The sequence below is a fragment of the Microbacterium resistens NBRC 103078 genome, from assembly GCF_001552355.1.
GTDB classification, from domain to species: Bacteria; Actinomycetota; Actinomycetes; order Actinomycetales; family Microbacteriaceae; genus Microbacterium; species Microbacterium resistens.
In genome coordinates this window covers 1-46927 of record NZ_BCRA01000026.1, presented here as the reverse complement: position 1 = coordinate 46927, position 46927 = coordinate 1, and the positions used below count along the sequence as shown (strand labels likewise).

At 71.5% G+C, this 46927-nt stretch carries 38 protein-coding genes and 1 tRNA gene; 25 read left to right on the top strand and 14 right to left on the bottom strand.

Annotation, left to right across the window (positions count from 1 at the left end):
• On the bottom strand, window positions 1-1232 hold a 1232-nt coding region (locus MR1_RS05815; protein ID WP_067243882.1), incomplete at its 3' end, for a PucR family transcriptional regulator ligand-binding domain-containing protein.
• Between the two features lie 106 nt (window positions 1233-1338).
• Here MR1_RS05815 and gabT point away from each other — a divergent pair.
• The 7 genes from gabT (at window position 1339) to poxB (ending at window position 11485) form a co-directional block, all read left to right on the top strand.
• Window positions 1339-2697 carry a 4-aminobutyrate--2-oxoglutarate transaminase gene (gabT, locus tag MR1_RS05810; RefSeq protein WP_067243881.1) on the top strand — a complete coding sequence of 453 codons (1359 nt, stop codon included), beginning with the start codon at window positions 1339-1341 and terminating at the stop codon, window positions 2695-2697.
• 99 nt (window positions 2698-2796) lie between these two features.
• Window positions 2797-4176, top strand: coding sequence for a flavin monoamine oxidase family protein (locus tag MR1_RS05805; protein WP_067243880.1), 1380 nt, complete (start codon window positions 2797-2799; stop codon window positions 4174-4176).
• Window positions 4173-5072: a universal stress protein gene (locus MR1_RS05800; protein ID WP_067243879.1), complete on the top strand. Its 900-nt coding sequence runs from the start codon at window positions 4173-4175 to the stop codon at window positions 5070-5072. Before MR1_RS05805 ends, MR1_RS05800 begins: the two co-directional genes overlap by 4 nt.
• Window positions 5069-6640: an APC family permease gene (locus tag MR1_RS05795; RefSeq protein WP_084344397.1), complete on the top strand. Its 1572-nt coding sequence runs from the start codon at window positions 5069-5071 to the stop codon at window positions 6638-6640. The genes MR1_RS05800 and MR1_RS05795 overlap by 4 nt, the downstream gene beginning before the upstream one ends.
• 52 nt (window positions 6641-6692) lie before the next feature.
• Window positions 6693-8162 (top strand): NAD-dependent succinate-semialdehyde dehydrogenase, encoded by a 1470-nt coding sequence (locus MR1_RS05790; protein ID WP_067243876.1) that lies wholly within the window; start codon window positions 6693-6695, stop codon window positions 8160-8162.
• A gap of 11 nt (window positions 8163-8173) precedes the next feature.
• Window positions 8174-9535 carry an NAD-dependent succinate-semialdehyde dehydrogenase gene (locus MR1_RS05785; RefSeq protein WP_067243874.1) on the top strand — a complete coding sequence of 454 codons (1362 nt, stop codon included), beginning with the start codon at window positions 8174-8176 and terminating at the stop codon, window positions 9533-9535.
• A 225-nt stretch (window positions 9536-9760) separates the two neighbouring features.
• Window positions 9761-11485, top strand: a complete 1725-nt coding sequence (gene poxB / locus MR1_RS05780; RefSeq protein ID WP_067243872.1) for a ubiquinone-dependent pyruvate dehydrogenase — start codon at window positions 9761-9763, stop codon at window positions 11483-11485.
• 61 nt (window positions 11486-11546) lie between these two features.
• On the opposite strand, the gene MR1_RS05775 is transcribed toward poxB, so the two are convergent.
• The 3 genes from MR1_RS05775 to MR1_RS05765 form a co-directional block, all read right to left on the bottom strand.
• On the bottom strand, window positions 11547-14060 hold the full coding sequence (locus tag MR1_RS05775) for an NB-ARC domain-containing protein (RefSeq protein WP_067243870.1): 2514 nt from the start codon (window positions 14058-14060) through the stop codon (window positions 11547-11549).
• Window positions 14061-14128: 68 nt separating this feature from the next.
• On the bottom strand, window positions 14129-16933 hold the full coding sequence (locus MR1_RS05770) for a hypothetical protein (RefSeq protein WP_067243864.1): 2805 nt from the start codon (window positions 16931-16933) through the stop codon (window positions 14129-14131).
• 70 nt (window positions 16934-17003) lie between these two features.
• The gene (locus MR1_RS05765; protein ID WP_067243859.1) at window positions 17004-18827 is read right to left on the bottom strand and encodes an HSP90 family protein; all 1824 of its coding nucleotides are present in this window, start codon (window positions 18825-18827) and stop codon (window positions 17004-17006) included.
• Window positions 18828-19069: 242 nt separating this feature from the next.
• On the opposite strand from MR1_RS05765, the gene MR1_RS05760 reads away from it, so the two are divergent.
• The 3 genes from MR1_RS05760 to nusG all read left to right on the top strand — a co-directional run bounded on the left by MR1_RS05760 (window position 19070) and on the right by nusG (window position 20509).
• Window positions 19070-19142, top strand: a tRNA-Trp gene (locus MR1_RS05760).
• 40 nt (window positions 19143-19182) lie between these two features.
• A complete protein-coding gene (gene secE, locus MR1_RS05755) occupies window positions 19183-19449 on the top strand; it encodes a preprotein translocase subunit SecE (protein WP_067243855.1) in 267 nt (88 codons plus the stop codon).
• 46 nt (window positions 19450-19495) lie between these two features.
• On the top strand, window positions 19496-20509 hold the full coding sequence (nusG, locus tag MR1_RS05750) for a transcription termination/antitermination protein NusG (RefSeq protein WP_067243852.1): 1014 nt from the start codon (window positions 19496-19498) through the stop codon (window positions 20507-20509).
• 141 nt (window positions 20510-20650) lie between these two features.
• Here nusG and MR1_RS05745 read toward each other — a convergent pair whose 3' ends face one another.
• Window positions 20651-21046 carry a VOC family protein gene (locus MR1_RS05745; RefSeq protein ID WP_217996188.1) on the bottom strand — a complete coding sequence of 132 codons (396 nt, stop codon included), beginning with the start codon at window positions 21044-21046 and terminating at the stop codon, window positions 20651-20653.
• A 152-nt stretch (window positions 21047-21198) separates the two neighbouring features.
• Between MR1_RS05745 and MR1_RS05740 the strand changes: the two genes are divergently transcribed.
• The 3 genes from MR1_RS05740 (at window position 21199) to rplA (ending at window position 23466) form a co-directional block, all read left to right on the top strand.
• A complete protein-coding gene (locus MR1_RS05740; protein ID WP_255218105.1) occupies window positions 21199-22143 on the top strand; it encodes a helix-turn-helix transcriptional regulator in 945 nt (314 codons plus the stop codon).
• Between the two features lie 190 nt (window positions 22144-22333).
• Window positions 22334-22765 (top strand): 50S ribosomal protein L11, encoded by a 432-nt coding sequence (rplK, locus tag MR1_RS05735; RefSeq protein WP_067243847.1) that lies wholly within the window; start codon window positions 22334-22336, stop codon window positions 22763-22765.
• 11 nt (window positions 22766-22776) lie between these two features.
• Window positions 22777-23466 (top strand): 50S ribosomal protein L1, encoded by a 690-nt coding sequence (gene rplA / locus MR1_RS05730; RefSeq protein ID WP_067243844.1) that lies wholly within the window; start codon window positions 22777-22779, stop codon window positions 23464-23466.
• A gap of 393 nt (window positions 23467-23859) precedes the next feature.
• On the opposite strand, the gene MR1_RS05725 is transcribed toward rplA, so the two are convergent.
• Window positions 23860-24321 (bottom strand): Lrp/AsnC family transcriptional regulator, encoded by a 462-nt coding sequence (locus MR1_RS05725; RefSeq protein ID WP_067243886.1) that lies wholly within the window; start codon window positions 24319-24321, stop codon window positions 23860-23862.
• A gap of 229 nt (window positions 24322-24550) precedes the next feature.
• Between MR1_RS05725 and MR1_RS05720 the strand changes: the two genes are divergently transcribed.
• On the top strand, window positions 24551-26884 hold the full coding sequence (locus MR1_RS05720; protein WP_067243842.1) for a transketolase-like TK C-terminal-containing protein: 2334 nt from the start codon (window positions 24551-24553) through the stop codon (window positions 26882-26884).
• 41 nt (window positions 26885-26925) lie between these two features.
• On the opposite strand, the gene MR1_RS05715 is transcribed toward MR1_RS05720, so the two are convergent.
• Together MR1_RS05715 and MR1_RS05710 are read right to left on the bottom strand one after the other, a co-directional pair.
• Window positions 26926-27603 (bottom strand): phosphoribosylanthranilate isomerase, encoded by a 678-nt coding sequence (locus tag MR1_RS05715; RefSeq protein WP_067243841.1) that lies wholly within the window; start codon window positions 27601-27603, stop codon window positions 26926-26928.
• Between the two features lie 29 nt (window positions 27604-27632).
• Entirely contained in the window at window positions 27633-28457 is an 825-nt protein-coding gene (locus tag MR1_RS05710) for a MurR/RpiR family transcriptional regulator (protein WP_067243840.1), read from the bottom strand.
• Between the two features lie 145 nt (window positions 28458-28602).
• On the opposite strand from MR1_RS05710, the gene MR1_RS05705 reads away from it, so the two are divergent.
• Genes MR1_RS05705 through MR1_RS05685 form a run of 5 tightly spaced genes read left to right on the top strand, consistent with a single transcriptional unit; the run spans window position 28603 to window position 34050 of the window.
• Window positions 28603-29889 (top strand): ABC transporter substrate-binding protein, encoded by a 1287-nt coding sequence (locus tag MR1_RS05705; protein WP_217996187.1) that lies wholly within the window; start codon window positions 28603-28605, stop codon window positions 29887-29889.
• Between the two features lie 4 nt (window positions 29890-29893).
• Window positions 29894-30880 carry a carbohydrate ABC transporter permease gene (locus tag MR1_RS05700; protein WP_084344395.1) on the top strand — a complete coding sequence of 329 codons (987 nt, stop codon included), beginning with the start codon at window positions 29894-29896 and terminating at the stop codon, window positions 30878-30880.
• Window positions 30877-31794 (top strand): carbohydrate ABC transporter permease, encoded by a 918-nt coding sequence (locus MR1_RS05695; protein WP_217996186.1) that lies wholly within the window; start codon window positions 30877-30879, stop codon window positions 31792-31794. The genes MR1_RS05700 and MR1_RS05695 overlap by 4 nt, the downstream gene beginning before the upstream one ends.
• A gap of 49 nt (window positions 31795-31843) precedes the next feature.
• A complete protein-coding gene (locus tag MR1_RS05690; RefSeq protein WP_067243838.1) occupies window positions 31844-33034 on the top strand; it encodes a trans-sulfuration enzyme family protein in 1191 nt (396 codons plus the stop codon).
• Complete coding sequence (locus tag MR1_RS05685) at window positions 33034-34050, top strand: carbohydrate kinase family protein (RefSeq protein WP_067243834.1); 1017 nt, start codon at window positions 33034-33036, stop codon at window positions 34048-34050. The genes MR1_RS05690 and MR1_RS05685 overlap by 1 nt, the downstream gene beginning before the upstream one ends.
• Here MR1_RS05685 and MR1_RS05680 read toward each other — a convergent pair.
• Complete coding sequence (locus MR1_RS05680; protein ID WP_067243833.1) at window positions 34019-34693, bottom strand: LysE/ArgO family amino acid transporter; 675 nt, start codon at window positions 34691-34693, stop codon at window positions 34019-34021. The two genes, MR1_RS05685 and MR1_RS05680, sit on opposite strands and share 32 nt — an antisense overlap.
• A gap of 70 nt (window positions 34694-34763) precedes the next feature.
• On the opposite strand from MR1_RS05680, the gene MR1_RS05675 reads away from it, so the two are divergent.
• Window positions 34764-35660, top strand: a complete 897-nt coding sequence (locus MR1_RS05675; protein WP_067243831.1) for a LysR family transcriptional regulator ArgP — start codon at window positions 34764-34766, stop codon at window positions 35658-35660.
• A 70-nt stretch (window positions 35661-35730) separates the two neighbouring features.
• Complete coding sequence (gene ligD, locus MR1_RS05670) at window positions 35731-36792, top strand: non-homologous end-joining DNA ligase (RefSeq protein WP_067243829.1); 1062 nt, start codon at window positions 35731-35733, stop codon at window positions 36790-36792.
• Window positions 36793-36838: 46 nt separating this feature from the next.
• Here the strand turns inward: ligD and MR1_RS05665 are convergent, their stop codons facing one another.
• Together MR1_RS05665 and MR1_RS05660 are read right to left on the bottom strand one after the other, a co-directional pair.
• Window positions 36839-37882, bottom strand: a complete 1044-nt coding sequence (locus MR1_RS05665) for an ATP-dependent DNA ligase (protein WP_067243827.1) — start codon at window positions 37880-37882, stop codon at window positions 36839-36841.
• A 107-nt stretch (window positions 37883-37989) separates the two neighbouring features.
• Window positions 37990-39438, bottom strand: coding sequence for a phytoene desaturase family protein (locus tag MR1_RS05660; protein WP_067243826.1), 1449 nt, complete (start codon window positions 39436-39438; stop codon window positions 37990-37992).
• 69 nt (window positions 39439-39507) lie between these two features.
• Between MR1_RS05660 and MR1_RS05655 the strand changes: the two genes are divergently transcribed.
• Entirely contained in the window at window positions 39508-40011 is a 504-nt protein-coding gene (locus MR1_RS05655; RefSeq protein WP_067243825.1) for a hypothetical protein, read from the top strand.
• A gap of 43 nt (window positions 40012-40054) precedes the next feature.
• On the opposite strand, the gene MR1_RS05650 is transcribed toward MR1_RS05655, so the two are convergent.
• Window positions 40055-41302 carry an acyl-CoA dehydrogenase family protein gene (locus MR1_RS05650; protein ID WP_067243823.1) on the bottom strand — a complete coding sequence of 416 codons (1248 nt, stop codon included), beginning with the start codon at window positions 41300-41302 and terminating at the stop codon, window positions 40055-40057.
• 247 nt (window positions 41303-41549) lie between these two features.
• Window positions 41550-42224: a TetR family transcriptional regulator gene (locus MR1_RS05645; RefSeq protein WP_067243822.1), complete on the bottom strand. Its 675-nt coding sequence runs from the start codon at window positions 42222-42224 to the stop codon at window positions 41550-41552.
• 149 nt (window positions 42225-42373) lie between these two features.
• On the opposite strand from MR1_RS05645, the gene sucC reads away from it, so the two are divergent.
• Together sucC and sucD are read left to right on the top strand one after the other, a co-directional pair.
• A complete protein-coding gene (gene sucC, locus MR1_RS05640; RefSeq protein ID WP_067243821.1) occupies window positions 42374-43540 on the top strand; it encodes an ADP-forming succinate--CoA ligase subunit beta in 1167 nt (388 codons plus the stop codon).
• Window positions 43541-43578: 38 nt separating this feature from the next.
• Window positions 43579-44481: a succinate--CoA ligase subunit alpha gene (gene sucD / locus MR1_RS05635; protein WP_067243819.1), complete on the top strand. Its 903-nt coding sequence runs from the start codon at window positions 43579-43581 to the stop codon at window positions 44479-44481.
• 250 nt (window positions 44482-44731) lie between these two features.
• On the opposite strand, the gene MR1_RS05630 is transcribed toward sucD, so the two are convergent.
• Window positions 44732-46207 (bottom strand): NCS2 family permease, encoded by a 1476-nt coding sequence (locus tag MR1_RS05630; protein WP_067243817.1) that lies wholly within the window; start codon window positions 46205-46207, stop codon window positions 44732-44734.
• Window positions 46208-46298: 91 nt separating this feature from the next.
• Here MR1_RS05630 and MR1_RS05625 point away from each other — a divergent pair.
• On the top strand, window positions 46299-46927 hold a 629-nt coding region (locus MR1_RS05625), incomplete at its 3' end, for a cell division protein PerM (RefSeq protein WP_255218104.1).

The window sequence follows — 46927 nt, the reverse complement described above, 5'->3', positions numbered from 1 at the left end:
GTGGCGAGCGATTCCAGGATCGTCGCCGAGGCCTCGTCCCCGTACCGCGCCACCCGCCCGCCTGCAGGGGAGCGGCGCAGCGCCGTCAGCGCCTGCGCATGGGCGCGGGAGAAGGACGCGTACTCGTGCGGGTCGGAGGCGCCGACCGCGACGCCGGCATGCCGGGCCAGCTCGTCCAGCGCATGTGCGTCGCCCTCCGTGACGCACATCACGACGCCCTCGTCGGACTCCGCGACGAACGCGGGGGAGGCGCCGCGGCGTCGGTCCCACCACTCCAGCACCGCCGTGTCGTGGCCCCCGGTGGTGACCGCGACGATGACGGGCGCCGGGGGGAGGGCGCCGAGCACGCGCCGGGCGAGCGCGGGGTCGTCGTCGAGGAGCGAGGCGAGCAGCTGGGTGTGCAGTCGCCGTCGGCTCCGGGCGAGCTGATCGCTCTGCTCCAGAGACAGCCCGGCCATGGCGATCACGGAGGTCACCACGGTGCGGGTCTCCGAGTCGAGGGCAGCGGCGGCGATCGCGATGACCCCGCGGAGGTGTCCGGTGCGGCCGAGCGTGAACAGGGTGAACGCGCCCTCGCCGTGCTCGATCGTGCGGCTCGCCGAGCCGCCCCGGGCGATCAGCTCGCGCGCGGCGGCGGCGATGTCCGCGGGAGGATCCGCCTCGGCCGGATGCGCGTGCGCGATGGCGCCCGCGGCGTCGAACATGCCGACCCAGCACCCGAGCCGTCGGGCCAGCTCGCTGAGGGTGGACTCCAGTCCGCGAGGCCGCAGGGCGGCGATCGCCAGGGCGCGCTGGGTCTCCAGCGCCCAGGTCCGCCGGGCGTAGGCCTGCGCGGCGATCGCCTCCGCGTGCGCGCGGGCCACGGCGATGAAGGGAGTGCCGTAGGGAACCTCGAACAGCGCGAGGCCGTGGGAGCCGCACGCCCGCACCAGCTCGTCCGGCACGCCGGCGCGGTGCACGTCCGCCCCGAAGCCCAGGGCGACCACGCCGCGGGCGGCCAGGCGGGCGACGTAGGGGGACCAGGAATCGGCGTCCGTCATCTGCGTCCCGGTGGTCAGCAGGACGAGGTCGTCGGCGAGGAAAGGGGTCGGGTCGGCGAGGTCGGAGCTGTGCACCCAGCGGACCGGGTGGTCGAGGGCGGGATCCGCGATGCCGAGCGACGGGATCGCACGCAGGCGGAGATCGCGGCGATCGAGAAGAGTGCGGAGCGTGGGGGGTGAGGCGGTGTCCACGGCGACTCTCCTCGCGAATCAGGGTTATACGGACGGGCGAAAACTGCCTCACAATTGTACGGTCCGGCGAGTGCATCCGCCCCGCCGTGGTCGTAGCCTCGGCGGCATGACCCTCATCGATGAGACCTCCACGATCCCTGCCGGTGGACCGACGCTCCCTCAGGAGCGCCGTCTCGTCACCGAGCTCCCCGGCCCGCGATCCGCGGCCATCCTGGCGCGCAAGGCGGACGCCGTCGCGGCCGGCGTCGGCCACACCGTTCCCGTGGCCGCCGTGGCCGCAGGCGGCGGCGTCGTTGTGGATGCCGACGGAAACTCGCTCATCGACCTCGGCAGCGGCATCGCCGTGACCACGGTGGGCAACGCCCACCCCGCCGTCGCCCAGGCCATCGCCGCACAGGCCGCGCAGCTCACGCACACCTGCTTCATGATCTCCCCGTACGAGTCGTACGTCGCGGTCGCCGAGGCCCTGAACCGCATCACCCCCGGCGACTTCGCGAAGAAGAGCGCCCTGTTCAACTCGGGCGCCGAGGCCGTGGAGAACGCGGTCAAGATCGCGCGCAAGCACACGGGCCGTCAGGCCGTCGTGGCCTTCGACCACGGCTACCACGGACGCACCAACCTCACCATGGCGCTGACCGCCAAGTCGATGCCCTACAAGAGCGGCTTCGGCCCCTTCGCCCCTGAGGTCTATCGCGTCCCCGGCTCCTACCCGTTCCGCGACGGCCTCACCGGCCCCGAGGCGGCGAAGCGGGCGATCACGCTCGTGGAGAAGCAGATCGGCGCCGACAACCTCGCCGCCGTCATCATCGAGCCGATCCAGGGCGAGGGCGGCTTCATCGTCCCTGCCGACGGCTTCCTCAACACCGTCGTCGACTGGTGCCGCGCCCACGGCGTGGTCTTCATCGCCGACGAGGTCCAGACCGGGTTCGCGCGCACCGGCGCGATGTTCGCGAGCGAGACCTTCGGCATCGAGCCGGACCTCATCACCACCGCCAAGGGGATCGCCGGCGGCATGCCGCTCGCCGCCGTCACCGGCCGTGCCGAGATCATGGACTCCGCCCACGCGGGCGGTCTCGGCGGCACGTACGGCGGGAACCCCGTCGCGTGCGCCGCCGCGCTCGCCGCGATCGACGCCTTCGAGAACGAGGGGATGATCGAGCGCGCCCAGCAGGTCGGCGCGATCCTCGTCGAGCGCCTCACCGCGCTGAAGGAGAAGGACCCGCGCGTGGGCGACGTGCGCGGGCACGGCGCCATGATCGCCGCCGAGTTCGTCGACCCCGAGACCGGCGAGCCCGACGCGGCGCTCACGGCGGCCGTCGCCAAGGCGGCGATCGCCCAGGGCGTCATCGTGCTGACCTGCGGCACGTTCGGCAACGTCATCCGCTTCCTCCCGCCGCTCGCGATCGGCGACGACCTGCTCCGCGAGGGGCTGGACGTCGTGGCCGACGCGCTCGCCGGGGCCTGAGACCGTCGACCGCGGCCGGGATCGGGGGATGCCGGGCCGCGGTCGACACATTCCCGTCCGCGCTGCGGACCGTCCATCCCCGCCGACGAAGGAGTACCCATGACCACGGTGTCACCGACCACCCAGGAGATCAGCCGCGACGTCGTCATCGTCGGCGCGGGAGCCGCAGGGCTGACCGCGGCGAACGAGCTGCGCAAGGCGGGTCTGTCCGTCGCCGTGCTGGAGGCGCGCGACCGCGTCGGCGGGCGACTGTGGACGGACGTCATCGAGGGCGCCATGCTGGAGATCGGCGGCCAGTGGGTCTCGCCGGACCAGGACGCGCTGATCGAGACGATCGCCGACCTGGGGCTGGAGACCTTCAGCCGCTACCGCGAGGGCGACAGCGTCTACGTCGGCCCGGACGGCGTCGCCAAGCGCTTCACCGGCGAGATGTTCCCCGTCTCGGCCGAGACGGAGCGTGTGATCGCCGAGATCACCGAGCGCCTCGACGCCATGGTCGCCGAGATCGACCCCGAGCGCCCGTGGGCCCACGAGAAGGCGGCCGAATGGGACGCGATCTCCTGGGACGCGTGGCTCCGCGCGCAGACCGACGACGACGAGGCCGTCCGCAACCTCGCCTTCGCGACCGGCTCGGCGATGCTCACCAAGCCGACGCACTCCTTCTCCCTCCTGCAGTCGCTGCACATGGCCGCCTCGGCCGGGTCCTACTCGCACCTCGTGGACGCCGACTTCATCCTCGACAAGCGCGTCGTCGGCGGGCTCCAGCAGGTCCCGCTGCTGCTCGCCGAGCGGCTCGGCGACGACGTGCTGCTGAACCAGCCGGTGCGCACGCTCGAATGGGGCGAGAGCGGCGTGACCGCCGTGACCGACGAGGTGACGGTCCGCGCGCGGTACGCGATCCTCGCGCACGCGCCGGTGCTCTACAGCCGGATCTCCTTCGTCCCGGCCCTGCCCCGCCGCCAGCACCAGCTCCACCAGCACCTGTCGATGGGCTTCGTCATCAAGGTGCACGCGGTGTACGACCGGCCGTTCTGGCGCGAGCAGGGACTCAGCGGCACCGCCTTCAGCCCGTACGAGCTGTCGCACGAGGCGTACGACAACACCAACCACGGCGACGAGCGCGGAACGCTGGTCGGCTTCGTGTCCGACCACAACGCGGACGACCTCTTCTCGCTCACCGCCGAGGAGCGCAAGGAGCGCATCCTCGAGTCGCTGTCGCACTACTACGGCCCCGAGGCCAAGAACCCGGTCGTCTACTACGAGAGCGACTGGGGCTCGGAGGAGTGGACCCGCGGGGCCTACGCCGCCAGCTTCGACCTCGGCGGGCTGCACCGCTACGGGGCGGATCTGCCCGCGCCCGTCGGCCCGATCCACTTCGCATGCAGCGACATGGCCGGAGCGGGCTTCCAGCACGTGGACGGGGCGATCCGGATGGGACGGCTGGCCGCGCGCGAGATCCTGGAAGCGAGCCGGGCATGAGCGCCGGCATCGTCGTCGGCTACACGGCGACCGATGCCGGCTCCGACGCCGCGGTGTTCGGGGCGCGTCTCGCGCGCGCCCTGGGCACGCGGCTGCACCTGGTGATCGTCCTTCCCCGCGAGGGCACGCGCAGCGCCGCCGTCGCGCCGGACCGCGCCTACGAGGACGTGATCCGGGGCCAGGCGCGGACCTGGCTGGACGAGGCGCTGCGCACCCTTCCGCAGGACGTGCCCCGCAGCGCCCACGTCCGCTTCGGCGAGTCGTTCGCGGAGGGGCTGGTCGCGGCGGGCGAGGAGTTCGGCGCGCGGATGATCGTCGTCGGCGCCGCCGGCGGGGGACTGCTGGGTCGCCACCGGCTCGGCAGCGTCGCCTCCGAGCTGCTGCACTCGTCGACCCTTCCGGTCGCACTGGTCCCCGCCGGCGGCGCGGCCGACCCCGCCACCGCGCTGACCCGCGTGACCGCCGCCCTCGGCACCCGGCCCGGCGCCGACGTGCTGCTCGATGAGGCAGTGGGTCTCGCGGGCGCCGCCGGCGCGTCGCTGCGACTGATCTCGCTCATGCCCTTCGACGTGCCCCCGGGGCTCGACACCGGAGCCATCCGCATCGCCGGGGACGAGCACGGAGAGGACGTCCTCTCCGCCGCGCGGGCCGCCCTGCCCGCCGGCGTCTCGGCCGAGGTCGAGCGCGCGCCCGGCGACAGCGTCGAGGACGCCGTCGCCCACCTCGACTGGCAGCCGGGCGAGGTCGTGCTGGTCGGATCCAGCCGGCTCGCCCAGCCCCGGCGTCTGTTCCTCGGCTCCACTGCGGCGAAGATGCTGCACGTGCTGCCGGTCCCGATGATCGTCGTCCCGCGCACCCGAGCCGCGGGCCACCCCCTCGGAGGAGACCCCGCATGACCGACACCACACGGGCGACGGAGCCCGGCCCCGGGGCGACGGAGCCCGAGTCCGGGGTGACCGGCGGGATCTCCCGCAAGGGGCTCAGCGCCGGGACGGTGGGCCTGATCGGCGCCGTCGTCATCGGCATCTCCTGCGTCGCGCCGGCCTACACCTTCACCGCCGCCGTCGGCCCGACCGCGTCCGTGGTCGGGCTGCAGGTGCCGGCGATCATCCTCGTCGGCTTCCTCCCGATGCTCCTCGTCGCATTCGGGTACCGCGAGCTCAACCGGCGGATGCCCGACTCCGGCACCTCGTTCACGTGGGCCTCGCGGGCCTTCGGCCCGTGGATCGGCTGGATGGCCGGGTGGGGGCTGATCGCCGCCACCATCCTCGTGCTGTCGAATCTCGCCGGCATCGCGGTGGAGTTCCTGTTCCTGCTCATCGCGCAGGTCACGGGCAACGCGGCGATCGCGGACCTCGCCGGCGTCACGTGGATCAACATCCTCGTGTGCCTGCTCTTCATGCTCGGCGCCACGGTGATCTCCTACCGCGACATGCAGACCACCCAGAAGCTGCAGTACTTCCTCGTCGGGTTCCAGATCCTGGTCCTGCTGTTCTTCGCGATCGCCGCGATCGTCAAGGGGGCCTCCGGCGACGCGTTCGATCCGACCCCGTTCGACTGGCAGTGGTTCAACCCGTTCGCGGTGTCGTCGTTCAGCGCCTTCGCGGCGGGACTGTCGCTGTCGATCTTTATCTTCTGGGGCTGGGACGTCACCCTCACGATGAACGAGGAGACGAAGGACCCGGAGCGCACGCCCGGTCGGGCGGCGACCGTGACCGTCCTCACGATCGTCGCGCTGTACCTGCTGCTCGCCGTCGCGATGATCATGTTCTCCGGCGTCGGCACCGGCGCACTGGGCCTGGGCAACGAGGACATCCAGGAGAACGTGTTCTTCCACCTGTCCGGCCCGATCCTCGGCCCGCTGGCGTTCCTGGTCTCCCTCGCGGTGCTCACCAGCTCCGCGTCGTCCCTGCAGTCGACGTTCGTCTCGCCCGCACGGACGCTGCTGGCGATGGGCCATTACGGCGCGTTGCCGTCGACGTTCTCGAAGGTGAGCCCGCGCTTCTTCACGCCGGGATACGCGACGATCGTCTCGGCGATCGTCGCCAGCGCCTTCTACGCGGTGATGCGCTTCCTCAGCGAGGACGTGCTGTGGGATACGATCACGGCGCTGGGAATGATGATCTGCTTCTACTACGGCATCACCGCGTTCGCGTGCGTCTGGTACTTCCGCAAGCAGTGGTTCGACTCCGCGCGCAACATCTTCTTCACCTTCCTGTTCCCGCTCGTCGGCGGTGTGATCCTGGCCGTGCTGTTCGTCACGACCCTGATCGACTCGATGAGCCCCGACTACGGCAGCGGCTCGAGCATCGGGGGCCTCGGGCTCGTGTTCGTCCTCGGCGTCACCGTGATCCTGCTCGGCATCGTCGTGATGGTCTGGCAGGCCGTCCGCCGACCGGCGTTCTTCCGGGGGGAGACCCTCGGCACGGACGCTCCGCTGAGCGCCCGCCGACCCCGCCGCTGACCCCGTTCCGCCGGCACGCCGGCACCGACCCGCCACCCACGGAGGAGAATCCATGACCACGCAGATCGCACCGGTCGAGCAGGAGCTGCTCGACCGCGTCCCCACCGGCCTCTTCATCGGCGGCGAGTGGGTGCAGACCGAGCGCACCTTCGACGTGCACGACCCGTCCACCGGAGCCGTGATCCGCTCGATCGCGGACGCGACCCCCGAGGACGGCATCCGCGCCCTCGACGCCGCCGTCGCCGCGCAGGACGCCTGGGCGGCGACCCCGCCCCGAACGCGCAGCGACATCCTGCGCCGCGCCTTCGACCTCGTCCAGGCCCACAAGGAGGACCTGGCGCTGCTGATGACCCTCGAGATGGGCAAGCCCCTCGCGGAGGCCCGCGGCGAGGTCGCCTACGGCGGCGAGTTCCTCCGCTGGTTCAGCGAGGAGGCCGTGCGCATCTCCGGCCGTTACGGCCTGAACCCCGAGGGCACGGGCCGCATGGTCGTCTCGCAGCGTCCCGTCGGACCGTCGTTCTTCATCACGCCGTGGAACTTCCCCTTCGCGATGGCGACGCGGAAGATCGCCCCGGCGCTCGCCGCCGGCTGCACGGTGGTCATCAAGCCCCCGGCGCTGACGCCGCTCACCACGATCTTCTTCACCACGCTGCTGGAGGAGGCGGGGCTGCCCAAGGGTGTGGTCAACGTCGTGCAGACGTCCCGGTCCGGGGCGTTGTCCGGGCCGATCATCGCCGACCCGCGCCTGCGCAAGCTCTCCTTCACCGGTTCGACCCCGGTCGGCCAGCGCCTCATCGAGCAGGCGGCCCAGGGCGTGCTGCGCGTCTCGATGGAGCTCGGCGGCAACGCGCCGTTCGTCGTGTTCGAGGACGCCGACCTCGACAAGGCCGTGGAGGGCGCACTGGCGGCGAAGTTCCGCAACATCGGCCAGGCCTGCACGGCGGCCAACCGCTTCATCGTCCACGCGGACGTCGCCGAGGAGTTCGCCCGCCGGGTGACCGAGCGCGTGCAGGCGATGAAGGTCGGCCGCGGCACCGAGGAGGGCGTGACCATCGGCCCGCTGATCGACTCCGACGCCGTGGACAAGGCGGCCGAGCTCGTCGGCGACGCCGTCGACCGCGGCGCGCGGCTGCTCGCCGGCGGCACGGCGATCGAGGGGGAGGGCACGTTCTACGCCCCGACGGTCCTCACCGACGTGGTGGCCGGCAGCGCCATCCTGAAGGAGGAGATCTTCGGCCCGGTGCTGGCGATCGCCACTTTCCGCGACGAGGCCGAGGCCGTGCGCCTGGCCAACGACACCGAGTACGGGCTCGTCTCCTATGTGTTCACCGAGGACCTGCAGCGCGGTCACCGGATGATCGACGCGCTCGAGACGGGCATGATGGGGCTGAACGTGGGGGTCGTCTCCAACGCCGCCGCCCCGTTCGGCGGAGTCAAGCAGTCCGGGATCGGCCGCGAGGGCGGGTTCGAGGGCATCCACGAGTTCCTGTCCACCAAGTACACGCTCATCCCGGTCGACTGAGAGGAACCGACATGACCGACTACGCCGTCGTGAACCCGGCCACGGGCGAGACCCTGGCCACCTATCCGACCGCCACCGACGCGCAGATCGAGGACGCCGTCGCCCGCGCCGCCGCGGCGGCCACGGTCTGGGGCACGACGCCCCCGTCCGAGCGCGCCGCCGTGATCCGCCGGATCGCCGAGCTGCACCGCGAACGCCGTGACGAGCTCGCCGAGATCATCGTGCGCGAGATGGGCAAGCCCGTCGCCGCCGCGGTCGGCGAGGTGGACTTCGCCGCCGACATCATCGAGTTCTATGCGGACAACATCGACCGGATCACCGCCGACCAGCCGCTGGACATCCTCGGCGAGGGCACCGCGGTGGTCCGCCGTGCGCCGCTGGGCGCGCTCCTGGGCATCATGCCGTGGAACTTCCCGGCGTACCAGGTGGCCCGCTTCGCCGCGCCGAATCTCGCGATCGGCAACACGATCATCCTCAAGCACGCGCCGCAGTGCCCCGAGTCCTCGGCGGCGCTGGAGCGGATCTACGCCGACGCCGGGCTTCCCGACGGCGGGTACGTGAACGTGTACGCCACGAACGAGCAGGCGGCGACCATCATCGCCGACCCGCGCGTGCACGGCGTCTCGGTCACCGGATCCGAGCGCGCGGGAGCGGCGGTGGCCGAGGTCGCCGGCCGCAACCTGAAGAAGGTGGCGCTGGAGCTGGGCGGGTCGGACCCGTTCATCCTGCTGTCCACGGACGACCTGGACGCCGCCGTGCAGTCCGCGGTGGACGCGCGCCTGGACAACAACGGCCAGTCGTGCAACGGCGCCAAGCGGTTCATCGTGACGGACGCCCTGTACGACGCGTTCACGGAGAAGTTCGTGGCGGCGCTCTCGGCGGTGTCCGCCGAGGACCCCACGCAGGAGGACACCGTGCTCGGGCCGCTGTCGTCGCTGGCGGCGGCGGAGCGGCTGCAGGAGCAGATAGACACGGCCGTCGCCCAGGGCGCGACGCTGCTCACCGGCGGCACACGGGAGGGCGCCTTCTTCGCCCCGACCGTGCTGGCCGACGTGACTCCCGAGATGGACGTCTACCGCGAAGAGCTGTTCGGACCCGCGGCCGTCGTCTACCGGGTGGCCGACGAGCAGGCCGCCGTCGCGCTCGCCAACGACACGTCGTTCGGGCTGGGGTCGTACGTCTTCACGACCGATCCGGCGCAGGCCGAGCGGGTGGCGGACGCGATCGAGGCCGGGATGGTCTATGTCAACGTCGTCCTCGCCGACAGCCCCGAACTGCCGTTCGGCGGGGTGAAGCGCAGCGGCACCTCGCGGGAGCTGGGTCTGCTCGCGGCGGACGAGTTCGTGAACAAGAAGCTGATCCGCGTCGCCTGACGCCGACTGCTGCGGGCCGTCCTCCCCTCGGGAGGGCGGCCCGCTCGCGTTCCCGGCGCGTTCCTGCTCCGCTCGCGTTCCCCTCCCTCGCGCCGGGACAGGCGATCGCGCGGGATCAGGCAGCTTTGCACGATACGCGCCTGATTGCGCGCGGATGCCTGATCCGGCGCGGCGGAACCTCGGGAGAAGGGCCCTGCGGTCGCTTGCCCGGAGTAGCGTCGGGGTATGACCAACGTCGCCGAGAACATCGTCCAGTCCCTCCGCGCGAACGGCGTCACGCGCGTGTACGGCATCCCCGGGGACTCCCTCAACGGGTTCACCGACGCGCTGCGCAAGGACGGCACCATCCGCTGGGTCCACGTGCGGCACGAGGAGTCCGCGGCGTTCGCCGCAGCTGCGGAGGCCGCGCTGACCGGAGACCTCGCCGTCGTCGCGGGGTCCTGCGGCCCCGGCAACCTCCACCTCATCAACGGCCTCTACGACGCCAACCGGTCGCGGGTCCCGGTGCTCGCGATCGCGGCGCACATCCCGACGAGCGAGATCGGGACCACCTACTTCCAGGAGACCCACCCGCAGGAGCTCTTCCGGGAGTCCAGCGTCTACGTCGAGTACGTCTCGGACCCGGCCCAGATGCCGCGCCTGCTGGAGATCGCGATGCGCACCGCGATCGAGGAGCGCGGCGTCGCGGTGCTCGTCATCCCGGGGGACATCGCCCTGGCCGAGGCCGAGGACGACCGGGTGACCGTGATCGAGCGCGCGCGCCCGGTCGTCGTCCCCTCCGCGGACGAACTGGAGCGTGCGGCGACCCTTCTGAACGCCGCCAAGCGCGTGACCATCCTCGCCGGCGCCGGAGTGCAGGGATCCCACGACGCCGTCGTCGCCCTCGCCGACAGGCTGGCGGCGCCCGTCGTCCACGCGCTCCGGGGCAAGGAGTTCATCGAGTATGACAACCCCCACGACGTCGGCATGACCGGCCTGCTGGGCTTCGCGTCCGGCTATCGGGCGATGGAGGGCGCCGACGCGCTGCTCGTGCTCGGGTCCGACTTCCCGTATCCGCAGTTCTACCCGGCGGATGCGACGACCATCCAGGTCGACATCCGCGGCGCGCAGCTCGGTCGCCGGCATCCGCTCGATCTCGGACTGGTCGGCGACGTCGGGGCGACGGCGGAGGCGCTTCTTCCCCGGCTGCGGGCGGACCGGAGCCGCGCGCACCTGGACGACGCCACCGCCCACTACCGGAAGACCCGCGCGAAGCTCGACGAGCTGGCGGTGCCGTCGCGGGGCAAGGCGCCGATCCACCCGCAGTACCTGGCCCGGCTGCTCGACGAGGCGGCCGCCGAGGATGCGGTCTTCACCGCGGACGTCGGCTCGCCGACGGTGTGGGCGGCGCGCTACCTGAGCATGAACGGGAAGCGGCGCCTGATCGGGTCGTTCAACCACGGATCCATGGCGAACGCGCTGCTGCACGGCATCGGTGCGCAGGCCACGCACCCGGATCGACAGGTCGTGGCGCTGGCCGGGGACGGCGGCCTGACCATGATGCTGGGCGAGCTCATCACGCTCACCCAGAACGCCCTTCCGGTGAAGACGATCGTCGTGAACAACTCGTCGCTCAACTTCGTCGAGCTGGAGATGAAGGCGGCCGGCTTCGTGACCTACGGGACGGACCTGCACAACCCGGACTTCGCCGCGGTCGCGCAGGCCTGCGGGATCTTCGCCCGACGCGTCGAGCGCTCCGACGAGCTCGAGGACGCCCTGCGGGAGGTCCTCGCGCACGACGGGCCGGCGCTGCTCGACGTCGTCACCGAGCGCCAGGAGCTCTCGATGCCGCCCGCGGTGACCGCGGAGCAGGTCAAGGGGTTCGCGCTGTACGCCATCCGCACGGTCCTGTCCGGGCGCGGGGACGAGCTGCTCGACCTCGCCAAGGCGAACTGGCGCCAGCTGTTCTGACCCGGTCCGCGGCGGTCAGCCCATCGGAGGCGGCGAGCCGCCTCCGATGGGCTGAGCCGCGCTATCCGGCGGCGAGCTCGGCGCGCACCTCATCGGCGAGGTAGCAGCCGGCCTGGTCGAATCGCTCCACGGCGGCGCGGCGCAGGGCGTCGCGGTCTCCGGCGTCGTCGGCGAGCTTCGAGCGCTCATGGAGGATCTGCCCGTGGAGCATGTGCTCGGTGAAGGGCAGGAGCTCCTCCGCCTCGCGGAGCATGTCGCGGGCTCGGTCCGCGTCGCCGGCCCGCGCGATCCAGGGGGCCGCGATGATCAGCGTGTCCGCTGTGATCATCGCCTGCGCCATGGCCCGGGCGCGCTCCAGGGAGGCCTCCAGGACCTCCACGGCCTCGTCGAGGTCTCCGCGCGTGCCGAGCGCGACGCCCAGGTGGGAGTCGGCGTACACCAGGATGTGCTCGTACTCCAGCTCCTCGCCCAGCCTCTTGGCGATCCGCGTCGTCTCGACGGCCTCGTCCACGAGGCCCTGGCGGATCAGCATGGTGCTCTGGTTCACCCGGAGGTTCGCCTCGAAGAGGCGATGCCCGATCTCCTCGGCGATCCGCAGCCCTCGCGCGATGACCGCCTCCTCCTCGTCGAACAGGCCGAGGGTGTGCAGGGTGATGCTCAGGTTCAGCAGGTCCACGGTCAGGACGACCTTGTCGTCCAGCTCCTCGTGGATCCGCGTCGCCCGCTCCAGCTTCTCCTTCGCCACCTCGGGTCGGCCCTGTCGTCGGTCGATCATCGCGGACTGGTTGAGCAGGAGCCCGACGAACCGGGGATCAGGGTGCGAGGAGGACTCGTCGGCGAACGACATGGCGCGGTCGAAGTACTCCTGCGCGGTGTCCAGGTCGTCGCCGAACAGCAGGAGCTGGCCCGCGTCGCCGCTCGCCTTCCCCGCGGCGAGGTCGTCGCCCACGAGGATCGCCGTGTCCATCGCCGCCTCATGCAGCCGCACCGCCTCGCTCACGTATCCGGCGACGGTCATCCACCAGCTGAGCCCCTCGGAGAGCCGGAACAGCAGCTCGGGGTGTCCGCGGTCGGGCGCGGCATGGGCGAGCGCGAGCAGGGACGGCAGCTCACGGCGGAGCCACGCCCGGGCCTCGTCCTCGCTCCAGTCCTGCTCGGGGTAGACGAACGCGGTGCTGCGGGCGCGATCGCCCGTCGCCCGCGCCAGGGTCGCGTAGGCGGCCCAGGTCCGCTCGGCGGCCGTCCGCGCCACGCGCTCGAACGTCGCCGAGCGCAGCCGCGGGGGATCCGTCTCCTCCGCGCGCTCGCGACCGAAGGCGCGCACGAGCGCGTGCAGCCCGATGTGCCGGTCGTCACGGCGGACGGCGACGCTCGCGTCGACGAGCTCGGCGATCGCCTTCCGAGCGCGGTCCCGGTCCCCGTCGAGGACCGCGGCCGCCGCGTCGGCGCCCAGCTCGGCGACGGGGAGGTCGGCGAAGGCCCGGAGCAGCAGGGTGGCGTCGGCGCCGAGAGCGGTGTACGACAGGGCCAGGGAGGCGCGGATGTCGTCGTCCACGCGCGCCGTCGCCACGCGCTCGGCCATCAGGTCGATGTGCTCGGCGAGGGTCCACGTGGGATGCGTCGCCAGGCGGGCGCCGACGAGGGCCACCGCCAGGGGCAGGCCGCCGGTGGCCTCGATGAGGCGCTCGGCCTCGGACCTGTCGACGACGGATCCGGCGGAGAGGGTCTCCAGCAGCGCCGCCGTCTCCTGCGCGTCCAGTCCGTCGACGTCGATGACCGTCCACGGCGAGCCGCCGGGGCGCGCCCGGCTGGTGACCAGCACCGCGCACGCGGGGTCCTGCCCGACGATGCGGTCGACCTGCTCGACCCCGGAGGCGTCGTCCAGCACCAGGACGGCGCGGCGGCTGGCGAGGGTGTGGCGGATGAGCGTCGCACGCTCCTGCGGCGTCCTGGCCGTCGTATCGTCGGTGTCGAGCTGGCGGAGGACGGCGCGCTGCGCGGCGTCGGGATCGACGGGTAGCGCGCCCGCGCCTTTTCCGCGCAGGTCCAGGAACACCGCTTCGGCCCGGAGATCCGCCAGCGTCCTCAGGGCGAGCTGCGTCTTGCCCGCTCCTCCCATGCCGGTGAGCCAGAGCCGGGTCGGGACCGCGAGGGCCGCGGCGGCCCGGGCGAGGGCGTCCTGGCGTCCGGTGAAGGAGGGGACCGGGGCGGGCGGCTCGTGGCGCACCACGGCGACCGCGGCGCCGTCGGTGGCCGAGCGGGCCAGACGCACCCGCTGCGCCCACGGCTCGCGCAGATGCTCGGGGAGGCCGAGCACGGCGGCGATGTCGGCGACGGCCGTGGCGTCGAGCCGGCGTCGTCCCTGCTGGAACGACGCCCACACCGTGGTCTTCGCCAGGCCTTGGCGTCGATGCTCCGGCACCCCGCGCGCCGCCTGGAGCTCGACGACGCGGCGGCCGATCTCCTCGTAGGACGGGGAACCCGCGGCCTCCCGCATCCCGCGCAGCTCGGCGGCGATCGTGTCCAGGCCGGTCGGCGGCCGGTCCCAGTCGACGGCGTCTTCGGCGTGTGGCATCGTCGTCCTTTCCCCGCGCCGATGCTAGCGGTACCCCGGCCGCCTCCCGTCGCCGGGATCGGGCGGACTCAGTCCTCGGCGAGCGCGCGGGCCTGGGCCGCCTCCCCGGCGCGTCCCAGCCCCTGCAGGACGTCGCCGAGCTCGAGCGCGGCGATCTGGCGCAGGGGAGGGATCTCGGCCGCGTGCTCGACGGCGGCGCGGTAGGCCGCCACCGCGTCCTCCGCGCGGCCGTCGCCGGCGAGGATCCGCGCAGCCATCAGCGCGGCCCCGCCGGCGGACTGCACGTCACCCGCGGCGGCGTAGCCGTCCGAGGCGGTCAGGGCCGCCGAGACGGCCTCGTCGATGCGGCCCAGCGGCGCGAGAGCACGGGCGCGGGAGTCGGTCACGTCCGCCACGAGCCAGTCGGCGTCGTTCTCGGCCGCGAGCCGCTCCACCTCGTCGAACAGGGCGAAGGCGCGGGCATCCTGCTTCGCGCCGTAGGCCTGGCCCAGGTTGTGCAGCACCTCGACGACGGCGCCGAGGGCATCCGGCGCGGTGCGGACGATCTCCGCGGCGGACTCCAGCAGCTCGACCGCGTCGTCCTGCTCGCCGAACTGACCGAGAATCCGTGCCTGCTCCAGCATCGCCATCGCCTGGTCGGCGGGCGCCTCCGCCTCGCCGAACAGCTGGGCGGCATGACCGAACGCTCCGTACGCCGGGCCGAACTCCTCCGCGGCGCGCAGCGCCCGTGCCAGCATCGACACGGTCATCGCCCGGCTCCCCGCCGGCTCGTCCTGCTCCTCCTCGATCGCCAGCACGTCCCCGAACACCTCCGCCGCCTCCGCGGCGTCGCCGATGGCCAGCATGGTCCGTCCGACGCGGTACTTCGCGCCGGCGACGTCGCCGCCCTCCTGCTCCGCGAACCGGGCCGTCACCCGATAGCGGGCGAGGGCCTGCTCCGGCTCTCCGGCGTCCTCCCACAGCGCCCCGGCGAGGAACTGCGCGTTGGCCAGGGCCCGGCGTCCGCCGAGACCCGCCACGATCCGGCTGACCTCGTCGGCGTCGGCGGCGCCGGCGGCGAACTCCCCGCGACCGCCGCGGATGCGGGCCCGCACCTCCAGTGCCCGAGCACGGACGCCCTGCGGCGTCTCCGGGTCCTCCAGCAGGCGCTCGGCGTGCACCAAGGCCGCCTCCGCGTCGTCGTTGCGCACGAGGAGACCGATCGCGGCGAGCACGGCGCCGTACCCGAGGCGCGTGTCCTGTGCGGCGTCGAAGTGGCGCGCGGCCTGCTCCACGAGGTCCATGGCCGCGGCCGGGTCGGTCTCGTCGCGATGGTGGGCCAGGGTCAGGGCGATGTCGCCCCGAGTGCGCGGGGAGAGGTCCGCGGACGACGCGAGCAGTTGCGCGAGCCCGTCCAGGTCCTCGTCGGAGGCACGCCCGAACAGCGCCAGGCCGAAGCGCTCCTCCACGTCCGCCTGGGAGGTCTCCCCGGCTTCGCGGAGGGTCCGCACGCGATCCTCCAGCAGGGTCGCCGCCTCCTCGTCGCGGCCGAGGTGCACGAGGGCGGCCAGGCGCTGGCCGGTGAGCACGGCGCGGCGTTCCGCGTCGACGGCGTCGATCACGTGCGGCAGGGCTTCGAGGGCCTCGTGCGCCGCGCCGAACGCCGAGAGGTCGACCACGCGGCGGTACCAGCCGTCCGGGTCGGCGGGCGCCTGATCCGCGGGCGGCGTCACGAACGCGTCCGAGCGGATCGGGACGTCGAAGCTCTCCGTCGCGAGCGCACGCGCCGCCTCGAGCCGTCGGGCCTGCCCGTCCGTCCCGTCGCGCTCGTCGAATCGACGTCCGATCCGCTCCGCGGCCGCCCACGCGGCTCCCGCGAGCTCGGTGGCCGTCCATGGTCCGCGGCCGCCGTCGCGCTCGCCGAAGAACGGGACGAGCTCGGCGGCGTCCGCGCCGCGCACCGGGGTATCGCCGTGACCGGCGGCGACCACGCGGTCGAGGGTCGTGCCGACCGCCTGAAGCATCCGGACGTGGGCGCGGACGGCGAGCGGGTCGTGGGCCAGCCACGGCAGGTGCCGCTCGACCAGGCTCAGCGCGCGGGCCTCGTTGCCGGTCACCGCGCAGAAGACGATGTTGTTCGCGATCGTCGAGAGCAGATCCGGGTTGTCCTTGGACATCCGGTAGCTCCGCAGATGAGCGGCCTTGGCGTCGTCGTGGCGGCCCTCGTGCAGAGCGGGGACGAGGGACACCGACAGGGCGTGCTCGGGCTCCTCGCCGCAGGAGAAGCCGCCCTCGATCATCTCGTCGACGAGGCGCAGGGCCTCGTCCTCACGCCCGGTCTCGGCGAAGAAGCCCGCGATCTGGCTGCGTCCGCAGGCGTCGCAGTGGCTGTGCGAATCGCGCGGCGTCGCCTCGAGCCGGACGCGCAGGCGCTCGGCCTCGTCGATCCGGCCGGAGGCCCACGCGTCCTCGAACCGGGCCATGAGCACGCCGCTCATGCCCAGCCCGGCCGTGCGGTAGTGCGCCTCCATGTCGTCCAGGACCGCGGCGATCTGGTCGGCGGCGAAGGCGGGGGAGGAGCGCAGCGACGACGCCATCCACTTGAACTGCCACATGAGATCCGCCGCGCCGTTCTCGATGTCGGCGGGGAAGCGGACGGGGTCGGCGTCGTGGTGCGCGAGGCACCAGGCGAACGAGGTCAGCATGAGATCGGTGATCCCGCCCATGTTCGCCGACGCGGTCTGGCGCATCCGTGCCCGGTACTCCAGCTCCTCGTCGCCGATCTCGACGGCCAGCGCCACCGCCTCGGCCGTCAGGGCCTGCTCATGCGGACCCCACGGGGTGCGGTCGATCTCGTCGAACAGCTCGATGAGACGGTTCTTGGGGCCAGGCATGGTTCCTCCTGAGGCTGCTTTCGGTCGTTGAGCGAGCGGAGCGTGTCGACACGCGTTGACAGCGCGGCGGTCACAGCTCCGGCAGGGGCGGATGCTCCGCGCCGAGCCCCGCGGAGAGCGCCACGAGGTCGGCGAGCGCCCCGGTCATGAGGGAGCGGTCGGCGTCGGAGAGGGGGCGATGACCGGCCAGCAGCGCCTGGATGTAGAGGAGCTGGACGGTCCGGGCGAACACGGCGTCGTCGGTCACGCCGCGCAGCGCCCTGACCACGCGGTTGGACCAGTTCAGGCAGAGGCGCGCGGCGAGATCGTCGTCCGTGCCCGGCCCGACCGCGTCGTCGATGCGGTCCAGCACGCCGCCCCACAGCGTCCCGGTCACGCCCTTCGTCCGGGTGCGATCCATCCGCCGCAGGACCGCGGGGTCGGCGACGTACAGCGCGGGAAGCTCGGACTGGCCGATCGTGCGCACCACCACGGCGCAGCCGATCCCGGCGAGCACGGCGGCCGCGCGGTCCTCCAGGGCGACGGCGGAGGCGCGGTCGTCGAGCGGCGGCGGATCGAGGCGGTCCAGCTCGCCCACAACGTCGACCTTCTCCACCGTGACCGACGGGTACAGGTCCGCCAGCCGCCGGACGAGGTCGGCGTCGTACAGGTAGCCGCCGTTGACCAGGATCTGGTCGGCGCGACTGATCCCCGCCACCTGGCGGAACTCATCCACGGTCTCGGCGTAGCGGATGTGCGGATGCCGCTCGACCAGGTCGCCGACGCTCATCGTGCCGTGCGTGGTCTCCACGGTGAGCCACCGCGTGATGAAGCGCGCCAGCTCCTCGTCGTGGCGGATCAACGACTTCAGCCCGACCTCGTGCACCGCGACGAACTGCGCCAGGCGGTGCGGCTCCCGCAGCCCGAGCTCCAGCACCCATCGACGGATCGCCGCGCCCAGGTGCTCGCGCACGTGCTCCAGGGCGGCGTCCTCGACGAGCGACTCGCGGCTGGCGGTCGGCGACAAGCCCGTGGAGTCGACGACGGCGCGGACGAAGAAGGCCCAGTCCGGAAGGACGTCGTCGGCGCGCTCGGACAGGAGCATCCGGCCCAGATACATGCGGGTGGCCTGGCGCGCGCCGGGAGGAGGGGCGAAGGGGAGGACGTACGCGACGCCGCGCGTGCCGGTGGCGGGCTCGTCCAGCTCGATGAGGTCGAGGGGCGTCGCCCCGAGCAGCTCGCGGCCGTAGGCCGCGGCCGACTCGGGATCCTCGCGCAGGGAAAGGAACGGGGCGGGATGGGTGAGGTCGGCGACACCGCCGTCCGGCAGCTCCAGCTGCACGGACACGGGCAGGAACTCGGCGAAGGTGCGCGCGAGGTCACGGACCGCGTCGGCGCGCAGCAGGTCGGCCTGGCCGAAGCGCGGCGCGAGGTGGACGCTGGTGCCGATGGGCAGATCCTCGTCCAGCTCACGGACGTGGAAGGTGCCGTCGGCGTTCCCGGTCCACTCCACGGGGGCGCCTCCGCGCGCGCTGCGGGAGCGGATCACGATGGCGTCGGCGACCATGAAGCAGCTCAGCAGACCGATCCCGAACTGCCCGAGGTAGTCCGAGCGGGGCAGGTCGAAGATGTCGCGCTTGGAGCTGCGGCCCACGGTGGCGAGCAGGTCCGCGACCTCGGCGGACGTGAGGCCCACGCCGTCGTCGGTGAGGACGAACTCGCCGGTGGCGTCGGTGAGCGGGCGGATCCCGATCCGTCCTCCGCCGCCGTCGACCTCGGCGCGAGCGGTCACCGCATCGCGGGCGTTCTGCAGCAGCTCCCGGAGGTACACCCGCGGACCGGAGTAGATGTGCCGACTGAGCAGGTCCACGACCCCGCGCAGATCCACCTGGAACTGCTGAATCTCGGCGCCCACCGCGCTCCCTCCCTGCGGCCCTCGCCCGGTGTCCGGGCCGCGTGCCGAGCCTAACAACCAGGGGCCCTCCCGCTCACAGGAACGGCGTCGCCGTCGCCGCGCCTCGCCCGGGACCGGCCCCGGTTCGGCGGGGGCCTCCGGCATGCCGTACACTGGATCCGCAGTTGTTGTCTGCATTCTTTCGCCGTGCCCCGGTCTGACCGGGACCGACGGGGAACGCGGGCAGAGACCTCCGGGTCTCTAGGGCGGTAGCTCAATTGGCAGAGCAGCGGTCTCCAAAACCGCAGGTTGCAGGTTCGATTCCTGTCCGCCCTGCGCGTCAGCGCGAAGCTGGCACACGAAAGGTACATTCAGGATGGTTCAGGACGCATCGGGCGCTGTGGTCTCCGCAGCGAACGGCGGCGCGGGCCGCGAGAAGAAGCTGGGCTTCTTCGGTCGTATCGCGCTGTTCTTCCGCCAGGTGATCGCCGAGCTCCGCAAGGTCGTCACCCCGACGCGCAAGGAGCTGGTCAAGTACACGCTGGTCGTCCTGGCGTTCGTCCTGGTGATGATGGGGCTGGTCTACGGCCTCGACATGGTGTTCTCGTGGCTGACGGCGCAAGTCTTCGGCGTCCCTGCGTGATCCCACGGGTCGAGTCCTGACGCCCCACCTGACCGAAAGAAATCAAGTGTCTGAACGATTCCCCGACGACGCCGACTGGGCGACCGCCGCTGAGCAGTCGAGCGAGGAGGACGAGGCGCAGGAGGGCGAGATGCTCTCCGAGCAGGAGCGCTCCGTCACCCCCGCCGAGCACGTGGCCCTGCACATCGAGGGCGACGAGGCGGACGAGGACGACACGGATGAAGACATCGACATCGAAGACCCGGAGGCGGACGCGATCGTGAACGACGCTCTCAACCTGGACGAGGCGGCGGAGTCCGAGGCCGCCGCTGAGGTCCTCAACGACGCCACGGCCGAGGAGGCCGCGGACCGCGAGGCCGCCGCGGCCGAGGAGGTCACGCCCTACGACGGCCCCGACGTGAACGGGGAGGACGAGGCGGCCGACGACGCCGACGAGGAGGACCCCTACGAGGCCTTCCGCGCCGACCTGCGGATGCTCCCCGGCAAGTGGTACGTCATCCACTCCTACGCCGGATTCGAGCGCAAGGTGAAGGCCAACATCGAGCAGCGCAAGTCGACGCTCGAGGTCGAGGACGACATCTACCAGATCGAGGTCCCGATGGAGGACGTCGTCGAGATCAAGAACGGGCAGCGCAAGATGGTCACGCGCGTCCGGATCCCCGGCTACGTGCTCGTGCGGATGGAGCTCAACGAGGACACCTGGTCGGTCGTCCGCCACACGCCCGGCGTCACCGGCTTCGTGGGCAACGCCCACAACCCCACGCCGCTGCGCTTCGAAGAGGCCTTCAACATGCTGAAGTCGCTCGTCGAGGTCAAGGACGTCCCCACCGCCAAGGCCGTCGCGGCCAAGGGCGGCACGGCCGTCGCCCGCCCGCTCGCGGCGGAGGTCGACTTCGAGATCGGCGAGACCATCACCATCAAGGAGGGTTCGTTCGCGGGCCTTCCCGGTTCGATCTCCGAGATCAAGCCGGAGAGCGGCAAGCTCACCGTGCTCGTCTCGCTGTTCGAGCGCGAGACCCCGGTCGAGCTGTCGTTCGATCAGGTCACCAAGATGGTCTGACACCTGCTTCACGAGAACGGCCGCCCCTCGGGGCGGCCGTTCCGCGTTTCGGGTGCCGATGCACGACGCGGACGCACAGGCGATCCCCGCATCCGGCCGGGCGTCTGTCCCTGGTCGTGCATCCGTGCCGGCCGAGCCGCGTCAGGCGTGCTGCGCAGCCCAGTGCGGGCTCTGGATGAGCCCGATCAGGTTGCCGAAAGGGTCGCTGACAGACGCCGACCACCAGCCCTCTCCGCGCTGGGTGACGGGGTCGAACGGGCGGGCGCCGAGGGCGATCAGGCGCTCGAAGCTCGCCTGGATGTCATCGACGTGCATGCTCACCAGCGCGCCGCCGGGCTGGGAGAGCACGGGACGGAAGCGGGCATCCATGAGGGCGAACTCGTCCTCGTCGTCGCCGAAGCGCCACTCGGCGTACTGTGCAGGCCCCTGCTCGGGCCTTACGAAGTACGGCGCCGAGTCGAACACGGCGCTGTACCACTCCACGGCGGCGACCATGTCGTCGGCGACGAGGTTCAGGTTGGCGAGTCCACGGAACATGATTTCTCCTTCACGGCGTTGGTGCTGTTCCTTCTATGCTCACGGGTGAAGTGATCACCTTCTGATCACTTCAAAAACCTCGTCGAAGGAAGTTCTGAGATGCGCGCGGACCGCCTGATCCAGGCCCTGTTGCTCCTGCAGGGAGGGAGCGGATCACGGCCGCGGAGCTGGCGGCCGAACTGGAGGTCTCCGTGCCGACGGCCCGGCGCGATCTCGAGGCGCTCGCGATGGCCGGCGTCCCGATCTACCCGAGCCGCGGACGCGGAGGCGGTTGGCGGCTGATCGGCGGGGCGCGCACGGATCTGACCGGTCTCACCGAGAGCGAGGTGACGTCGTTGTTGATCGGTCTCACGCAGGGCGGGGCTGCGGAGCCGGAGCGGATCGCAGCGGTGCGCAAGCTCGTGCAGGCTGCGCCCGCGCCGTTCCGAGAGGGGGCCCGGCGGGTGGCGGATGCCACCGTGCGGGATCTGCCGTGGGGCGAGGCGGCGGACGCGTCCGAGGCGAGAGCCGTGGCCGAGCTGCAGCGCGCGATCGCGCGTCGTCGGCAGGCTCGCGTGACCTACGCCGGCTCGTACGGAGAGCGCGAGATCGTCCTCGTCCCGCTCGTCGTCGGCAGTCGCGGCGCCCGGTGGTATCTCCTCGGCGCGCCGACGGCGGAGGGGACGGAGATCGCCGACATCCAGCGGCTGCGCACCTATCGGGTCGATCGGATCCGCGCCCAGGAGGTGCTGTCCGCGGCCGGTGCGGGACCCGCGGATTTCGACGCGCACGCGGAGTGGTCCCGCATGGTCGACCGCGTCGAGCAGCTGCGCGGCGCCGCGCGCGCGTGGGTCCGGGTGCAGCCGTGGGCCGTTCGCGCGCTGACGGATCGGTTCGGTGCTCAGGCGCGGGTGCCGGACGCGCAGCCCGATGCCGACGGGCGCAGCCTCGTGGAGGTGAGCGCGCACCGGGTGTCCGCGCTCGCCGAGCAGCTCGCCGGGTGGACCGGGGTCGCGGAGGTCGTGGAGCCCGCCGAGGTCCGCGCCGCGTTGCGGGATCTGGGGGAGCAGATCCTCGCGACCTATTCCGCGCACGGCGAGCCGGCGCCCCTCGGGTGACGGTGCTTCGGCTTCCGCGCTCGTGCCTCCGTCTCTCCGACGGACGTGATCGGACCAACGGTCCGGGATCAGGTAGACTTGTGTGGTTTGCGGCGCGTTCCGGCGCGCCCGCGGACGTCACCGCGATCCGGAGATGCCGGATCGGCGGGAGAGGGGTGCCGCACGGCATCCGCTCGAGAAAGGAATCACGATGGCACCGAAGAAGAAGGTGACCGGCCTGATCAAGCTCCAGATCAACGCCGGCGCCGCCAACCCGGCGCCGCCGATCGGCCCCGCGCTCGGTCAGCATGGCGTCAACATCATGGAGTTCTGCAAGGCGTACAACGCCGCGACCGAGTCGCAGCGCGGCAACGTCATCCCCGTGGAGATCACCGTCTACGAGGACCGCAGCTTCACCTTCGTCCTGAAGACCCCGCCGGCGGCGGAGCTCATCAAGAAGGCCGCAGGCCTCCAGAAGGGCTCGGCCACGCCGCACACGGTCAAGGTCGGCAAGATCTCGGCCGAGCAGGTCCGTCAGATCGCCGAGCAGAAGCAGGCCGACCTGAACGCGAACGACATCGACGCCGCGTCGAAGATCATCGCCGGCACCGCCCGTTCCATGGGCATCACGGTCGAGGGCTGAGGGAGATAACGATGGCTACCAAGTCCAAGGCTTACCGCAACGCCGCCGCGAAGATCGAGGCGGACCGCTTCTACACCCCGAGCGAGGCCGTCGCCCTCGCCAAGGAGACCGGCTCGGCGAAGTTCGACTCGACCGTCGAGGTCGCCCTGAAGCTCTCGGTCGACCCGCGCAAGGCGGACCAGATGGTGCGCGGCACCGTCATCCTCCCGCACGGCACCGGCAAGACCGCCCGCGTCATCGTCTTCGCCACCGGCCCCGCGGCCGAGGCGGCGATCGCTGCGGGCGCCGATGAGGTCGGCGGTGCCGAGCTCATCGAGAAGGTCGCCGGGGGCTGGACCGCGTTCGACGCGGCCGTCTCCACCCCGGAGCTCATGGGCCAGGTCGGCCGTCTCGGCAAGGTGCTCGGCCCCCGCGGCCTGATGCCGAACCCGAAGACCGGCACCGTGACCCCGAACCCGGCCAAGGCGGTCGAGGACATCAAGGGCGGAAAGATCGAGTTCCGCGTCGACAAGCACGCCAACGTGCACTTCGTCGTGGGCAAGGCGTCCTTCTCGGCCGAGCAGCTCGACGAGAACATGAAGGCGGCCCTCGAGGAGATCGTCCGCCTCAAGCCGTCCAGCTCGAAGGGCCGTTACATCCAGAAGGGTGCGGTGTCGACCACGTTCGGCCCCGGCATCCCGCTGGACGTCAACGCCATCTGAGCGAAGACCTGAGCCCGTTGGCTCGCACGAAGGCCCCCACCGGACGGTGGGGGCCTTCGTCGTCTGCGGACGCCGTCGCGATCCCGCGCACCACCTGCGCGAACGGGCGCTTGCGCGAGAACAGGCAAACGCATGAGAACAGGCGCTGGCGCGGCAGAGCAGCCTGATTCCGCGTGTATGCCTAATTCCGCGGGGCCCGCGCATCTCTCGCGCGCAAGAACCCGCGCTTGCGCGAGAACAGGCAAACGCGCGAGAACAGGCGCTGGCGCGGCAGTGCAGCCTGATTCCGCGCGTCTGCCTGATCCCGCGGTGCGCGCAGCGGGGGCCCGCGCACCCTCGCGCAAGAACCCGCGCTCGCGCGAGACAGGCGAACGGCGACCCGCGGCAGCCGTCTCAGAGCAGCTGCTCGATCCGGTAGGGCACCATCTCCCGCATCACCAGGCCGGTCGTCGTCCGCTTGACGCCGTCGATGTCGAGGATCCGGCCGGCGACCCGGTAGAGGTCGTCCGCGTCGCGCGCGACGACGCGGATCATGAGGTCCGTGATGCCGGACAGCCCGAGGGCCTCGATCACCTCGGGGACGTCGGCGAGCGCCGCGCCGACCTGGTCGAGCTTGCGCTGAGTGACCCGCGTGAGCACGTAGGCGCTCAGGGGGTATCCGAGGACGGCCGGGTCGATCCGGCGCTGGAAGGAGCGCAGCGTGCCGTCCTCGTCGTAGCGGGTGAGGCGCGCGCGGACCGTGTTGCGGGCGAGACCCGTCGCCTCGGCGAGCGCCACGATGGTGGCGCCCGGCGTGCGGATGAGCTGCCGCAGCAGTCCGCGATCGGTCCGGTCGGCGACTCTCTTCTCTGCCACGGTGCTCACGTCCTCCTGCCGTAGTGAGGGCTGATCTGCGCGTTCTGATCAGTTTGTCTGTTGTCTATTGTCCATCACGACCCTTGATGCTCCAATGAGGTCAGATTCTGCTTATGTTCCTGCTCCTGCGGAGGACGCGCACCAGGCGTCGACGCCAGGGCCCCAGAAGGGCCGGGAGCACCCGGTGCGGGCGAAGGCGCCCGTGCCTCCTTCCCGAGGACCCGCGCACATGTCCCTCTCCGTCGTCCCTCTCGCTCCCTCCGTCCCGCCCGTGGATCTCGACGTGCTCGCCCGAATCGAGCAGCGCGTGCTGTGGCTCGCGACGTCGATGATCCATCACGCGAACCGCGTCCGGCCGAATCCGTCGGGCCTGAAGGTGGGCGGGCATCAGGCGTCCAGCGCCTCCATCGCCACGATCATGACCGCGCTCTGGTTCGACCAGCTGCGTCCCGAGGACCGGGTGTCGGTCAAGCCCCACGCGTCGCCCGTGCTGCACGCCATCCACTACCTGCTCGGCGAGCTCACCGACGAGCAGATGACCACCCTGCGTGCCTTCGGCGGCATCCAGAGCTACCCGAGCAGAGCCAAGGACCCCGGCACCGTGGACTACTCGACGGGATCCGTCGGGATCGGGGCGACGGCCCCGATCTGGGGAGCGGTGGCCCGCCGCTACGCCGCGACGATCTCGGGCGCCTCTGCGCGAGGGCGCCAGTACTCCCTGGTCGGCGACGCCGAGCTGGACGAGGGGGCGGTCTGGGAGGCGCTGCTGGATCCCCACGTCCCGGATCTCGGGGAGCTCGTGTGGATCGTCGACCTGAACCGGCAGTCCCTCGACCGCGTCGTGCCCAACATCGCGGCGGGAAAGCTCGAGCGGATGTTCTCCGCGGCGGGATGGCAGGTGCTGACCGTGCCGTTCGGCCAGCGGCTCGACGCGCTCTTCTCCCGTCCGGGCGGCGCGGAGCTGCGCGCCCGGATCCTGGACATGCCGAACGCCGAGTACCAGCGCCTGCTGCGCTGCCCCGCCGCCGAGCTGCGACACCGGCTGCCCGGCGCGGGGCAGACGGCCCCGGCCATTCGCGCACTGCTGGACGGCGTCGGCGACGACGAACTGGTCGAGACGATCCGCAACCTCGGCGGTCACGACCTGGCCGCGCTGCGCAGGGCGTTCGCGCAGATCGACGACGAGCGCCCGACCGTCATCATCGCGTACACGATCAAGGGCAACGGCCTGCCGACGGCGGGTCATCCCCAGAACCACTCGTCGCTGCTCACCGACGAGCAGTACGCCCGCTTCGCGTCGGAGTGCGGCATGGACTCCGCCGCTCCCTGGGCGCGGTTCGGCCCGGACACCGCGGCCGGACGACTGTGCACGGAGACCGCGGCACGGCTCACGCGGACCCCGGTGCCGGAGGCGTCCCCGCCGCGCGTCCCCGCCGATTTCGGCCGCACGCCGTCCGGGACCGGCACCACGCAGGCCGCACTCGGGCGGGTGCTGCTGGATCTCACGCGTTCGGCGCCGGACGTGGCGCGCCGGGTGGTGACGGCCAGCCCCGACGTCAGCTCCAGCACGAACCTGGCCGGGTGGCTCAACAAGGTCGGGGTGTGGTCGACGGACGACAGGCAGGACTGGTTCGACGACGACCCCGAGACGATCATGCACTGGCGCGAGCGACCGAGCGGCCAGCACATCGAGCTGGGCATCGCGGAGGTCAACCTCGTGAGCCTGCTCGGCGAGCTGGGCGCCACGTGGAGCCGCTGGGGCGAGCCGCTGTTCCCGATCGGCGTGCTCTACGATCCGTTCGTCGAACGTGCGCTGGAGCCGTGGTCCTACGGGATCTACGCCGGCGGGCAGTCGATCCTCATCGGCACGCCGTCCGGGGTGTCTCTGGCGCCGGAGGGCGGAGCGCATCAGTCCGTCAAGACGCCGTCGATCGGTCTCGAGCAGCCGGGATGCGTCGCGTTCGAGCCGGCGTTCGTCCAAGAGGTCGAGTGGACGCTGCTGGCCGCGATGGCGCAGATGGGACGGAAGGGAGGGCGCTCGGCGTACCTGCGGCTGTCGACGAAACCGGTCGATCAGGCGCTGGCGGCCATTCCCTCCGACCCGGCGGCGCGCGAACGGCGCCGCCGGCAGGTCGTCTCCGGCGGGTACCGGTGGCGGACCGCCGCGCGTCCGGCGGCGACGCTCGTGGCGATGGGGGCGATGGTCCCCGAGGCGATCGAGGCGTCGGAGCGTCTGTCCCGCCTCGGCCGCGACGTCGACGTCGTCTGCGTGACGAGCCCGGGTCTGCTCTTCGAGGCCGTCCAGTCACGCGGCGGACAGGACGCCGCAGCGGAGAGCTGGATCCTCGATCAGGTGCTGCCGGCCGACCGCGCCGTGCCCATGGTCACCGTCCTCGACGGACACCCGCACGCGCTGGCCTTCCTCGCGGGCGTGCACGGGGTGCCGGCCCGGCACCTCGGGGTCAGTCGGTTCGGGCAGTCGGGCGACCTCGCCGAGGTGTACCGGCATCACGGCATCGACGCCGACAGCATGGTCCGTGCCGTCCTCGACCTCACGGACTGAGGCGGTGGCCCGGGCGTGGGGCCGGGACACCGCCGGACCGGTCAGAGCGTCGGCACTCCGGCCGCTCCGCGGACGAACGCGGACACGGCGTCGAGGTCCTTCTCGAACCGTCCGCCCCCGAGGGGACGATTGGTGCGGGTGAGGGAGTCGACGCCCCACGGGTGTACGACGGCGATCGCCTCCGCGACGTTGTCGGCCGACAGGCCCCCGGCGAGGATCACGGGAACGCTCACGCTCGCGACGATCTCGGCGCTTCGGGACCAGTCGTGGGTGACGCCGGCCGCTCCGACCCCCTGCACGTCCGTCGTGTACGAGTCGAGGATGAGATAGTCGGCCACCTCGGCGTATGCGCGCGCCATGGCGAGATCGCCGTCGGCGCCGACCGCGATCGCCTGCATGATCTCCATCCCCGCGGGCAGAAGCGTGCGCAGCCGTCGCACGTCCTCCGGGCCCACGGCTCCGATCTCGCCGCACAGGTGCAGGATGTCGGGGCGCACGGCATGGGCCATCCGAGCGATCTCGTCCACGTCGACCTCCACGCTCAGGGCGACCGAACGCGCCCGCCCGCGGAGCGCGGCGACGGCCTCGGCGGCGACGGCCTCGGTGATCTGCCCGGGCAGTCCGACGGAGGTCGGGGTAAGGCCGACGTGGTCGACGCCGAGCCCGGCCAGCGCGACGGCCTCGTCGGCGGACTGCGCGGTGTAGATCTGGACGATCATGGTGACTCCTCGATGCTGGGGTGGGGAGGTTAGAAGGAGCTCTCGACGATCGCCTGGGCGGCGCGCTGATCCCGGGCGAGCACGTCGGCCAGATGCCGGTGACTGTACGCGACGCAGAGGGCGTCGAGCAGCGTGAGCTGACAGAGCCGGGCGGCGATCGGCTCATTGCGCGTCTCATGCGAGACGCTCTGGAGCACGACGTCGGCAGCCTTCGCCAGATGCGAGTCGCGGTTCCCGGTGACCGCGAGCACCTTGGCGCCGGCGCGGCGGGCGCCCTCGGCCATGCTCACCACGGACCGCGTCTCGCCCGAGTACGAGATCGCGACGGCGAGGTCCCCCGGTCCGAGCAGGGCCGCATGGATGTTCTGCACCTGGGCGTCCTGCGGGGCATCGCAGCTGATCCCGAGCCGCCGGCAGCGCTGGTAGAACGACTGCCCGACGACGCCCGACGTGCCGACGCCGCCGACAAGGACGCCGCGCGCCCCGTCGAGCAGATCGAGGGCGGAGGCGAATCCGTCCGCGTCGATCACGTTCGCGGTGTCCTGCAGGGAGAGGGACGCGTGGGCGAAGACCTTCCGCGCGATCGTCATCGGGTCGTCGCCGTCCGCGATGTCGTCGTGGATGAGCTGCATCGGGGTCGCGAGATCACGAGCGAGAGCGAGCTTCAGATCCGTGAAGCCCGCGAAGCCGGCGTTGCGGCACATGCGCAGCACGGTCGTGTCGCTGACGTCGCACGCCTGGGCGACGTCCAGCATCGAGGCCTCGAGCAAGTGCTCCGGACGGGTGAGGATCCAGTCCGCGACACGTCGCTCCGTGGCGGACAGGCTCGGCAGGGCTGCACGCAGGAGCGTCATCGCTCCAGCCTTCTCATGGGGTGCCATGCGTCCTATCCTCGCCTCCCTCGTTCCTCGGCGGATCGAAAAGTGGTGCTACCACATCAATTCAGATGAGCATATAGTGATACCACTTTCACCGACAGTGCCGTCCGAAGGAGTTCCCGTGAACAGTCATCTCCGCACCACCGCTGTGGCGGCGCTCGCCGTCGGAGCGCTCGTGGCGTTGTCCGGCTGCGTGGGCGCCGGATCCGCATCGTCCGCAGGAGGCGGCGGGGATGCCCTGACGATCTGGCACGCCTACGCCGGCCAGGAGGACAAGGTCGAGTTCATGACCTGGGCGATGGACGGCTTCAAGAAGGAGCACCCCGACGCGACGATCAAGGAGGTCTCCGCCGAGCAGTCCTCCTACAAGACCAAGCTGCAGACCGCGATGTCGACGGGCGACGTCCCCGACGTCTTCTACACGCTGCCCGGGGGCTTCCTCGACGCCTTCGTGAAGAGCGGACAGGTCGCGAAGCTCGACGACGAGCTCGCGAAGGACGGCTGGGGCGACGGTTTCCTGCCGTCGGCGATGGAGTCCGTCACCTTCGACGGCTCGACCTATGCCGTCCCGATCGACATCGACGCCGCGGTGGTCTGGTACAACAAGGCCCTGTTCGAGGAGAAGGGATGGAAGACTCCGACGACCTGGGACGAGTTCCTGAGCCTGAGCGAGCGGATCGCGGCCGACGGCGTGGTTCCGGTCGCCCTCGGCAACAAGGACAGCTGGCCGGCCACGTTCTGGTTCCAGTACGGGCAGATGCGCACGAAGGGCAGCGGGCAGGTCACCGACTTCCTGAACGGCGGCGACATCGCCTTCGACCCGAAGGGCGCGGAACCGCTGCAGACCCTCGCCGACCGGAAGTACCTCCCCACCGGCGCGAACGGGATGTCGGACCAGGAGGCCAACCTGCTGTTCCTCAACGGCCAGGCGGCGATGGTGCTCAACGGCACGTGGCAGATCGGCATGTCGGCCGATGCTCCGGACGGGTTCGAGCTCGGGTACTTCCCGTTCCCGAGCATCACCGGGGGCGCCGGTGACCAGACCGACACCCTGGCCGGCGTCGCCGCCGCGTTCGCGATGTCCGACAAGGCGGCGGACAACCCGCTGGCCGCCGACTTCCTCCGCTACATCACCAGCCCCGAGGTCATGAAGAAGTACGTCGAGCTGCGCAAGACGATGGTGACGCTGCAGGGCGCGACGACCCCGGATGTGGCGGGCCCGATCCTGTCCGGCGTCGTCTCCGACATCATCGAGCCGGCCGGTCACCTCGACGCGTTCTACGACACCGCCCTGCCGCCCAAGGCCACCACCCTCTACTACTCGACGCTGCAGGGCCTCATCGAGGGATCCGTCGACGCGCAGCAGGCCGTCGCCGCGATCGACGAGGCCGTGGCCGCGGGGGAGTGAGCGGATGGGCAGGGACGACCGAGCGGCCGGAGCGCTCGCGCTGAGCGCGCCGGCGGGCTCCCGTCGCGGCGGGCTGCACCGGGCCAAACGACGGGAATCGCTGATCGCGGTCGCGTTCCTCGTCCCCGCGCTGGGATTCCTCGCGGTGTTCGTCGCATACCCGCTGGCCAACGCCGGGATGCTCTCGTTCTTCGTGTGGGACGGCTTCTCTCCCCGCGAGTGGGCCGGGCTGGACAACTTCGCCCGCCTCCTCGGGGACGGGATCTTCTGGACCTCCCTGCGCAACAACGTCCTCATCGCGCTCGCGGCGATCGTCTTCCAGGTGGGCCTGGGAATGGTGATCGCGTACTGGCTCGTGCGGGTGATCCCGCGGTTCAAGCGGGCCGCGATGTTCCTCTACGTCATCCCGGTCGTCATCAGCGAGATCTGCATCGGCCTGCTCTGGCAGTTCGTCTACAACCCGTACTTCGGCCTGCTCAACGGGTTCCTTCGCGTCATCGGCCTCGGAGATCTCGCGCAGGGGTGGCTGGGAGACAAGAACCTGGCGATGCCCGCCGTGCTGGTGGTCATGAACCTGACGTATCTGGGCCTCTACATCCTGCTGTTCGTCGCGGCCTTCCAGGACGTGGACGAGTCGGTGTACGAGGCGGCGTCGCTGGACGGGGCCGGGCACTTCCGCACGTTCTTCGGGATCAGCGTCCCGATGATCCGCTCCAACGTGCAGGCGACCGTGCTCCTGGCGGTCGTGACCTCGTTCAAGACGTTCTCCCTCGTCTTCGTCATGACCCGGGGCGGGCCCAGCAACGCCACGGACGTGGTCTCGACCTACCTCTTCAAGACCGGGTTCGGGAACTTCGAGGCCGGATACGCCTCGGCGATCGGCATCGCCCAGCTGCTCATCACTGTCGTCGTCGGCGTTTTCGTGCTCGCTGTGTCGCGGCCCCGGACGCCGGGCGGCCGGGTGCGGACGACGAAGGAGGTCATGCGATGAGCCAGGCGACCATGGCCGTCGTGGTCCCCGACGAGCGGCGACACACACGCAGGCAGGAGCGGCGGCGCGAGCGTGAGCGCCTGCCGCGCACCCGGCTCGGGTGGGGCACGGTCACCGTCCTGGTGCTCCTGGGCGTCCACCTCCTCATCGTGCTGTTCCCGTTCGTCTGGATGCTGTACAGCTCCTTCAAGACGAACCAGGAGTTCCAGGGGTCGGTCTGGTCGTTGCCCTCCGCCCTGCAATGGGACAACTACGCCACCGCGCTGGCGGACGGGTCGCTCGCCCTGTACGCCGGGAACTCGCTGCTCGTGACGCTGGCCTCCGTGCTCGTCACGGTCGCGATCGCCACCGCCGCGGGCTACGCCTTCGTCGTGTACCGCACCCGGTGGATGCCGGCGGTGGAGCTGATCATGCTCGTCGCGATGGCGATCCCCGCCTACATCGCGCTGGTCCCGCTGGTCGCGATCATCCGGGAGATGGGGATGCTGGACACCCTGCCGGGCGTGATCCTCCCCACGGTCGCCTTCAACCTGCCGATCTCCGTGCTCATCATGCGGGGGTTCTTCGCGACGGTGCCGCGCGATCTGATCGAGGCGGCCCGCATCGACGGCGCGTCCGAGCTGACGGTGTTCGCCCGGGTGATGGTGCCGATCGCGAAGCCTGCGATGTTCACGACAGGCATCGTCAACGTCATCTGGGTGTGGAACGACTTCCTCTTCCCGCTCGTGATCCTCAACAGCCCGGAGCGCAAGACGCTGCCGCTCGGGCTCACCGACTTCGTCGGGGAGCGCACCACGAACTACCCCGTGCTGCTCGCCGCGATCCTCCTCGCCGCGCTCGGCTCCTTCCTCGTGTACCTGGTGTTCCAGCGCCATGTCATCGGAGGGCTGACGAGCGGCGCGCTCAAGCAATGACCTCCCGGCGCACGCCGGAGCCCCGCACGTCGAACAGAAAGGACGCTCCGTGGACAACCCGCACGAGCTGAGCCTCGCCAGCCGAGCCGTGTTCTACTCGCCCGAGGAGAGCACGCAGTCGATCAGCTACCCGATCTTCATGTCGGCCAACTACCAGTACGACGGCGACGCCTACGACCGGGTGGTCGACGGCGCGCGCCGCAGCGTCAACATCTACAGCCGGTGCGGGAACCCCAACGAGTACAAGCTCGACGACCAGATGGCGCTCATCTCGGGCGCGACGGACGCGCTCGCCGTGGCCTCGGGCATGGCGGCGGTCTCGCACGCGGTCCTGGGGCTGCTGAAGGTGGGCGATCACGTCGTCGTCGACCTCACCACCTACAGCTCCACGCACGAGTTCTTCGACCACCGGATCCAGGACTTCGGGATCGAGGTCACCTTCGTCGACTCCTCCGACGTGGGCGCCGTCCGGGCGGCGATCCGCCCGGAGACCAAGGCCGTGTACGTGGAGACCATCGCGAACCCGACCATGAAGGTCGCTCCCCTCGGGGAGATCGCCGCCCTCGCGCACGAGCGCGGGATCGTCGTGATCTGCGACAACACCTTCGCCAGCCCCGTCGTCTGCCGCCCGCACGAGCACGGTGTCGACATCGTGCTGGAGAGCGCGACGAAGTTCATCGGCGGGCACAACGACGCGGTGGGCGGGATCATCAGCATCCGTTCCGAGATCCTCCCCGAGGACTGGCTGGAGCAGATCCGCTGGAACACGCTCACGAAGCTGGGCGGAGCGCTGTCGCCGTTCAACGCCTGGCTGTTGCTGCGGGGCATCCAGACGCTGCCCCTGCGGGTGGAGCGGATGACGGAGAACGCGGGCCGGCTGGTGGAGTGGCTCGACGCGCACCCGAAGGTGCGGCGGGTGTACTACCCGGGCCACCCGTCGCACCCCCAGTACGCGGCGGCGCGTGAGCAGCTGGACTCGCCCGGGGCGATGCTCGCGTTCAGCGTGGGCACCGAGGAGGAGGCGGCGCAGGTGTGCAAGAGCCTGCGGCTCGCGTCGTTCGCGGCCAGTCTCGGCGGCGTGCGCACGGTCACGCAACTCCCTGCGACAATGGCCTTCCTCGACATCCCCGAGGAGGAGAGGCAGCAGATGGGCGTGACCCAGGGCATGATCCGCGTGTCCGTCGGCATCGAGAGGATCGACGACCTCATCGCCGACTTCGCCCAGGCGCTCGGGGACTGATGCCCGACACGGACGCCCGGGACGTGCGCACCGAGGTCGTGCTGCTCGGCGACCTCAACGTCGATCTCCACCTGGACATCCCGGCGTACCCCGCGCCGGGCGGCGACGGGGTGGCGACGCGTCAGCGGATCGGGTTCGGCGGATCCGCCGCCAACACGGCGGTCATGCTCACGAGGCTCGGCGTGCGCGCGGCTCTCGTGGCGTGCGTGGGAGACGACGATCGGGGAGCCGAGGCGATCTCGGGTCTTGCCGCGGAAGGCGTGGACACCGGCTTCGTCCGGCGCAGCGGCATGGAGGCCACCTCGCTCAACGTCATCACGGTGACGCCCGACGGGGAGCGCACCATGTTCGCCTACCGCGGGGCGAGCGCCGAACTGCGCTCGGCCGACGTGCCGACGGACCTCGCCGGCGCGGCGCACCTGCACGTGTCCGGGTACGCCCTCCTGGCAGAGCCGCAGCGGTCCGCCGCGCAGGAGGCGGCGCGGCGTGCGCGCGCGGCGGGGATGACGGTCTCGCTGGACGTGCCCGTGGACCCGGTCTCCGCAGTGCCGGCCGTGCTGCGCGACTTTCTCCGCCTGGTGGATGTCATCGTCGTCGGGGCTGCGGACGCGCGGCGGCTGACGACGGAGAGCGACGACGAGGCCGCGGCGCGGGCGATCCTTGTGTGCGGGCCCTCGGTCGTGGCTCTGACCGGGGGCTCGGCGGGTTCGCTCCTGTGCACCGCCTCGGGCGCGGTGCGGGCACCGGTCCCGACGGTCCGCCCCGTCGACACGACCGGGGCCGGAGACTCGTTCTGCGCGGGGCTGATCGCCGGACTGCTCAGAGGCGCGACGGACCCGATGGTCGTCGGCGCCCTGGCGAACGTCTGCGGCGCCGCAGCCGTGGCCGTGCCCGGAGCAGGCGCCGGGCTGCCGGGGATCGACGGCATCCGAGCGGCGCTCGACGACCTCCCCGCACCGGTCCGTGATGCTGTGAGCGCGGTGCTCAGCCCCCGACCAGGGGGAGCACGAGGCTGATGCCCAGGGCGATCATCACGACGGCGATCCCGGCGTCCAGGAGGCGCCAGGCCCGCGGTGTGCGCAGCCACCGGCCGAGGTAGCGGGCGCCGAACCCCAGGGCTGTGAACCACAGGACGCTGGCGGTGATCGCCCCGAGGGCGAACAGCCAGCGCTCGCTTGCGTGCGTCGCGGCGACGGAGCCCAGCATCAGGACCGTGTCGAGGTACACGTGGGGATTGAGCCAGGTGAGCGCGAGGACGGTGACGACGGTGGTGCGCAGTCCGGTGCCGCGCGTCAGGGTCGCGGTTCCCCCCGCGGCTCCGCTCGGGCTCACGCCCTGCGGCGTGGGTCTCTCCGTCGCGGGCGCGGTGAGGGACTCGCCTCCCCGCCACGCCCGCCGCGCGGCGAGCAGCCCGTAGACGACGAGGAACGCCGCGCCGGCGACGCGGGCGACCGCGACCAGCCACGGCGCGGACTGGACGAGGAAGCCGAGCCCGGCCACCCCGGCCACGATGAGCACCGCGTCGGAGAGGGCACAGATCAGGACGACGGGGAGGACGTGCTCGCGCCGCAGCCCCTGGCGCAGGACGAAGACGTTCTGGGCGCCGATGGCGACGATGAGGGAGAGGCCGAGTCCGAGGCCGGCGAGCACGGTGAGCATGTCCCGAGGTTAGGCGGCGGTGCATCCGTAGATCCAGCGAAGATTCCTTAATGATCATTAGCATGACTTCATGAGACTGGATCCGATCCTGGCCGAGACCGTGGCGGCCGTTCTCGACGAGGGGACGTTCGATGCCGCCGCTCGGCGACTGCACGTGACACCCTCGGCCGTGAGCCAGCGGGTCAAGACCCTGGAGGAGGATCTCGGCCGCGTGCTGCTGGTCCGGTCCAAACCCGTGCGCGCCACGGAGGCCGGTGAGGCGGTCGCCCGCTTCGGGCGGCAGATCTCGCTGCTCGAGCGGGACACGATCGCGGGCTTCGGCCTCGCCGCGGACGGGGGCGAGACGGATGTGCGGATCCGCGTCCCGCTCGCCGTCAACGCCGACTCCATGGCGACCTGGTTCCTGCCGCCGCTGGCGCGCATCGCGCAGCTCCACCGCGTCGAGTTCGACCTGCACCGCGACGACCAGAGCTTCACCGCCCGGCTGCTGGAAAGCGGCACCGTGATGGCCGCGGTGACCTCGGAGTCCGTGCCCGTCGGCGGGTGCACGGTGGCCGGGCTGGGAAGCCTGCGCTACGTGCCCGTGGCGACCCGGGAATACCGGGACCGGTGGTTCTCCCGAGGCCTCACCTCGGACGCACTCGCGACCGCGCCGTTCGTCGACTTCGACCGGAGGGACTCCCTCCAGCACGACTGGCTGCGAGCACGCGACGTGGACCCCTGGAGCGTGCCGCGACACTACGTGCCCGCGTCGCACGACTTCGCCGTCGCGGTCCGCCTCGGCCTCGGCTGGGGCCTGTTGCCGGTCGTCCAGGCCGAGCCGGCGCTCGTCTCCGGCGAGCTCGTCCGGCTCGACGACAGCGAGACGGCCGTGCCCCTGTTCTGGCAGCAATGGAACCTGCGCTCGCCGCTGCTCGACGCGATCGCCGGTGAGGTCCGCGACCACGCCTCCCTCCTGCTGCGGTGACGCGCGTCCCCCCGCGCGTCCCGTGGTCCGGGGCCTGGTCAGCCCGCTCTCGGGGCCATAGGGTCGTGGCATGGCCTCCGAGCGCATCACGCTGACCGTCCCCGGCCCGAAGGGCGACCGCACCCTGGACCTCTCGAGCCCGAACCGCGCCGTCTGGCCCGACGCGGACGGCGGCCCGATCACGAAGGCAGAGCTCGCGGACTACGTCCAGGCGGTCGCCGAGCCGTTCCTCGCCGCGAACGGGAACCGCCCGGTCTCCCTGGAGCGGTTCCGCGACGGGATCGGCGGCGAGAGCTTCTTCTCGAAGAACCCGCCCAAGGGGACGCCGGACTTCGTCGAGAGCGTCATGTGCACGTACAACAGCGGACGCAAGCATCCGCAGATCGTGCTCACGGAGGCCGCCGCGATCGTCTGGGCGGTCCAGATGAACACCGTCGTGTTCCACCCCTGGGCGTCGCTCGCCGCGGACACCGACAACCCGGTGGAGCTGCGGATCGACCTGGACCCGCAGCCGGGAACAGGCATCGCCGAGGCCGTCGCGGCCGCGCACGAGCTGCGTTCGGTCCTCCGGGAGGCGGGCCTGGAGCCGTACATCAAGACGAGCGGGAACCGGGGCCTGCACGTCTTCTGCCCGATCGTGCCCGAGCACGAGTTCCTCGTCGTCCGGCACGCCGTGATCGCGGCCGGTCGCGAGCTCGAGCGGCGGATGCCCGACCGGGTCACGACCGCGTGGTGGAAGGAGGAGCGCGGGGAGCGGATCTTCGTCGACTTCAACCAGGCCAACCGCGACCGCACGATGGCCGGCGCATACAGTCCGCGAGCGCTGCCCTGGGCGCCCGTGTCGACCCCGATCCACTGGGACGAGCTGGACGAGCTGGATCCGACCCGCTTCACCGTCCGGACGATCCCGGGGCGCCTCGCCGAGACGGGGGACCCGTGGGCGACCCTGCAGGACGCACCCGGACGCATCGACACCCTCCTGCAGTGGTGGGAGCGCGATGTGGACAACGGCCTCGGTGAGATGCCGTTCCCGCCGGAGTTCCCGAAGATGCCCGGCGAGCCGCCCCGCGTCCAGCCGAGCAAGCGGGTGGACGCGAACTGGGACGCCGAGGGCAACCGGATCGCCGACTGAGACGGGTCCGCCTCCGCGGCACGGTCGCCCGTCGCCGTCTGCGTCGTCAGGTCAGGACGTCGGCGAGATCGTAGCCGGCGACCGTCTCGAGCTGCTCGTACGTGCACGATCGCGGATCCCGATCCGGACGCCAACGGTCGAACTGCACGGTGTGGCGGAAGCGCCACCCCTCGAGCTGGTCGTAGCGGACCTCGAGCACGCGCTCCGGACGCAGTCGCACGAAGGACACGTCCTTGGCGCCGGAGAAGCGGGACCGCTCTCCTTCGCCGGTCACCGCCTCGCCGGTCTCGTCCCGCTCCACGAGCGGATCCAGCTCCTCGACGAGCTGCTGCCGCATCGCGTCGCTCCATGCCGCCACCCCGCCGACCTGGCGGAGCTCGCCGTCCTCGCCGTAGAGCCCCACGAGCAGGGATCCCACCCCGGACCCGCTCTTGTGGATGCGGTAGCCGAGCGCCACCACGTCGGCGGTGCGCGCGTGCTTGACCTTGATCAGCGTGCGCTTGCCCGGCGCATACGGCTGGGCGAGCGGCTTGGCGACGATGCCGTCGAGTCCCGCGCCCTCGAACTCGGCGAGCCAGCGACGGGCGAGGTCCGGATCCTGGGTCGTGCGGGTGAGATGGAGGGGAGGAGCGGATCCGCCGATGAGATCCTCCAGCCGCGCGCGGCGCTGCGCGAAGGGCAGGGACTGGAGGTCCTCGTCGCCGACGGCGAGGAGGTCGAAGGCCACGAACAGCGCGGGCGTCTCCACGGCGAGGCGCTGCACCCGGGAGGCCGCGGGGTGGATGCGCTGGCTCAGCGCCTCCCAGTCCAGCCGTTGCGAGCCCGGCGGGCCCGTGGGAACGACGATCTCCCCGTCGAGCAGGCAGGGACCGGGGAGGGCGGACGAGAGCGCGTCGACGAGCTCGGGGAAGTAGCGGGTCAGCGGCTTGGCGCCCCGGGAGCCGATCTCCAGCTCCTCTCCGTCCCACGCCACGAGCCCGCGGAAGCCGTCCCACTTCGGCTCGTACAGCAGCCCGCCGTCGACCTTCGCCGGGTCGGGGACCGCCGTCGCGGCTTTCGCGAGCATCGGGGCCGGGATCTCGTAGCGCATGGCACCATCCTGCCCCGTCGCCTCGCCCCGCGTCACGCCCGTCGAGTGGTCACTTTCTGCGGGTTCGGGGCGATTCAACCCACAGAAACTGACCACTCGATGCGAGCTCAGCCGAAGAGGTCGGCGAGCTCGGCGGGTTCTCCCGCGTCGGCCAGGGCGGTGCGCGCGGCGAACCAGCCCGCCATGCCGTTGACGCCCGGGCCGGGAGGCGTCGCGGCCGAGGCGAGGTAGACGCCGCGCATCGGCGTGCGCCACGGCGCGGGGGAGACGACCGGACGCTTCACGGCCTGCCACAGGGTGAACGCGCCGCCGAGGATGTCCCCGCCGATCTCGGCCGGGTTGATGTGCACGCGCTCGCGCGCCGTGACCGCGTGCGAGGCGAGGATCCGGTCCCGGAAGCCCGGCGCGAAACGCTCGATCCGGCGCGTGATGATCTCCGTCGCATCCAGATCCGAGTCGGCCGGGACGTGGATGTACGACCACAGGGTGTGCTTGCCCTCGGGGGCGCGGGTCGGGTCGAGCACGGAGGCCTGCACGGTCAGGGCGTACGACGTACGGCTCACGCCCCCGCGGGCCACGGCGTTCTCGCTCGCCCAGACCTCGGTGCGGGGTCCGCCGACGTGCACGGTCGGGGCGAGGGCCACCTCGGGGTTCGCCCACGGGACCGGACCGTCGAGCGCGAAGTCCACCTTCGCCGCCGCGGCGCCGTATCGGTATGCGCGGATCGCGCGGGCATACCGTTCGGGGACGTTCGGCAGGGTGAGCAGCAGTCGCGGGGAGGTGTTCAGCATCAGCAGGTCGCCGGCGTCGGGGTCGCCCCAGTCGAGCGCCGCGAGATCGGTCACGTGCGCACCGGTCTCGATCGTGCCGCCATGGGCACGCAGGTCGGCGGCGAGCACGTCCGCGAGGTGCTGGGCCCCGCCGCGCGGGTACACCCAGCCGCCCGCGTGCGCATGGGCCGCGAGCATCACCCCGGCCCCCGCACCGCTGAGCGAGGGGAGTGCCGTGTTCGCGTGGGCCATCACGCCCGCGATCAATCCCTGCGCCTCGGGGGTGCGGAACGTCCGCGCGGCCAGGGGGGTCCCCTGCTCCAGCACCCGCAGCCCGAAGCGTGCGGCGGTCACGGGGTGCCGCGGGAACCGCAGCAGCGGCGAGCCGGTGAAGTCCGTGACCCCGTCGATGTGCCGGCTGAGGGGACGCAGCAGTGCCAGCCAGGCGCGTCCGTCCGGCCCCAGCTCCTCCGCGGTCCGCTCGATGTCGTGCCACGCGACGGCCGCGCGTCCGTCGTCCAGCGGATGCGCATATGCCGCTTCGGGAATGATCCAGTCGAACCGGTCGAGGCCGAACGCGCGGAAGAACGGCGAGGCGTAGGCGACCGGGTGCACCGAGGAGCACACGTCGTGCACGAAGCCGGGGAGGGTGAGCTCCTCGCTGCGGACGCCGCCACCGATGCCGGCGGCGGCCTCCCGCACGTGCACGGAGTATCCGGCGCGGGCGAGGCTGACGGCGGCGGCGAGCCCGTTCGGGCCGCTTCCGATCACGGTGGCGCGGGGCATGAGGCCAGTCTGTCACGCGCGTTCCGATCGGGGCGGACGGACCGCCCGGGACGTGCGATCCTGGAAGGGATGAACGAAGTGCAGGGGCCCACCCCCACCGGAACCTCCCGCCCCTACAAGTCCCTCGCCGACGCTCTGCGCGCGCACCGGATCCCTCCGGAGAACCACGCGTTCATCACGGCGGTCGTGGACGCCGTCGGCATCACGTCCTTCATCGACCGGGGCCGCTACATCGAGGCTCTGCGTCGCGGCGACGGCGCGCCGCTGCACATCGGACGCACCTACACGAACGGGTTCACCGAGGACGAGCAGGTCGTCGTCGGGTCCCGGCCGCTGCCGCTGCTGCCCAGCGAGGGCCGGGCGCCGTACTTCTACGTGGTGCATCCGAGCGAGCTGCCCGCGTCGTCCTCGTCCGCCGCCGCCCGGCGGACGCCCCGGCCGTCAGCGGGGCCCCGGGTCGCGCGGGCCGAGCCCCGAGCCCCGAAGCCGAAGCCGGTGGAGGAGCGCGACTACGGCGTGTGCGACGTCTGCTTCATGGTGCGCACCCCCGCCGGCGGCTGCGCCTGCGACTGAGACCTGCGCCGGTGCGAGCGGACGCGCTCACACCCGATCGCGCTCAGACGAACGCGCTCATCCCGGTGATGTCGCGACCGATGAGCAGCGCCTGCACGCTCTCCGTCCCCTCATAGGTGTGGATCGCCTCGATGTCCGCCATGTGCTGCATGACGCCGTTCTCGAGCAGGATCCCGTTGCCGCCGAGGAGGTCGCGTGCGGTGGCGGCGATCCGGCGCGCGGCCCGCGTGTTGTGGAACTTCGCCAGCGACGCCTGGGTCGGTCGCAGCGTCCCGGCCGCATCCATGTCGGCCATCCGGCGGCAGTACAGCTGCATGGCGGTGAGGTCCTCGAGCATGTGCGTCAGCCGCTCCTGGACCATCTGGAACTTCGCCAGGGGCTTGCCGAACTGGATGCGCTCGGTGGCGTACGTCAGGGCCGCCTCGTAGCAGGCTGTGGCGTGGCCGAGCGCGGACCAGGCCACGCCGGATCGCGTCGCGTACAGCACCGTCGACGCGTCCTTGAAGCTCTTCGCCCCCGGGAGCACGGCGTCCAGCGGCACGCGGACGTCGTCGAGGCGGATGTGCGCCTGGAAGATGCCGCGCAGCGAGGCCTTGCCGGTGATCACGGTCCCCTCGTACCCCTGGCGGTCCTGCTCGACGAGGAAGCAGCGCACCGCGCCGTGGTCGTCGGCGCCCTCGTCCTCCACGCGCGCCCAGACGAACGTGATCCCGCCGGACGCACCGTTGCCGATCCACTTCTTCGCCCCGCGGATGACCCACTCGCCGTTCCCGTCCGGCGAGGCGACCCGGCGCGCGGTGGTCTCCAGCGAGACCGAGTCGGAGCCGTGATCCGGCTCCGTCAGGGCGAACGAGCCGAGGACGCTCGCGTCGGCGAGCGGGCCGAGCCAGCGCTCCTGCTGCGCCGGGCTGCCGAAGAGCGCGAGCGTGCGCAGGGCAAGGCCCCCCTGGACCGCGAGGATCGTGCCGAGGGATCCGTCCCCCCGCGAGATCTCCATGTTCACCAGGCCGGCGGCGAGCGGGCTCATGGGAGTGAGCGTCGGGTGAACCACGCCGTCGACGACGAGGTCGTAGGCGCCCATCGCCCGCGCAGCCTCGAGCGGATACTCCGCCTTGTCCCAGGCCTCCGTCATCCGGGGCGCCACCTCGTCGACGTAGGCGCGCGCACGGTCCCACGCGGCGCGGTCCTCCTCGGGGATGTCGGCGAAGACGGCGTAGTAGTCGGTGTCGCGCCGACCGGTCAGCGTGTAGGACGAGACGCGCTCGCCGGGGAAGGGGGCTTCGTTGCTCATGGGGTCCTCCGAAGCGACGAGGGAATGAGACTGAGTCTCACGTCGCATGGAACAGCGTACCGCGTTCGCCGCTCCCGGCACCGCTCGCCCTGCACAGAGCGGAAGGCGCGCCGGTTCTCCCCACTCTTCGGAATCGTGCGCGTTCCCCGCGCGATTCAGGGCGGGGTATGGGACGGATCCGCCCCGTCGCAGACCCCGACGCCCGGCAACGCGCCCCGAACCGTCGGGGAGCGGGAGTGGAACGCGGTCAGTCGGCGAGGTCCTGGCGAAGGCGTCGCGTGATCTCGGCCAACGGCATGGTGCGCGGGAAGAGCGCCACGACCATGGCGTCCTCCCCGGGGGTCGCGGCGTCGTCCGGGTGGACCCCGAAACGACGCATCGCGTCATCGAGAGCGCGGCGGAGGACCGAGACCGGCGTGCGGGCTCCGCGCAGCAGCCGCCGCAGCACGTGGTTGTGCACGGCGGTCACGATGGCGGCGAAGCTCACCGCATCGAGCGGATCGAGGCCGGGCAGCGAACGGCGCAGGTACTCGTCGAACAGACGCTCGTAGCGGAAGACCGTGACGATCTCCCGGTCGCGCAGGGTCGGCACCTGGCGCACCACCTGGTAGCGCCGCCGGGCGAGCTCCGGATCCGCGGCGAAGCGCCGGAAGACCATGACCGAGGCCTCGCACACCGCGACCCACGGGTTCGCGTGCGGCTTGTCGAGGTACGTGCGCAGGGACGTCAGCATCTCCTCGTGGTCGGCGAAGATCACGTCGTCCTTGCCGCCGAACTGCCGGAAGAACGTCGAGCGCGAGATCCCCGCGGCCTTGGCGATCTGCTCGACCGAGGTCGCGTCGAAGCCGCGCGTGGCGAACAGCTCCAGCGCCGCCGCGACGACGGCGGTGCGCGTGGGGGACACGTCGGCGTGCTCGGTCATAGCAGGAGAGCCTAGCCCCCTCGCGGTGCGCGCCACGGCGGTCGGGGGCGCGGATCCGCGGTAGTAGGCTGGGGGATCGGGTCGAATGATATCGACACCCGACAGCACCTGTCGCGTCCCACCCGCCGCAACCAGCGAAGGACTGCACTGTGGATCTCTACGAGTACCAGGCACGAGACCTTTTCGAATCCTACGGAGTGCCGGTTCTCGCCGGCATCGTCGCCGACACCCCCGAGGAGGTGAAGGCAGCGGCCGAGAAGCTCGGCGGCGTGGTCGTCGTCAAGGCGCAGGTCAAGACCGGAGGCCGCGGCAAGGCGGGCGGTGTCAAGGTCGCCAAGACCCCGGACGAGGCGTACGAGGCCGCCAAGGCCATCCTCGGCCTCGACATCAAGGGCCACGTGGTCCGACGCGTGATGGTCGCCGCCGGCGCCCGCATCGCCAAGGAGTTCTACTTCTCGGTGCTGCTGGACCGCGCCAACCGCTCGTACCTGAATCTCTGCTCGGTCGAGGGCGGCATGGAGATCGAGCAGCTCGCGGTCGAGAAGCCCGAGGCGCTGGCGCGTATCGAGGTCAACCCGCTCACGGGGATCGACAAGGACAAGGCGCTGGAGATCGCGAAGGCCGCGAACTTCCCCGAGGAGCTCCTGGACGCCGTCTCGGACGTGTTCGTGAAGCTCTACGAGGTCTACAAGGGCGAGGACGCGACGCTCGTCGAGGTCAACCCGCTCGTGCTGACGGAGGAGGGCGACGTCATCGCCCTCGACGGCAAGGTCTCCCTCGACGACAACGCGAGCGAGGTGCGCCACCCGCAGCACGAGGAGCTCGCCGACAAGGCGACCGAGGACCCGCTCGAGGCCAAGGCCAAGGAGTCCGGTCTCAACTACGTCAAGCTCGACGGCCAGGTCGGGATCATCGGCAACGGCGCGGGCCTGGTCATGTCGACCCTGGACGTCGTCGCTTATGCCGGCGAGAACCACGGCGGCGTCAAGCCCGCGAACTTCCTGGACATCGGCGGCGGCGCCTCCGCGACCGTCATGGCCGCGGGGCTGGACGTCATCCTGGGCGACCCCCAGGTCAAGAGCGTCTTCGTGAACGTCTTCGGCGGCATCACCTCGTGCGTCGCCGTGGCGGAGGGCATCGTCAAGGCGCTGGAGATCCTCGGCGACGCCGCCACGAAGCCGCTGGTCGTCCGTCTCGACGGCAACCAGGTCGAGGAGGGGCGTGCGATCCTCGCGAGCGCGAACCACCCGCTCGTCACCCTGGCCGCCACCATGGACGAGGGCGCCGACAAGGCCGCCGAACTGGCGAACGCCTGACCTTCGACGAGCTCAGCGACCGGATAAGGATTAGAGAAATGTCGATCTACCTCAACAAGGACTCCAAGGTCATCGTCCAGGGCATCACGGGCGGCGAGGGCACCAAGCACACCGCGCTCATGCTCAAGGCCGGCACGAACATCGTCGGCGGCGTGAACGCGCGCAAGGCCGGCACCACGGTCTCGCACACCGACAAGGACGGCAACGCCGTCGAGCTGCCGGTCTTCGCCTCGGTCGAGGAGGCCATCGAGAAGACCGGTGCGAACGTCTCCGTCGCGTTCGTGCCCCCGGCGTTCACCAAGAGCGCGATGATCGAAGCCATCGACGCCGAGATCCCCCTGCTCGTCGTCATCACCGAGGGCGTTCCCGTCGGCGACTCCGCGGAGGCGTGGGCGTACGCGGTGGAGAAGGGCGGCAAGACCCGGATCATCGGCCCGAACTGCCCCGGCATCATCACGCCGGACGAGGCGCTGGCGGGCATCACCCCGGCCAACATCACCGGAAAGGGCCCGATCGGACTCGTGTCGAAGTCGGGGACCCTGACTTACCAGATGATGTTCGAGCTGCGCGACCTGGGCTTCTCCACCGCCATCGGCATCGGCGGCGACCCGGTCATCGGCACGACCCACATCGACGCGCTCGCGGCGTTCGAGGCCGACCCGGAGACCAAGGCCATCGTGATGATCGGCGAGATCGGCGGCGACGCCGAGGAGCGTGCGGCCGAGTTCATCAAGGCCAACGTCACCAAGCCCGTCGTCGGCTACGTGGCGGGCTTCACCGCTCCGGAGGGCAAGACCATGGGCCACGCCGGCGCCATCGTCTCGGGCTCGGCGGGCACCGCGCAGGCGAAGAAGGAGGCCCTCGAGGCCGCCGGCGTCAAGGTCGGGAAGACCCCGTCCGAGACCGCGGCGCTGATGCGCGAGATCATCGCGGCGCTGTAAGCGCTAGACTCGACGAGAAGGCCCCGAGCTCCACCTCGGGGCCTTCTTTCGTCTCCGGCGCATCTCTGCTCCCCGTCGCTCCTCTGGTCCCTCTCTGGTCCTCGCGTCCGTTCCCGGGCTCGCCCTGCGCCCGTGCACGCCGAAACCCCCTCTGCGCGCCGAGACCCCCTCGCCCACGCGTATCCCTGAGGGGGTATCGGCGGGCAGAGGGGGTCTCGGCGGTACGGAGCCGGGGACGGGAGAGGGCGGGTCAGCCGGCGAGGAGGGCCTCGATCGGACCGCGCGCGAAGAAGACCACGAACCCGGCGGTGACGATCCACAGCAGCGGGCTGATCTCCCGTGCCTTCCCGGCGAAGGAGCGGATGAGCACCCAGCTGATGAAGCCGGCGCCGATGCCGTTGGCGATGGAGTAGGTCATCGGCATCACGGTCACGGTGACGAACACCGGGAACAGCGCCGTGAAGTCGGTCAGGTCGATGTGGCGGATCTGGCTCATCATGAGCGCTCCTACGATGACCAGCGCCGCGGCGGCGACTTCCGTGGGCACGATCGACACGAGCGGCGTGAAGAACATCGCCACGGCGAACAGCAGGCCGGTCACGATGTTGGCCAGCCCCGTGCGCGCCCCCTCGCCGATCCCGGCGCCGGACTCGATGAACACCGTGTTCGACGATCCGGACGTGAGACCGCCCGCGACGGCGCCGACGCCCTCCACGATCAGCGCGGACTTCAGCCGCGGGAAGTTGCCGTCCGCGTCGGCGAGGCCCGCCTCCTTGGAGAGGCCCGTCAGGGTGCCCATGGCGTCGAAGAAGTTCGTGAAGACCAGGGTGAAGACGAGCATGAGCGCGGCGAGGACGCCGATCCTGCCGAACGCGCCGAAGAGGTCGACCTGGCCGACCAGCGAGAGGTCGGGGACGGCGAGGAGCTGCTCGGGCAGCTTCGGCTCGGTCAGTCCCCATCCGCCGGGGTTCACGGTGTCGCCGGAGACCTTCGGCCCCAGGTGCCAGATCGCCTCGACGACGACCGCGATCACGGTGCCGGTGACGAGCCCGATCAGGATGCCGCCCTTGACCTTCAGACCCACGAGGATCGCCGTCAGCAGCAGGGTCACGACGAAGATCAGGGTCGGGATCGTGGCGACCGATCCGCCCACGCCGAGACCGACCGGCGGGGAGTCGCTGCCGGTCGCGGTGGTGAACCCGGCGTTCACGAGGCCGATGAAGGCGATGAACAGACCGATGCCGACGGTGATCGCGAGCTTGAGCTGCATCGGCACCGCGTCGAAGATCATCCGCCGCAGCCCCGTGGCGCTGAGCAGGACGATGATGAGCCCGTTGATCACGACGAGTCCCATCGCCTCCGCCCACGTGACCTCCCCGACCACGGAGAAGGCGAGGAAGGCGTTGATGCCCAGGCCCGCCGCGAAGCCGAAGGGAAGACGCGCGACGAGCCCGAAGAGGATCGTCATCACGGCGGCGGTGAGGCCGGTCACCGCGCTCAACTGGGCGAAGTCGAGTCTCGTCCCGTCGATGTCGGCGGTCGTGGACAGGATGATCGGGTTCAGGATGACGATGTACGCCATCGTGACGAACGTCACGACGCCGCCTCGGACCTCCGCGGCGACAGTGGAGCCGCGGCGGGTGATCTCGAAGAAGCGGTCGACGGCGCCGCGCGGCTCGGCGAGCGCCTCCGGGGACGGGACGGGGGACGGGGGGACAGCTGACATGGGGGACCTCCGATGCACGACGTTATCGGCTCGGGACACCCGCGCGCGCCCCGAGCGTCCTCCGAGCCGGAGCCCGTAGGCTCAGGGGGTCATGCCTCGCGTCCTCATCGTGCTCCTCGCCGCCGTCGATGCGGCCGTCGCCGCCGCGGTGGGGCTCGCGCTCCTGCTGGCACCTCTGACCGTCGCCTGGATCGTCGCGTTCGGCGTCGACGCGGACTGGGGCGCGCTCTGGCCGACCACGTCGACCCTGTGGCAGCTCGGGCACGGCGTGCCGGTCTCGCTCGCCCTCCCCGATGCGGTCGTGCGCGAGGTGGGGATCGCCCCCGAGGCGGCGTCGTTCGTCGTGTCGCTGGCACCCCTGCTGTTCCTCGCCTTCACCGCGATCTTCGCCGCCCGTTCGGGCCGTCGGGCGGCCTCCGCCGGCTCGTGGCCGTCGGGAGTAATCGCCGGGGTGCTCACCTTCACCGCGATCTCGGTGCTGGTCGTGCTCACCGGCGTCGGCGCGGTCGCGACCACGCCGTGGGCCCTCGGCGTGATCTTCCCCGCCCTGACCTACCTGTGCGGGGCGCTCGCCGGCGCCGTGGCGACGGCGTGGATCGACGGGGACGGCGGGATCGTCGACGCCGTGCACGACCGGGTGGACGCCGCGGGCGACTGGGCGGGCGTTCCCGGGGACGCCGTCCGCGGCGCGAGCGCCGCGCTGGTCGCCCTCGTCGGCTC

What these genes read in the sequence shown, in the direction of transcription:
- gabT (WP_067243881.1), top strand. Translation starts at nt 1,339, where the DNA reads ATGACCCTCATCGATGAGACCTCCACGATCCCTGCCGGTGGACCGACG.
- MR1_RS05805 (WP_067243880.1), top strand. Translation starts at nt 2,797, where the DNA reads ATGACCACGGTGTCACCGACCACCCAGGAGATCAGCCGCGACGTCGTC.
- MR1_RS05800 (WP_067243879.1), top strand. Translation starts at nt 4,173, where the DNA reads ATGAGCGCCGGCATCGTCGTCGGCTACACGGCGACCGATGCCGGCTCC.
- MR1_RS05795 (WP_084344397.1), top strand. Translation starts at nt 5,069, where the DNA reads ATGACCGACACCACACGGGCGACGGAGCCCGGCCCCGGGGCGACGGAG.
- MR1_RS05790 (WP_067243876.1), top strand. Translation starts at nt 6,693, where the DNA reads ATGACCACGCAGATCGCACCGGTCGAGCAGGAGCTGCTCGACCGCGTC.
- MR1_RS05785 (WP_067243874.1), top strand. Translation starts at nt 8,174, where the DNA reads ATGACCGACTACGCCGTCGTGAACCCGGCCACGGGCGAGACCCTGGCC.
- poxB (WP_067243872.1), top strand. Translation starts at nt 9,761, where the DNA reads ATGACCAACGTCGCCGAGAACATCGTCCAGTCCCTCCGCGCGAACGGC.
- MR1_RS05775 (WP_067243870.1), bottom strand. Translation starts at nt 14,060, where the DNA reads ATGCCACACGCCGAAGACGCCGTCGACTGGGACCGGCCGCCGACCGGC.
- MR1_RS05770 (WP_067243864.1), bottom strand. Translation starts at nt 16,933, where the DNA reads ATGCCTGGCCCCAAGAACCGTCTCATCGAGCTGTTCGACGAGATCGAC.
- secE (WP_067243855.1), top strand. Translation starts at nt 19,183, where the DNA reads ATGGTTCAGGACGCATCGGGCGCTGTGGTCTCCGCAGCGAACGGCGGC.
- MR1_RS05745 (WP_217996188.1), bottom strand. Translation starts at nt 21,046, where the DNA reads ATGTTCCGTGGACTCGCCAACCTGAACCTCGTCGCCGACGACATGGTC.
- rplK (WP_067243847.1), top strand. Translation starts at nt 22,334, where the DNA reads ATGGCACCGAAGAAGAAGGTGACCGGCCTGATCAAGCTCCAGATCAAC.
- rplA (WP_067243844.1), top strand. Translation starts at nt 22,777, where the DNA reads ATGGCTACCAAGTCCAAGGCTTACCGCAACGCCGCCGCGAAGATCGAG.
- MR1_RS05720 (WP_067243842.1), top strand. Translation starts at nt 24,551, where the DNA reads ATGTCCCTCTCCGTCGTCCCTCTCGCTCCCTCCGTCCCGCCCGTGGAT.
- MR1_RS05715 (WP_067243841.1), bottom strand. Translation starts at nt 27,603, where the DNA reads ATGATCGTCCAGATCTACACCGCGCAGTCCGCCGACGAGGCCGTCGCG.
- MR1_RS05710 (WP_067243840.1), bottom strand. Translation starts at nt 28,457, where the DNA reads ATGACGCTCCTGCGTGCAGCCCTGCCGAGCCTGTCCGCCACGGAGCGA.
- MR1_RS05700 (WP_084344395.1), top strand. Translation starts at nt 29,894, where the DNA reads ATGGGCAGGGACGACCGAGCGGCCGGAGCGCTCGCGCTGAGCGCGCCG.
- MR1_RS05695 (WP_217996186.1), top strand. Translation starts at nt 30,877, where the DNA reads ATGAGCCAGGCGACCATGGCCGTCGTGGTCCCCGACGAGCGGCGACAC.
- MR1_RS05685 (WP_067243834.1), top strand. Translation starts at nt 33,034, where the DNA reads ATGCCCGACACGGACGCCCGGGACGTGCGCACCGAGGTCGTGCTGCTC.
- MR1_RS05680 (WP_067243833.1), bottom strand. Translation starts at nt 34,693, where the DNA reads ATGCTCACCGTGCTCGCCGGCCTCGGACTCGGCCTCTCCCTCATCGTC.
- MR1_RS05675 (WP_067243831.1), top strand. Translation starts at nt 34,764, where the DNA reads ATGAGACTGGATCCGATCCTGGCCGAGACCGTGGCGGCCGTTCTCGAC.
- ligD (WP_067243829.1), top strand. Translation starts at nt 35,731, where the DNA reads ATGGCCTCCGAGCGCATCACGCTGACCGTCCCCGGCCCGAAGGGCGAC.
- MR1_RS05665 (WP_067243827.1), bottom strand. Translation starts at nt 37,882, where the DNA reads ATGCGCTACGAGATCCCGGCCCCGATGCTCGCGAAAGCCGCGACGGCG.
- MR1_RS05660 (WP_067243826.1), bottom strand. Translation starts at nt 39,438, where the DNA reads ATGCCCCGCGCCACCGTGATCGGAAGCGGCCCGAACGGGCTCGCCGCC.
- MR1_RS05655 (WP_067243825.1), top strand. Translation starts at nt 39,508, where the DNA reads ATGAACGAAGTGCAGGGGCCCACCCCCACCGGAACCTCCCGCCCCTAC.
- MR1_RS05650 (WP_067243823.1), bottom strand. Translation starts at nt 41,302, where the DNA reads ATGAGCAACGAAGCCCCCTTCCCCGGCGAGCGCGTCTCGTCCTACACG.
- MR1_RS05645 (WP_067243822.1), bottom strand. Translation starts at nt 42,224, where the DNA reads ATGACCGAGCACGCCGACGTGTCCCCCACGCGCACCGCCGTCGTCGCG.
- sucD (WP_067243819.1), top strand. Translation starts at nt 43,579, where the DNA reads ATGTCGATCTACCTCAACAAGGACTCCAAGGTCATCGTCCAGGGCATC.
- MR1_RS05630 (WP_067243817.1), bottom strand. Translation starts at nt 46,207, where the DNA reads ATGTCAGCTGTCCCCCCGTCCCCCGTCCCGTCCCCGGAGGCGCTCGCC.